The sequence below is a fragment of the Delftia sp. WSY_12 genome (assembly GCF_043104645.1).
Taxonomy (GTDB): domain Bacteria; phylum Pseudomonadota; class Gammaproteobacteria; order Burkholderiales; family Burkholderiaceae_C; genus Comamonas; species Comamonas tsuruhatensis.
Window position 1 is genome coordinate 1 of sequence record NZ_JBICKW010000048.1, and the last position, 47,909, is coordinate 47,909.

General features: G+C 67.1%; 43 protein-coding genes and 1 riboswitch. Of the genes, 24 read left to right on the top strand and 19 right to left on the bottom strand.

Features of this window, described 5'->3' with window-relative positions; all coding sequences use genetic code 11:
- The first annotated feature begins 126 nt into the window (after window positions 1-126).
- The 4 genes from ACF8LI_RS22520 (at window position 127) to ACF8LI_RS22535 (ending at window position 3,413) form a co-directional block, all read left to right on the top strand.
- Entirely contained in the window at window positions 127-1,824 is a 1,698-nt protein-coding gene (locus ACF8LI_RS22520) for a long-chain fatty acid--CoA ligase (RefSeq protein ID WP_392414169.1), read from the top strand.
- Window positions 1,825-1,860: 36 nt separating this feature from the next.
- Complete coding sequence (locus ACF8LI_RS22525; RefSeq protein ID WP_392453857.1) at window positions 1,861-2,274, top strand: GNAT family N-acetyltransferase; 414 nt, start codon at window positions 1,861-1,863, stop codon at window positions 2,272-2,274.
- Window positions 2,275-2,335: 61 nt separating this feature from the next.
- Complete coding sequence (gene blaOXA / locus ACF8LI_RS22530) at window positions 2,336-3,133, top strand: class D beta-lactamase (protein ID WP_392414171.1); 798 nt, start codon at window positions 2,336-2,338, stop codon at window positions 3,131-3,133.
- Window positions 3,134-3,194: 61 nt separating this feature from the next.
- Window positions 3,195-3,413, top strand: coding sequence for a hypothetical protein (locus ACF8LI_RS22535; protein ID WP_016450576.1), 219 nt, complete (start codon window positions 3,195-3,197; stop codon window positions 3,411-3,413).
- A gap of 87 nt (window positions 3,414-3,500) precedes the next feature.
- Here ACF8LI_RS22535 and ACF8LI_RS22540 read toward each other — a convergent pair whose 3' ends face one another.
- The 5 genes from ACF8LI_RS22540 to ACF8LI_RS22560 all read right to left on the bottom strand — a co-directional run bounded on the left by ACF8LI_RS22540 (window position 3,501) and on the right by ACF8LI_RS22560 (window position 9,019).
- Window positions 3,501-4,400, bottom strand: a complete 900-nt coding sequence (locus ACF8LI_RS22540) for an NAD(P)/FAD-dependent oxidoreductase (RefSeq protein WP_392414172.1) — start codon at window positions 4,398-4,400, stop codon at window positions 3,501-3,503.
- Complete coding sequence (locus tag ACF8LI_RS22545) at window positions 4,387-4,872, bottom strand: Rrf2 family transcriptional regulator (protein WP_016453247.1); 486 nt, start codon at window positions 4,870-4,872, stop codon at window positions 4,387-4,389. The genes ACF8LI_RS22540 and ACF8LI_RS22545 overlap by 14 nt, the downstream gene beginning before the upstream one ends.
- A gap of 66 nt (window positions 4,873-4,938) precedes the next feature.
- Window positions 4,939-5,931 carry a tripartite tricarboxylate transporter substrate-binding protein gene (locus tag ACF8LI_RS22550; protein ID WP_016450573.1) on the bottom strand — a complete coding sequence of 331 codons (993 nt, stop codon included), beginning with the start codon at window positions 5,929-5,931 and terminating at the stop codon, window positions 4,939-4,941.
- Between the two features lie 47 nt (window positions 5,932-5,978).
- Window positions 5,979-7,127, bottom strand: coding sequence for a porin (locus tag ACF8LI_RS22555; RefSeq protein ID WP_392414173.1), 1,149 nt, complete (start codon window positions 7,125-7,127; stop codon window positions 5,979-5,981).
- A gap of 182 nt (window positions 7,128-7,309) precedes the next feature.
- Window positions 7,310-9,019, bottom strand: coding sequence for a tannase/feruloyl esterase family alpha/beta hydrolase (locus ACF8LI_RS22560; RefSeq protein ID WP_126312076.1), 1,710 nt, complete (start codon window positions 9,017-9,019; stop codon window positions 7,310-7,312).
- Window positions 9,020-9,214: 195 nt separating this feature from the next.
- On the opposite strand from ACF8LI_RS22560, the gene ACF8LI_RS22565 reads away from it, so the two are divergent.
- Complete coding sequence (locus tag ACF8LI_RS22565; RefSeq protein WP_046241907.1) at window positions 9,215-10,102, top strand: amidohydrolase family protein; 888 nt, start codon at window positions 9,215-9,217, stop codon at window positions 10,100-10,102.
- Between the two features lie 6 nt (window positions 10,103-10,108).
- On the opposite strand, the gene ACF8LI_RS22570 is transcribed toward ACF8LI_RS22565, so the two are convergent.
- The gene (locus ACF8LI_RS22570; RefSeq protein ID WP_017406023.1) at window positions 10,109-10,609 is read right to left on the bottom strand and encodes a MarR family winged helix-turn-helix transcriptional regulator; all 501 of its coding nucleotides are present in this window, start codon (window positions 10,607-10,609) and stop codon (window positions 10,109-10,111) included.
- A gap of 216 nt (window positions 10,610-10,825) precedes the next feature.
- On the opposite strand from ACF8LI_RS22570, the gene ACF8LI_RS22575 reads away from it, so the two are divergent.
- The 9 genes from ACF8LI_RS22575 to ACF8LI_RS22615 all read left to right on the top strand — a co-directional run bounded on the left by ACF8LI_RS22575 (window position 10,826) and on the right by ACF8LI_RS22615 (window position 20,609).
- Window positions 10,826-12,655: a CocE/NonD family hydrolase gene (locus ACF8LI_RS22575; RefSeq protein WP_203400745.1), complete on the top strand. Its 1,830-nt coding sequence runs from the start codon at window positions 10,826-10,828 to the stop codon at window positions 12,653-12,655.
- A gap of 51 nt (window positions 12,656-12,706) precedes the next feature.
- Window positions 12,707-13,333 (top strand): TetR/AcrR family transcriptional regulator, encoded by a 627-nt coding sequence (locus ACF8LI_RS22580; protein WP_392414174.1) that lies wholly within the window; start codon window positions 12,707-12,709, stop codon window positions 13,331-13,333.
- A complete protein-coding gene (locus ACF8LI_RS22585; RefSeq protein ID WP_392414175.1) occupies window positions 13,330-14,379 on the top strand; it encodes a DUF418 domain-containing protein in 1,050 nt (349 codons plus the stop codon). Before ACF8LI_RS22580 ends, ACF8LI_RS22585 begins: the two co-directional genes overlap by 4 nt.
- Window positions 14,380-14,439: 60 nt before the next feature.
- Window positions 14,440-14,531: riboswitch (TPP riboswitch) on the top strand.
- 66 nt (window positions 14,532-14,597) lie between these two features.
- A complete protein-coding gene (locus tag ACF8LI_RS22590; protein ID WP_392414176.1) occupies window positions 14,598-15,716 on the top strand; it encodes a long-chain fatty acid--CoA ligase in 1,119 nt (372 codons plus the stop codon).
- Window positions 15,713-17,200: an acyl-CoA reductase gene (locus ACF8LI_RS22595; RefSeq protein ID WP_392414177.1), complete on the top strand. Its 1,488-nt coding sequence runs from the start codon at window positions 15,713-15,715 to the stop codon at window positions 17,198-17,200. Before ACF8LI_RS22590 ends, ACF8LI_RS22595 begins: the two co-directional genes overlap by 4 nt.
- A 5-nt stretch (window positions 17,201-17,205) precedes the next feature.
- A complete protein-coding gene (locus ACF8LI_RS22600) occupies window positions 17,206-18,003 on the top strand; it encodes an ABC transporter ATP-binding protein (protein ID WP_392414178.1) in 798 nt (265 codons plus the stop codon).
- Complete coding sequence (locus tag ACF8LI_RS22605) at window positions 18,000-18,761, top strand: ABC transporter permease (protein WP_016450562.1); 762 nt, start codon at window positions 18,000-18,002, stop codon at window positions 18,759-18,761. The genes ACF8LI_RS22600 and ACF8LI_RS22605 overlap by 4 nt, the downstream gene beginning before the upstream one ends.
- Before the next feature lie 38 nt (window positions 18,762-18,799).
- Window positions 18,800-19,810, top strand: coding sequence for an ABC transporter substrate-binding protein (locus ACF8LI_RS22610; protein WP_046239925.1), 1,011 nt, complete (start codon window positions 18,800-18,802; stop codon window positions 19,808-19,810).
- Window position 19,811: 1 nt separating this feature from the next.
- Window positions 19,812-20,609 (top strand): SDR family oxidoreductase, encoded by a 798-nt coding sequence (locus tag ACF8LI_RS22615; RefSeq protein WP_392414179.1) that lies wholly within the window; start codon window positions 19,812-19,814, stop codon window positions 20,607-20,609.
- 7 nt (window positions 20,610-20,616) lie between these two features.
- Here the strand turns inward: ACF8LI_RS22615 and ACF8LI_RS22620 are convergent, their stop codons facing one another.
- From ACF8LI_RS22620 to ACF8LI_RS22630, 3 genes are all read right to left on the bottom strand, one after another.
- On the bottom strand, window positions 20,617-22,422 hold the full coding sequence (locus ACF8LI_RS22620; protein WP_392414180.1) for a methyl-accepting chemotaxis protein: 1,806 nt from the start codon (window positions 22,420-22,422) through the stop codon (window positions 20,617-20,619).
- Between the two features lie 93 nt (window positions 22,423-22,515).
- Window positions 22,516-23,709 (bottom strand): helix-turn-helix domain-containing protein, encoded by a 1,194-nt coding sequence (locus ACF8LI_RS22625; protein WP_034367625.1) that lies wholly within the window; start codon window positions 23,707-23,709, stop codon window positions 22,516-22,518.
- Window positions 23,710-23,890: 181 nt separating this feature from the next.
- A complete protein-coding gene (locus ACF8LI_RS22630; protein WP_126312084.1) occupies window positions 23,891-24,241 on the bottom strand; it encodes a hypothetical protein in 351 nt (116 codons plus the stop codon).
- 300 nt (window positions 24,242-24,541) lie between these two features.
- Here ACF8LI_RS22630 and ACF8LI_RS22635 point away from each other — a divergent pair, with 300 nt between their 5' ends.
- Entirely contained in the window at window positions 24,542-27,400 is a 2,859-nt protein-coding gene (locus tag ACF8LI_RS22635) for a midcut-by-XrtH protein (RefSeq protein WP_392414181.1), read from the top strand.
- 54 nt (window positions 27,401-27,454) lie between these two features.
- On the opposite strand, the gene ACF8LI_RS22640 is transcribed toward ACF8LI_RS22635, so the two are convergent.
- The 5 genes from ACF8LI_RS22640 to ACF8LI_RS22660 form a co-directional block, all read right to left on the bottom strand.
- Entirely contained in the window at window positions 27,455-28,708 is a 1,254-nt protein-coding gene (locus tag ACF8LI_RS22640; protein ID WP_034367628.1) for a ferritin-like domain-containing protein, read from the bottom strand.
- A gap of 8 nt (window positions 28,709-28,716) precedes the next feature.
- The gene (locus ACF8LI_RS22645) at window positions 28,717-29,583 is read right to left on the bottom strand and encodes a phosphate/phosphite/phosphonate ABC transporter substrate-binding protein (RefSeq protein WP_016450660.1); all 867 of its coding nucleotides are present in this window, start codon (window positions 29,581-29,583) and stop codon (window positions 28,717-28,719) included.
- Between the two features lie 64 nt (window positions 29,584-29,647).
- Window positions 29,648-30,757 (bottom strand): acyl-CoA dehydrogenase family protein, encoded by a 1,110-nt coding sequence (locus ACF8LI_RS22650; protein WP_026062547.1) that lies wholly within the window; start codon window positions 30,755-30,757, stop codon window positions 29,648-29,650.
- A gap of 323 nt (window positions 30,758-31,080) precedes the next feature.
- Entirely contained in the window at window positions 31,081-32,313 is a 1,233-nt protein-coding gene (locus tag ACF8LI_RS22655) for an EAL domain-containing protein (protein ID WP_034367634.1), read from the bottom strand.
- Between the two features lie 369 nt (window positions 32,314-32,682).
- On the bottom strand, window positions 32,683-33,498 hold the full coding sequence (locus ACF8LI_RS22660) for a helix-turn-helix domain-containing protein (protein WP_016453230.1): 816 nt from the start codon (window positions 33,496-33,498) through the stop codon (window positions 32,683-32,685).
- Window positions 33,499-33,571: 73 nt separating this feature from the next.
- Here ACF8LI_RS22660 and ACF8LI_RS22665 point away from each other — a divergent pair, with 73 nt between their 5' ends.
- The gene (locus ACF8LI_RS22665; protein WP_209802752.1) at window positions 33,572-34,288 is read left to right on the top strand and encodes an aspartate/glutamate racemase family protein; all 717 of its coding nucleotides are present in this window, start codon (window positions 33,572-33,574) and stop codon (window positions 34,286-34,288) included.
- A 96-nt stretch (window positions 34,289-34,384) separates the two neighbouring features.
- Here the strand turns inward: ACF8LI_RS22665 and ACF8LI_RS22670 are convergent, their stop codons facing one another.
- From ACF8LI_RS22670 to ACF8LI_RS22680, 3 genes are all read right to left on the bottom strand, one after another.
- Complete coding sequence (locus ACF8LI_RS22670; protein ID WP_017406008.1) at window positions 34,385-35,551, bottom strand: GGDEF domain-containing protein; 1,167 nt, start codon at window positions 35,549-35,551, stop codon at window positions 34,385-34,387.
- Window positions 35,552-36,075: 524 nt separating this feature from the next.
- Window positions 36,076-36,759, bottom strand: coding sequence for an energy-coupling factor ABC transporter permease (locus ACF8LI_RS22675; RefSeq protein ID WP_016450654.1), 684 nt, complete (start codon window positions 36,757-36,759; stop codon window positions 36,076-36,078).
- Window positions 36,760-36,961: 202 nt separating this feature from the next.
- The gene (locus ACF8LI_RS22680) at window positions 36,962-37,351 is read right to left on the bottom strand and encodes a MerR family transcriptional regulator (RefSeq protein ID WP_016450653.1); all 390 of its coding nucleotides are present in this window, start codon (window positions 37,349-37,351) and stop codon (window positions 36,962-36,964) included.
- 72 nt (window positions 37,352-37,423) lie between these two features.
- On the opposite strand from ACF8LI_RS22680, the gene ACF8LI_RS22685 reads away from it, so the two are divergent.
- The 3 genes from ACF8LI_RS22685 (at window position 37,424) to ACF8LI_RS22695 (ending at window position 41,437) form a co-directional block, all read left to right on the top strand.
- Window positions 37,424-38,503 (top strand): SDR family oxidoreductase, encoded by a 1,080-nt coding sequence (locus ACF8LI_RS22685; RefSeq protein ID WP_392414182.1) that lies wholly within the window; start codon window positions 37,424-37,426, stop codon window positions 38,501-38,503.
- 161 nt (window positions 38,504-38,664) lie between these two features.
- Window positions 38,665-39,561, top strand: coding sequence for an oxidoreductase (locus tag ACF8LI_RS22690; RefSeq protein WP_034367652.1), 897 nt, complete (start codon window positions 38,665-38,667; stop codon window positions 39,559-39,561).
- A gap of 250 nt (window positions 39,562-39,811) precedes the next feature.
- A complete protein-coding gene (locus ACF8LI_RS22695) occupies window positions 39,812-41,437 on the top strand; it encodes a sensor domain-containing diguanylate cyclase (protein WP_026062543.1) in 1,626 nt (541 codons plus the stop codon).
- 22 nt (window positions 41,438-41,459) lie between these two features.
- Here ACF8LI_RS22695 and ACF8LI_RS22700 read toward each other — a convergent pair whose 3' ends face one another.
- Both ACF8LI_RS22700 and ACF8LI_RS22705 read right to left on the bottom strand, forming a co-directional pair.
- Entirely contained in the window at window positions 41,460-41,948 is a 489-nt protein-coding gene (locus tag ACF8LI_RS22700) for a MarR family winged helix-turn-helix transcriptional regulator (RefSeq protein ID WP_012206289.1), read from the bottom strand.
- A complete protein-coding gene (locus tag ACF8LI_RS22705; RefSeq protein WP_392414183.1) occupies window positions 41,945-42,850 on the bottom strand; it encodes an alpha/beta hydrolase in 906 nt (301 codons plus the stop codon). The genes ACF8LI_RS22700 and ACF8LI_RS22705 overlap by 4 nt, the downstream gene beginning before the upstream one ends.
- Window positions 42,851-43,047: 197 nt before the next feature.
- Here ACF8LI_RS22705 and ACF8LI_RS22710 point away from each other — a divergent pair, with 197 nt between their 5' ends.
- From ACF8LI_RS22710 to ACF8LI_RS22730, 5 genes are all read left to right on the top strand, one after another.
- Window positions 43,048-44,223 (top strand): ABC transporter substrate-binding protein, encoded by a 1,176-nt coding sequence (locus ACF8LI_RS22710; protein ID WP_016450648.1) that lies wholly within the window; start codon window positions 43,048-43,050, stop codon window positions 44,221-44,223.
- 110 nt (window positions 44,224-44,333) lie between these two features.
- Window positions 44,334-45,254, top strand: a complete 921-nt coding sequence (locus ACF8LI_RS22715; RefSeq protein ID WP_013801787.1) for a branched-chain amino acid ABC transporter permease — start codon at window positions 44,334-44,336, stop codon at window positions 45,252-45,254.
- A 2-nt stretch (window positions 45,255-45,256) separates the two neighbouring features.
- Entirely contained in the window at window positions 45,257-46,207 is a 951-nt protein-coding gene (locus ACF8LI_RS22720) for a branched-chain amino acid ABC transporter permease (protein ID WP_126312090.1), read from the top strand.
- Window positions 46,204-46,998 (top strand): ABC transporter ATP-binding protein, encoded by a 795-nt coding sequence (locus ACF8LI_RS22725; RefSeq protein ID WP_193615974.1) that lies wholly within the window; start codon window positions 46,204-46,206, stop codon window positions 46,996-46,998. Before ACF8LI_RS22720 ends, ACF8LI_RS22725 begins: the two co-directional genes overlap by 4 nt.
- Window positions 46,998-47,711: an ABC transporter ATP-binding protein gene (locus tag ACF8LI_RS22730; RefSeq protein ID WP_013801790.1), complete on the top strand. Its 714-nt coding sequence runs from the start codon at window positions 46,998-47,000 to the stop codon at window positions 47,709-47,711. Before ACF8LI_RS22725 ends, ACF8LI_RS22730 begins: the two co-directional genes overlap by 1 nt.
- The last annotated feature ends 198 nt before the right edge of the window (window positions 47,712-47,909 follow it).

Sequence of the window (47,909 nt, forward strand, 5' to 3'; positions counted from 1 at the left end):
GTCACTTTGGCGACGATTCCCTGGGGCCTTCCCCAATGCCGGGAACCGGGTGTGCGCCTAGCCTCGCTGGCAAGGCGGATTGCCGCCGTCCGATCCACTCACCGACCATTCAACGCCCATCCGTCCATGTCGACCCTGCCCGCGCACCACGCCTTCTGGCCCAGCCGTCTGCCCCATTCCATCACCGTGCCCGCCACCAGCGTATGGGAGAACCTGGCCGTCAACGCGCGCCGCTATCCCGACAAGCCGGCCATCCGCTACTTCGGCAGCTCCATCAGCTACCGCGAGCTGTGCGAGGGCACGGAACGCATGGCGGCCTACCTGCACAGCCTGGGCGTGCAGCGCGGCGACCGCGTGATCCTGCTGATGCAGAACACGCCTCAGCTCATCCTGGCGCACTACGCCATCTTCCGCGCCAATGCCGTGGTGGTGCCGGTCAATCCCATGAACATGGCCGAGGAGCTCAAGCACTACATCACCGACGCCGACGCCAAGGTCGCCATCACCACGGCCGACCTGGCCCCCGAACTGGCCAAGGCCAGCAACGCGCTGGCGCCGGGCCAGCGGCTCGATCACCTGATCGTCACCCAGTTCACCGATGCCTTCGACGCCGGTGTGCAGGGCGACGATGCGCCGCCTGCGCAGTGGCACGACTGGCTGCTCACCCGGCGCGAGCCGGCTGTGCTGGAGGGCGGCAGCGTCCACACCTGGCAGCAGGCCCTGGCCTGCACCGACGCTGCGCCGCCCCATGTGGTGGGCCGCGACGACATGGCCGTGCTGCCCTACACCAGCGGCACCACGGGCCACCCCAAGGGCTGCATGCACCCGCACCGCTCCATCAACCACAACGCCGTGGCCGGCAGCTACTGGGGCAGCGGCACCAGCGAGGCGGTCGTGCTGGCGGTGGTGCCCATGTTCCACATCACGGGCATGGTGTCGGTGCTGCACACGGCCATCTTCATGGGTGCCACCGTGGTGGTCATGCCGCGCTGGGACCGCGAGCTGGCCGGGCGGCTGATCTCGCGCTACCAGGTCACCAGCTGGACCAACATCCCCACCATGGTCATCGACCTGCTGGGCAGCCCCAACTTCGCGCAGTTCGACCTCACCAGCCTCAAGTACATCGGCGGCGGCGGCGCGGCCATGCCCCAGGCCGTGGCCCAGCGCCTGCTGGAGCAATACGGCCTGCGCTTTTGCGAGGGCTACGGCCTGACCGAGACCGCTGCGCCCACGCACAGCAACCCGTCCGAGCACCCCAAGCAGCAGTGCCTGGGCATTCCCTTCATGAGCACGGAGGCGCGCGTCATCGATCCTGACACCGGTGCCGAAGTGCCCCAGGGCGAGCAGGGCGAGATCGTGGTCCACGGGCCCGAGGTCTTCGACGGCTACTGGAAGCGCCCCGACGCCACGGCCCAGGTCTTCATGGAGATCGACGGCAAGCGGTTCTTTCGCACTGGCGACCTGGGCCACGTGGATGAGGACGGCTACTACTTCATCACCGACCGCCTCAAGCGCATGATCAACGCCAGCGGCTTCAAGGTCTGGCCGGCCGAGGTCGAGTCGCTGATGTTCCGCCACCCCGCCATCCAGGAAGCCTGCGTGATCTCCACGCGCGACGCCTACCGGGGCGAGTCGGTCAAGGCCGTCGTCGTGCTGCGTGCCGGCAAGGAAGACACCACGGCCGAGGACATCATCCAGTGGTGCCGCGAGAACATGGCCGTCTACAAGGCGCCCAAGGTGGTGGAGTTCGTCAAGGCCCTGCCCAAGAGCGGCAGCGGCAAGGTGATGTGGCGGCAGTTGCAGGAGGCGCAGGCCCAGGCCTAGGAGCAGTCGCAGTCCACAGGCACAATGTCCGGGACCATGGTCTGCGACTTGCCCCTGATCCGCCGCTACGCCCCAGCCGACCTGCGGGGTGCCTATGAAGTGCTCATTTCCAATGGCTGGGGCCATCGCATCGCCAGCCAGGACTATCTGGAGCGCCTCATCGGTGCGTCCCAGGCCGTGGAGGTGGCTGTGGCGGGCAACCATGTGGTGGGTTTTGCGCGCGCCATCACGGACGGGCTGTCCAATGGATACCTGTCCATGGTGGTGGTTGCCCCAGGTTACCGGGGGCAGGGCATAGGGCGAAGGCTGGTCGAGGCCGTGACGGGTGCCGATCCCGGGATCACCTGGGTGCTGCGGGCCGGCCGTGAACAGGCCCCGCAGTTCTTTGCCAGGCTGGGCTTTGTCGCATCCGAAGAGGCGATGGAGCGCCGACGGGCTCGCGGCACATGACGGATTTCCAGGGCCTCAGCCCGTCTATCATCGCGCGCCAGTCCTCATGAAACATTGATCAATGCGCCGATTCCTTCCCGTGGCTGCCGCAATGGTGGCCTTTTTCTGCATTCCGGCCACCGCGCACGAACTGTGCACCATCGTCGCCGACGCCGACACGGGCCAGTCCCTGGTGCACAGCGGCCCGGCCTGCGCCGAGCGGGTCACGCCGGCCTCCACCTTCAAGATCGCCATCAGCCTGATGGGCTATGACGCCGGCATCCTGCAGGACGAGTCCCGGCCCGCGTGGCCGTACCAACCGGAGTATCCGGACTGGGGCGGCGATGCCTGGCGGCGCGATATCACGCCCCAGGCGTGGATGAAAGACTCGGTGTTCTGGTACTCGCAGCAGGTGGTGATGCGTCTGGGCCAGCAGCGCTTTGACACCTACGTGAAGGCCTTCCGCTATGGCAACGAGGATGTCTCTGCCGTGCCAGTGGCCGACCCGGGCCACAACGGCGTGTGGGTGGTGTCTTCGCTGCGCATCTCGGCGGCCGAGCAGGTGGCCTTCATGCGCAGGATCGTGCGCCGGGAACTGTCTGTGAGCAGTCAGGCCATCGACATGACTGCGCGCATCACCCGGCACCCCGTGCCTGTGGACGGCTGGACCGTGCATGGCAAGACGGGCACGGGCTCGCCGGGCAGCGACAACCGCTACGACGCCAGCCGGGCCTATGGCTGGTACGTGGGCTGGGCCACCAAGGACCAGCGCAGGCTGGTGTTCGCCACGCTGATCCAGGACGAGCAGGCGCAAAAGCCCAATGCCGGCCTGCGCGCCCGCGATGCCCTGCTGCAGCGACTGCCTGCCGTGGACCGCTGACAATGCACGGGCCGTTCCTTTTCCGTACACCTTCCGCACACGAGCGACAGACCGACACCCGATGAAGACCATTGACGAAATGCTGAACCTGGACCTGCTCACCCCCGAGCAGCACGTTGAGATCAGCGACTGGATCGCCCGCGCGAACTCCCCCGAGGAAATACTGCAGATGCCGGCCCCCCTGTGGCAGGCCGTGGAGCGGGCCAGCGAGGCCATGGGCGTCAATGCCGATCTTCTGCGGCCGCCCGCGCTGGATGCGGGCGGCGCGGTCTTCGGATAGAGCGTGCCACGCCTCGTTCCTGACCCCTTTCCCGGCTTTCACGGGCACATCAAAGTGCATAGCACGCTCTAGGGCGGGCGCCGCAGTTCACCATCCCATCATCGACCGGTGCGCGCCAATGCCGGCCATGGCGCCATCGCTCACGGCCATGGCCACGTTGCCGGCCGCGCGGGCCGCGTCGCCGCAGGCGAACACGTTGGGGACGCTGGTGGCCTGGCCTTCCGCGACCTTGATGAAGGGACCCATGGGGCCTTCTTCCAGGGCGCAGCCCAGCTGTTCGGCCACGGGGCTGGCGATGCGGGTGCGCGGCTGGGTGAACAGGCCATCCATGACCAGGCGGCGGCCGTCCTGCAGCAGCACATCGGCCCGGCCTTCCAGGCGGGCGATGGGGGTGGCCTCCACCTGTGTGCCGCGGCGTGCGAAGGCGGCCAGCTCATCGGCACTTGGCGCGTAGGCGCCGTTGAGCAGCAGGGTGGTCTGGCCCCAGTCGGGAAGCATGACGGCGTGGTGATGGGCCAGGGCCGAGCTGGCAATGATGCCGATGCGCCCCGCATTCATCTCGTAGCCGTGGCAGTACGGGCAATGGAAGACGCTGCGGCCCCAGCGCTCGGCCAGTCCCGGCACGGGCGGCAGGCTGTCATGCACGCCCAGCGCCAGGACGAGGCGGGCGGCGCTGATGGCGGTGCCCGCTGCACGGAACTCCAGCCGGCCATCGGGCGCCACGCGGGCGACTTCGGCCGTGCCGTCCAGCCACTGCACGGTGGGGTAGGCCATCAGCTGCTGCCGGGCCTGGGCGGCGATCTGGGCGGGGGCGACGCCATCCTGGGTGAGAAAGCCGTGCGATGTTTCGCCGGCCTGGTCCACGAAGCGGTTGCGCCGCAGCCCGGCATCGACCACCAGCACCTGGCGGCGCGCACGCGCCAGTTGCAGGGCGGCGGACAGGCCGGCATAGCTGCCGCCGATGATGGCGAAATCAATGTGTTTCATGCTGGTGCTCCTGCAGTTGGTACCAGCCCTGGCCGCCCGCTGCGCGGTGGCGCGCCAGGCGGGCATGGAAGTCCTGGGACAGGGCAGCCAGCGTCACCGAGCCCAGGCGCGCGAGCAGGGCGGCCTCGGCCTGCTGCACCGCGTTGCTCAGCGCTTCGTTCACGGCCTGGGCGACCAGGCATTCGGGCCGGTCTTCCCTGAAGCCCAGCGACACCAGATCAGGGGCGCCCAAGGCTTCATGCACGTCGCGCAGCGTGGTGCGGTCCAGCTCGCAAGACAGCACCCAGCCCCCGCCATGGCCTTTGGCGGAGGTGACAAGGCCTGCATCGCGCAGGCCCGACATCAGCCGGCGCAGCACGACCGGGTTGGTCTGCAGCGCGGCGGCGAGCATGTCGGAGGTGGCAGGTCCATCGCCCTCGGCCATGTGCAGCAGCACATGCAGGACGTCCGAGAATTGGCTGTTCTGTTTCATGCAACATTATTTGTTGCATGAGTGTGGCCTTGTCCCGTGAAGGGGAATGGGCCTGCCGACGACTGATCAGGACTCGCCCGTGAACCCGATCTGCTTGACCAGCGAACTCCAGCGCTCGAACTCGGCCTGCTGGTCGGCGGCCATCTCCTGCTGCGTGCTGCCGCGCGCCAGCAGGCCCAGGGCCGCCAGCCCGTCGATCACGGCCTTGTCCTTGAGCGCGGCGGTGATGGCCGCGTTGGCGTTGGCAATGGTGGCGGCCGGTGTCTTGGCGGGCGCGTAGAACCCGAACCATTCCTCCACCGTGACATCGGGAAAGCCCAGCTCGGTGAAGGTGGGCACCTCGGGCAGGAAGGGCGAGCGCTGCCTGCCCGAGGTGGCCAGCACGCGCAGGCGGCCGGCCTTCAGGTACTGCAGGTAGTCGCCGCTGGGGTTCATGGTGGCCGCGATCTGGCCGCCCACCAGGTCGGTGATGCTGGGCACGGTGCCGCGATAGGGCGCGTGCTTGAGCTCCACGCCCGAGCGCAGGCCCAGCAGCGCGCCCAGCAGGTGCGGCATGGAGCCCGCGCCCGGCGAGCCGAAGCTGGCGCGGTCGGGGTTGGCCTTGGCCCAGGCCAGGAAGTCCTTGAGCGTCTTGACCTCGGCCGGCACGGCGGGGCCCACGGCCAGGCCGTGGTAGATCACGGCGCCAATCGATACGGGCGTTGCGTCTTCGGGCCTGTAGGTCAGCTTGGGGTAGATGTGGGGATAGACCGAGAAGGCCGATACGGGGGCCAGTGCCAGCACGGAACCGTTGGGCGGGGAGTTCTTCAAGGCTTCCACCGCGATGCGGCCTCCGGCGCCGGGCTTGTTCTCCACAAAGCCCGGGCCCTTGCTGTAGGGCGTGCCGCCCAGCCGCTCGGCCACGCGGCGGGCCACGCTGTCGCCCGAGCTGCCGGCCGGAAAGCCGTACATGATCTTGACCTGGTCCAGTGCCTGGGCCAGGGCTTGCAGCGGTGACAGCGAGCCCAGGGCGGCGGCGCTGCCCAGGGCCTGGACGAAATGACGGCGATGCATCTGCATGGGATGTCTCCTGGTGAATATGGGAAAGGCAGGCGGATGGAAGCGGCTCAGAACATGTGGCGGATGCCCACGTTGATGCCGGTCTGCGAGCGTCCCGGCGCGGTGTTGCTGCCCGGCGCGCCGCCGCTGACCGAGACGGTGGCCAGGCGGTCGTTGCGGATGTGGCCGAGCTGCGTGTAGACGGCCGTGCGCTTGGACAGGTTGTAGATGGCGCGTGCCACCAGCAGGTCGGAGTCGTAGCCCGACACGCCGCGGTAGCGCAGCGTGAGCCACTGGGTTTCGAGCACCAGGGCCTCGGTGACCGGGTAGGAGGCGCCCACGTACCACAGGTTGCTGCGTGGCTTGACGGCGTCGCCGTCGTTGTCGCGGCGCAGCAGGCCGCCGCCGATCTTCACGCCGGCCAGCTTGAAGTAGCCGCCCAGGTGCAGGCGCTCGTCATGCTTGGCGCTGGAGTTCATGCCGCCGAACACCGGGTCGGTGGACGAGGCCGGCGTGCGGCCGTTTTGCTGCTCGTAGCCCAGCGCCACGCCCCAGGCCGGTGTGTCGTACTTGGCGTACAGCGACCATTGGCGGCAGGCCTGCGTGTCCGATCCGCTCTCGCCCGGGCAGTTAGTGCCTGCCGGGCTGGGGCCGGCATTGACGGTGTCACGCCCGAAGCTGTAGCCCGCGCCCAGTGCCAGCCCGCCGAAGTTGCCGCGCCAGGCCAGCATGTTGTCGGCGCGCGAGTTGGGAATGTAGGCGTCCAGCGAGCCCATGGCGAAGACGGCCGGGCCGATGATGTCCGAGTCCAGCAGCGACCAGAACAGCATGGAGTTCTGGCGGCCCATGGTTAGGCTGCCCCAGTTGCCGCCCAGGCCCACCCAGCTTTGGCGGCCAAAGCCGCGCCCGCCTTGGTTGAAGGTGCCCTGGTCGGGCGCAAAGCCCGACTCCAGCGTGTAGATGGCCTTGAGGCCGCCGCCCAGGTCCTCGCTGCCGCGCAGGCCCCAGCGCGAGGGCACCATGCTGGTGGTCGATGGCATGCGGCTGAGACCGCCGCCCGCCGCCACATTGTTCAGGTGCTCCACGCCCACATCGACGATGCCGTAGAGCGTGACGCTGGAGGTGCCTTGCGCGAAGGCGCCGAAGCTGGCGCCGGAGCCGGCCAGGGCCAGCACGGCGGTGGCCGCCAGGGTCCGCGGGGATAGGGTGGTTTTCATGGTGATGTCTCCTCTGGTTTGAAAAATCGTTGCCGTCTTGGCGTGGGTGTCCGCGCGCCTTTTCTCAGGCGCAGCGGGGCCCGGCCCCGCCGGGGGCGGGACTGCGGACAAGGGGTGGATGGGGGCGGAGGGGGCGGGCCGTTCAGGTGACCGTTCAGGCGCCGCCCGCCTTCAGTGCATGGTCAGCGGCAACTGAAGCTGGCAGCGCTTTCCATGTCGCCGCTGCCGTTGTAGCGGGCGGCCAGCGGATGGGGGCACAGCGGCCGGGTGCGCGTGGGCGACCAGTTGGCGGGCAGGTCGGCGTTGGCGCCGCCCGCGTTGCCCGCGCCGCGCGCACTGGCGATCACGCGGTCTGGCGCCTGGCCTTTCTCCACCCAGGCCACGAGGGAGCTGAGCATGTCGAACTGATCGGTGGCCGGGCCGCCGCTGCAGTGGTTCATGCCGGGCACCAGGTACAGGCGGGCGAAGTCGGCGGCGTCGCCATGGTTGCGGCGCAGCGTGTCGTACCACTGCACGGTGTCATCGCTGGAGAAGATGGGGTCGGCCGTGCCGTGGTAGACCATGAGCTTGGCGCCCCGGTTGCGCAGCACGGGCAGCTTGCCGTAGTCGGGCGGCATCATCAGCGACAGGCCGCTTTCCGTGAAGGTGCCGTTGGTCGCCTGCACCTTGGCCAGCATGCTGTCCACGCTGCCGTTGAGGGCGAACTGCGCGTCGTTGAAGCTGGCGGCGCTTTCCGGCGGCGTCTGCCAGATGAAGGCCACGGCACCGGAGTCGCGGCTGATGGGGTTGGAGAATTTCCAGCCGGCCCAGCCGGCCGTATCCAGGCCCGCGTCATACGGGAAGCTGTTGTAGATGCGGCTGCCGCCGCTGGTGGTGGCGCCCTTGAACAGGCCGGCAATGGTGCTCTTTTGCTCGGCGCTGAGGCAGCTGCCGTCGCGCGCACCGCCGCAGGTGGGCACATCGCGCGACAGGTCGAAGCTCGCCTGGCAGGCTGCGCCGGCCTGCACCATGCCGTCGGTGGCCCCGTCCAGCGCATCGCACCGGGCCAGCACGGCCTGGCTGACCAGGCGGCGCTCGGCCTGGGTGAAGCCCGTGCCCAGGTCCGAGGGCGTGGTCGCCAGCTTCGCATAGCCCTGGGCGCCGGCAATGTTGGCAATGGCCGCCAGCGGCAGGCGCGTGCCGGGGTTGCCGGCGATGATGCCGTCGTACTGGTCGGCATAGCGCGAGGCCGCCACCATGGCGTGGCGCCCGCCGTTGGAGCAGCCGCCCAGGTAGGAGCGGTCAGGCCCCTTGCCATAGGCCGTCTGCAGCGCGCTGCGCGCCATGGGCGTGAGCTTGCCCACGGCCTGGTAGCCATAGTCCAGCCGCGCCTGCGGGTCCAGGCCGAAGAAGGGACCCAGGCTGCCTGCATGCCCGGCATCGGAGCTGAGCACGGCAAAGCCCATCTGCAGCGCATTGCCCAGCGGCCCGCCGCCCAGCGCGCCCACGGCCGTGCTCACGACGCCGTCCAGCCCGCCGTTGGCCTGGTAGAAGAAGCGCCCGTTCCAGTCGCGCGGCAGGCGCATCTCGAAGCCCACGGCGTAGTTCTGGCCATCCACGGTGCTGACGCGCTCGTGCATGCGGCCGGTCACGCGGCAGTGCTCGGCAATGGGCTTGCCCGCCACCGCCAGCGTGCCGGCGGCCACGGTCTCGGCGGCGGTGATGCGGGTGTTGGGGAAGGATATTTTCGCGGCCAGGTCCGTGCACGACAGCAGCGTGGCGGGGCGGGCCTCGGCCAGCTGCGCGATGCCGTCGCTCGAGCCGCCGCAGGCCGACAGCAGCAGGGCGGGCAGGGCGGCGGCCAGCGCGGCCGGCAAGGCGCGGGAACGGGTCTTGTGGATCTTTCTGTCCATGTCTGTCTCCTCGGAAGGTGGTGTGAAGCCTCAGCGCGAATCCGTTGCGTGGCAGCCGTTGCCTGCATCTGCATCGCTTTCTGATGGCCGCGATTTTGGTTATATTTAATAACCAATTCAAGCGGCCTTTGCGAATTTCTTATTGGGACTTCCCCTTGATTGCGGGGCAGGCAGCAGGCCGCACAGGAGACAGACATGGACCACGAAAAACTCATTGCCATCGACATCCACACGCACGCCGAGGTGAGCTGCTGGAACCCGTTCGACAACTACGGCGAGGAGTACGACCGCGCCGCCGACAAGTACTTCGGCAACGGCCGGCGCCCGACCATCGCCGAGACCGTGGCCTATTACCGCGAGCGCAACCTGGGCCTGGTGATGTTCACGGTGGACAGCGAATCGCAGCTGGGCCGGCGCCGCATTCCCAACGAGGAGATCGCCGAGGCTGCGCGGGCCAACAGCGACATGATGGTGGCCTTCGCCAGCATCGATCCGCACAAGGGCCGCATGGGTGCGCGCGAGGCGCGGCGGCTGATCGAGGAAGAGGGCGTCAGGGGCTTCAAGTTCCACCCCACGGTGCAGGGCTTCCATCCCTACGACCGCATGGCCTGGCCGATCTACGAGGTGGTGGCCGAGTACCAACTGCCGGCCATCTTCCACACGGGCCACAGCGGCATTGGCAGCGGCATGCGCTGCGGCGGCGGCCTGCGCCTGGCCTACAGCAATCCCATGCACCTGGACGACGTGGCCATCGACTTTCCCGACATGCAGATCGTGATGGCCCACCCCAGCTTTCCCTGGCAGGACGAGGCCCTGTCCGTGGCCCTGCACAAGCCCAATGTCTGGATCGATCTGTCGGGCTGGAGCCCCAAGTACTTTCCCCGGCAGCTGGTGCAGTACGCCAACACCCTGCTCAGGGACCGCGTGCTCTTCGGCAGCGACTATCCCCTGATCACGCCCGAGCGCTGGATGAAGGATTTCCAGGAAGCCGGCTTCAAGCCCGAGGTGATGCCCGGCATCCTCAAGGGCAATGCGGTGCGGCTGCTGGGCTTGGACCGGCCCGCCGCGCAGAAGGCGGACTGAGCGCGCTCAGTTGTAGATCTTCTGCAGCAGCTGGATCAGCGTTTTGCGCTCGGCATCGGTCAGGCGGTAGGTGGCGTCCATCTCCAGCTGGGCCGCCGTTCTTTCGGCCTGGGCCGTAAGTTCGGCGCCGGCCGGCGTCAGGTGCACGCCCACGGCGCGGCGGTCTGTGGGATGGGGGCGGCGCTCGATGAGCTTGCGCCGCTCCAGCGCGGCGATCAGGCCCACCAGGTTGGGCGGCATCACGTCCAGCGCCGCGCACAGCTGGCGCGAGGTGATGCCGGGGTTGTGGGACACCAGGGACAGCACGGAGAACTCCACCATCTTGAGATCGTGGGTGGCCATGCGCTCCACGAACACCTCGATGATGGACATCGAGGCACGCCGGGCGTTGTAGCCGACCAGGGTGTGCAGGAAAGAGGCGTCGATGGACGGCCCCGGCGCTGTGGCGCCGGACGGGGCCGTGTTCTCTTCGGACGGAGCGGGCTTGGATGTGCGGGCGCGGGGCATGGGGTCAAGGAACTGAAAATCGAATCATAGTGTGGCGCGCGGCTGCCGTGGTCCGGGGCCTAAGGCCGTGGCGATTGGCCGCGTTCGCCTTCAGCCTGTCTTCAGGCGTGCTTCAGCCCCCCTTCAGCCTGCGCGTGCGCCATGCGCCCGGACGGTCCTACATTGCGGCCTGCCCCCTTGCGGGCATGACTGCATCAGCAACCAGGAGGACCATCCATGATGACTTTTCGCCATTCCCGTGCGTGGCTCGGCGCGGCCGGCATCGCCACCCTTGCCCTGGGCCTTGCGGCCTGCGGCGGGGGCTCGTCGGGCAGCACCAACCCCGGGCCGCGCATCTGGGGCTACATCCAGCTGCCTGACGGCAACAAGATGCGCTATTCGGTGGTCTTTCCCAAGGGGCCGGGGCCGTTTCCCGTGCTGATGGAGTACGACGGCTACGGATCGGGCTCGGTCACGGACCAGACCACCCAGGAATGGACCAAGGAAGGCTATGCCGTGATGGGCCTGAACGTGCCCGGCACGGGCTGCTCCACGGGCGAGAACCAGTGGGCCGACGCCTCCGTGGGCGCGGCCGGGGCGCACGCGGTGGAGTGGGCTGCGCGCCAGGCGTGGTCCACGGGCAAGGTGGGCATGGTGGGCTATTCATACTCGGGCTACGACCAGCTGTGGGTGGCGGCCCAGCGTCCGCCCAGCCTCAAGGCGATTGCACCTGGCAAGAACGTGGCCGATCCCTACCGCGACGTGGCCTATCCGGGCGGCATCCAGAACATCGGCTTTCCCGCCAATTGGTGGGGGCAGTTCCCCGCGATATGGCGCAAGGCCGCCGAGGACGCCAAGGCGCTGGACGGCGATACCGGATGCGCCCAGGTCGTGGAGGACAACATCCGCAAGATCCAGCGCCCCGACCTGGACATGGCGCGCTGGCTGGACGAGGACCGCTTCTTCGGCGCCCGCTACGCGCGCAAGAGCGCCATGTACACCACGCACCGCATCGACATCCCCACGCTGGGCACCCAGTCCTGGCAGGACGAGCAGGTGGGCACCCGCATGGGCTACTACGAGGACAGCATCGCCCCGGACAAGATGTGGCTGATCAGCTCCAACGGCGACCATCACACCGACAGCGCCCCCTTTATTCGCGAGACCATGAAGCGTTTTTACGCGCGCTTTCTCAAGGGCGAGAGCAACGGCTTCGAGCACACGCCGCGCGTGCTGCTGGCGCAGGAAATGCAGTGGATGAACGGTGGGGGCGACTATGGGCAGCTGCGCCCCTCGGCCGTGGCCAGCTTTGACCGGCTGCCCGTGCGCGTCACGCCCATGACGCTGTGGCTGCAGCCGGGCGGCGGGCTGGGCGATGCGCCCCCGCAGGCCGAGCGCCAATCGGCCAGCTACCGCTACCCGCTGCCGGGCGCCGATGCCAACCATCCCGACGCGGACACCGAGTCCGGCGCGGGCCAATGGATGGCCAGCCCCGCCGGGCAGGGCCTGCTGCGCTTTACCACGGCCCCGCTGCCGCGCGCGCTGAGCTTTTATGGCGAGGCCTCGCTGGACCTGTGGCTCAGCGCCACGGCCGGCGATACCGATGTGCAGGTCACCGTCTCGGAGGTGCGTCCCGACGGCCAGGAGATGTTCGTGCAGCGCGGCTGGCTGCGTGCCTCCATGCGCGCGCTGGACGGCCAGCGCTCCACCGCCTTGCGGCCCTGGGGCGATTTCACCGAGGCCGCCGTGCGCCCGCTGCGCCCCGGCGAGCCCACGCTGATGCGCGTGGAAATCCAGAAATTCGCCCATGTGTTCCGCGCGGGCTCCAGCCTGCGCGTGACCCTGGACACGCCTTCGCAGACCGGGTACTGGGCCTTCGACCATCTGTCCACGCCTTCGACCAACACCGTCTGGCTGGACCGCAGCCGGCCCTCGAAGATCGTGCTGGGCCACATCGCCTATGCCCATGAGCGGCAGCTGCCGGACTGCCGGCGCATGCTGCGTCAGCCCTGCAGGCCCAACGAGGAGGCCGTTCCTTCCGGCGTGGGCCCCATGCCGCCGCTGTGACTTCGTGCCCCGGTGTTGACTATGAATGAACGTTCGTTCATCATTCGGGGCATGAAAAAGAAGGAAGACATCAGCGAGCGCAGGGCCCTCATCGTGCAGGCGGCCCTGCAGTGCTTCGTGGAGCGCGGCTTTCACTGCACCAGCATGCGCGACATTGCGCAGGCCGCCTCGGTGAGCCTGGGCAATCTGTACAACCACTTCGACGGCAAGGAGGCCTTGATTGCCGAGGTCGCCACGCAGGAGCAGACCGAGCTGCTGCCCTTGCTGCAGGCGCTGGAGCGGGCCGCAGCCCCTTCGCTGCCGGTGGTGGCGCAATTCCTGGCCGCCTACCAGGCGCTGTGCCGCCAGCGGGAATGGGCCGTGCTCAGCGCCGAATGCCTGTCCGAGATCGCGCGTTCGCCCGGGCTGGCGCCGGCCTTCGAGGCCAACCGCAGGCGCATGCTCGACGGCCTGGCAGGCTTCATGGAGCGCGGGGCGCAGCAGGGCCTCTTGCGGCCCGCCGTGCCCGTGCGCCTGGCCGCGCAACTGCTGCTGGATGCCGTGGAAAGCGATGCGCTGCGCTTTGCGCTGGCGGTGACGCCGCAAGAAGACGCGGGGGCGGATGAAGGGGTCGATGTGCTGCATCCCGCCTTGCTGGCCTGCCTTCTTGGAGGCGAGGCGCGGGGGGACGCGACATGAGGCACGCCACCGGCAGGGGCGCCCGCCTGGCGGGGCTGGACCTGGCGCGCTATCTGGCGCTGGCAGGCATGGTGTTCGTCAACTTCAAGCAGGCCATGCATCCCGCGCTGCAGGAGCCGGGCTGGCTGCTGTCGTTCTTCCATTTTCTGGAGGGCAAGGCCTCGGCCACCTTCGTGGTGCTGGCGGGACTGGGCCTGGTGCTGGCCACGCGCTCGCTGGAGCCGGCCACGGCGCGCCTCTGGACGCTGCGCCGCGCGCTGTTCCTGCTGGTGGCCGGTGGCATGAACCTGCTGATCTTTCCGGCCGACATCATTCACTACTACGCGGTCTACTTCGTGCTGGCCATCGCCTGGCTGCAGGCCGGCGCAAGGGCGCTGCTGGCCGGCATGGCGGCCGTGGCCATGCTGTCCGCCTGGGCCTTGCTGCAGCTGGACTACAGCCAGGGCTGGGACTGGGCGAGCCTGTCCTACCAGGACCTGTGGGAGCCGGCCGGCTTTGCGCGCAACCTGCTGTTCAACGGCTTCCATCCGGTGCTGCCCTGGTTTGCGTTCTTCCTCTGCGGCATGCTGCTGGCACGCCTGCCGCTGGCCGAGCCGCGCGTGCAATGGACCTTGGTGGCTGCGGGTGGCGTGATGGTGGGATTGGCCTGCGCCGTCCCGGCACTTGCGGCACAGAGTGAATGGGCTCCCTGGCTGGCCACCGGCCCCATGCCGCCCGGCCCGGCCTACCTGCTGATGGGCCTGGGCTGCGCCAGCATTGCCATCGGCGCCTGCCTGCGGCTGGCCGACTGCTGGCCCGGTGGACCGTGGCGCGGCCTGCTGCCGGCCGGGCGCATGACGCTGACCCTGTACCTGGCACACATCCTCATCGGCATGGGGCTGCTGGAGGCCATGGGCGCGCTGGACGGATCGCGCAGCCTGCGCGAAGTGGCCGTGGCCGCCGCGCTGTACGTGATCATCGCCAGCCTGGCCGCCTGGGCCTGGAGCAAGAAGGTGGCGCAGGGGCCCGTGGAATGGGTGATGCGGCGGCTGACGGCACTGGGCTGACGCAGTCTTGCAGGGCGATGGCCCCGGGCCTGCGGCGTTGGCGACCCTGCTGTAAGATAGCCCTCCGCTCCGGGGTGCACGCCAGTGCTGAGATCCACACCCGAGAACTTGAACCGGGTCATTCCGGCGGAAGAAGAGCTTGCACCCCTGCGTGGCCGCCCATGCGCCACGGGCGGGGCGCCTTCGGAGCATCACGTCCCAGCTCTCGAAGGAATTCCATGGACAAGGCCCGGCCCCAGGCGGCTTCTCTGGTCGCAGACCTGCTTGCATTCATCGCCATGGACGGCTGCACCGACGAGCAGTTCGATGCACTGGCCCTGCGGCTGTTCGCCTACCAATACGAATCGAATGCGCCGTTTCGCAGCTTCTGCCAGCGGCGCGGCGCCACGCTGCGCAATGTGAAGACCTGGAGCGACATTCCCGCCGTGCCCATCGATGCGTTCAAGGCCATGGAGCTGCGCAGCGAGCCGGCCTCGCCCGGGGAGCGCGTGTTCATGACCAGCGGCACCACGGGCCAGGCCAAGGGACTGTCTTCGCGCGGGCGCCACTTCCATCCAGCGCTCGATGTCTACGATGCGTCGATGACGCGCAACTTCGCGCAGCGCTTCATGGCCGGGCACGAGCGCCTGCCCATGGGCATTCTCTTTCCCGACGAGCAGGCCATGCCCAACTCTTCGCTGGCCCACTACCTGGCGCTGGCCAAGACGGAATTCGGCACTCCCGACAGCCGCTACTTCCTCACCCCCGACGGCCTGGACATGCCCGGCCTGTGCGCCGTGCTGGAGGAGTCCGAGCGCAGCGGCCGCCCCTATGCGCTGCTGGGCGCCAGCTTCAGCCTGGTGCATGTGATGGACGCACTGCGCGAGCAGGGCCGCAGCTTCCGTCTGCCGCCGGGCAGCCGCATCCTGGACACGGGCGGCTACAAGGGCCAGTCGCGCGAGCTGCCGCTGGAGGATTTCTACGCCGACCTGTCCCGGCTGCTGGGCGTGCCGCGCAGCCACTGCATCAACATGTACGGCATGACCGAGTTGAGCACGCAGTTCTATGACGACGGCAATGACACGCTGCCCTCGGTCAAGTCGGGGCCGCACTGGATACGCTCGCGCCTGGTCGAGCCCGTCACCGGCCGCAGCGTGGCGCCCGGCGAGCGCGGCATTCTCGTGCACTGCGACCTGGCCAACTACAACGCGGTCACCACCATCCTCACCGAGGACGTGGGCCTGTGGGCCGGCCATGGCGAGAACAGCGGTTTCCTGTTGCTGGGGCGTGCCGAGGGCGCAGCGGCCAAGGGCTGCTCGCTGGCGGTCGATGAATTCGTGAAGGCCGCTGCTGCATGACCATCGAGCGGATCACGGCCGGCTACCTGCCCGAACTGCCTGGTTTGCGCGAGGACAAGGTGCAGTGGCATGTGCTGCCCTTCGAACGCGGTGGCGTGCGGCTGGAAGTCTCCGTGCCCCTGCTGACCGGCCCGCAGATGCATGCGCTGGCAGCCCATGTGCGCCGTGCCGCCGACCGCCACCTCAGGGCCATGCCCGTGGCCGAGATCATCGACGCCATCGACCGCGCCATCGCCCGCCTGCTGGACCGCAGCGATCCCTATCGGCGCCAGGCCGAGACCTGGCTGCCCGTGGTCAGCGGCTATGACGCCGACATGGTGCGCCTGGGGCTGACGGGCTTCTTCAAGACCTTTCGCGCCGCGCAGCTGCGGCGCTTCGTGGCCGAGGACTTTGCCAACCCGGCAGTGCTCGACGGCTTCCAGCCCGCGCCCAAGGGCGGCGCGGTGCGCGCCTTCGGGCCCGACCTGCTGATGCACAGCTGGGCCGGCAATGTGCCTGCGCTGTCCCTGTGGAGCCTGGTCTGCGGCCTGCTGGTCAAGGCGCCCGCCATTGGCAAGCTGGCCAGCGCCGAGCCGCTGTTCGCGGGCTGGTTCGCACGGCTGCTGGCCGAGGTGCATCCGCCGCTGGCCGATTGCCTGGCCGTGGTGTGGTGGAGCGGTGCGGGGGGCGTGGATGGGGCGGAGGGCGCGAATGGAGATGCCGCCGCCGCGCTCCATGCCGAGGCCGACACCGTGCTCGCCTACGGCGGCAACCAGACGCTGCAGGCGCTGCGCCAGCGCCTGCCCGTGACCACGCGCTTTCTGCCGCACGGCCACAAGCTGGGCTTCGGCATGGTGGGCGCCCATGCGCTGGACACGCTCAAGGCGCCCGCCGTGGCGCGGCTGGCGGCCTGGGACGTGATGCGCTATGACCAGCAGGGCTGCTACTCGCCCCATGTCTTCTACGTGGAGCGCGGCGCCCCAGTCTCTGCGCGTGCCTTTGCCGACTACCTGGCGGCCGAACTGGCCAACCTGCAGCGGCGCTTTGCGCGCCGGCCGTTGGAGCTGGAGGAGGGCGCCGCCGTGGCCCGCTGGCAGCAGGCCGTGGAATGGTCAGGTGACGAACAGCAACTGCTGGGTCCGGTGGACGCGCCCTGGAGCGTGGCGTACAGCGACAGCCTGCAGCCGCTGGCGCCCACGGCCCTGTACCGCACGATTGCCGTGGTGGGCGTGGACCGCCTGGATGACGCCGTGCCCGTGGTGGCCGCGCAGCGCGACTACCTGCAGACGGCCGGCATTGCCGCCTCGCCCGAGCAGCTGTACCGGCTGGCCGGCCTGCTGGGCGCGGCCGGCGTCACGCGCATCAGCGCCATCGGCTCCATGAGCATGCCCGAGGCCGGCTGGCACCATGACGGCCGCTTCAACCTGCTGGACCTGGTGCGCATGACCGAGATAGAGCAATCTGCCGAGGCGGCGGCGCAGCCGTTCGCCCCGTATGCGGATTGACATCCATGCACACCGGCACGACGGGCATGACGGGCATCACAGACGGGGCTGACGGCATGGCGTTTCTCGATATCGAACAGGTGGTGTTCACCTACCCGGGCCGCCCGCCCGTGGTGGACGGCGTGGACTGGCGCGTGCAGGCCGGTGAGGTCCACTGCCTGCTGGGCCGCAGCGGCTGCGGCAAGACCACCTTGCTGAAGCTGGCGGCGGGGCTGCTCAGGCCGCAGTCGGGCCGCATTCTCCTGCGTGGCGCCGAGCTGGCCGAGCCCGGCCCGCAGCTGGGCTTCATGTTCCAGGCGCCCACGCTGCTGGAGTGGCATACGGCGCTGGGCAATGTGCTGCTGCCCGTGTCGCTGCAAAGGCGACCCGCGCCGCAGGACGAACAACGCGCCCTGGCGCTGCTGCAGCAGCTGGGCCTGGCCAGCCATGCGCAGCGCCATCCGCGCCATCTCTCGGGCGGGCAGCAAAGCCGCGTGGCGCTGGCACGGGCGCTGGTCCTCGATCCGCCGCTGCTGCTGCTGGACGAGCCCTTTGCCGCGCTGGACGCCATCACGCGCGCCGAGCTGCAGGACGACCTGCTGCGCACCTGCCGCGAGCGCGGCACCACGGTGCTCTTCGTCACCCATGACATCAACGAGGCCGTCTACCTGGGCGACCGCATCGCCCTCATGCACGGCGGGCGCATCGTGGCCGATATGGCGGTCGATCTGCCCGCGCCGCGCACCCAGGCCATGCGCCACGGGCCGGCGTTCAACGAACACTGCGCCCGCGTGCGCGCAGCCCTGGACAGGACGGCGGCATGACGGTGTCCTTGTTCCATGCCCGCCTGCTGGCCGCCGCGCTGGCGCTGGTCCTGCTGGGCCTGTGGGAGCTGCTGGTGCGGCAATGGGGTCTGTCCGCCCTGGTGCTGCCGGCGCCCTCGGCCATTGCGGCATCGCTGTGGACGGGGCTGGCCACGGGCTATTTCTGGCCGCACATCTGGGCGACGCTCCAGGCCCTGCTGCTGGGGCTGGCGGCCGGCAGCGCGATCGGCCTGCTGGCGGGCATGGCCCTGGCTGAATCCGAGCTGCTCGAGCGTGTGCTCAAGCCCTACGTGGTGGTCAGCCAGGTCGTGCCCAAGCTGGCGCTGGCGCCGCTGTTCGTGCTGTGGTTCGGCTTCGGCATGCTGCCCACGGTGCTGATCACGGCGCTGATCTGCTTTTTCCCGCTGATGGAAAACACCTTGACCGGCCTGCGCCAGGTCGATGCCCAGCGGCTGCAGCTGTTTCGCATGCTGGGCGCCACGCGGCTGCAGACGCTGCTGCGCCTGAAGCTGCCCACGGGCCTGCCCGCCATTCTTGCGGGCCTGCGCGTGGCCGTGGTGCTGGCACTGGTCGGCGCCGTGGTGGCCGAATTCATGGGCGCCAGCCGCGGCCTGGGCGCCGTGGTCATTGCCGCCCAGGGAATGATGGACACCACCCTCATGTTTGCGGCCCTGGTGCTGATCGCCGCCATGGGCCTGCTGCTGTACCAGGCCTGCCTGGTGCTGGAACGCCGGCTGCTGCGCTCGCGCGCCGCCTGACCACCCTGAACACTTCCGCAACCTTTTCCCCAAGCGCCATGCACACACCGCAATCCCCCTTCCTCACCCGCCGCAGCCTGCTGGGCGCCTCTGCCGGTTTTGCCGGCCTGGCGCTGGCCGGCAATTGCCTGGCCGCTCCTGTGCAAGGCAAGATCCGCCTGGCGGGCTGGAGCAAGCCCATCAGTGAGATCACCAACATCCTGGCCGAGCCCGACAAGGGCTTCTTCAAGGCCCAGGGCGTGGAGCTGGCCTACCTGCCCGGCGCGGGCGGCGGCGACGCCATACGCAACATGCTCAGCGGCCAGGCCGATGTGGCCTTCACCGACCCCGGCTCCTTCTTTATGGCGCTGGACAAGGGCGAGAAGCTGGTCGCCATCTACGACATCTACCCGCAGAACGTGTTCAACGTGGTCTCGCTCAAGTCGGCGGGCATCCGCAAGCCGGCGGACCTCAAGGGCAAGAAGATCGGCGTCTACAGCCTGTCCAGCGGCACGCGCCAGAACCTGCTGGTGATGCTGCACCAGGCCGGCCTCAAGGAGTCGGACGTGACCATCGTCGTCACCGGCCTGCTCAACTTCGCGCCGCTGATGCAGGGCCAGGTCGATGCCACGGCCGCCACCGACACCGGCCTGGCCGTGGGCCTGCGCAAAGGCATTGGCGAGGTCGATGTGATGCAGGTGCGCGACCACCTCAACATCTCCAGCGACATGTTCGTGGTGCGCGAGGACACGCTGCGCGACAAGAAGGACCTGCTGCGCGCCTTCCTCAAGGGCTACCGCGACAGCGCCGCCTGGATGATGGCCAACCCCGAGGAAGCCGCCACGCTGGCCGGCAAGCACGCCATCGACGGCACCCAGCGCGATATCAACCTGGACGTGATCCGCCTGCGCAACGCGTCTTCGCAGCCGCTGCAGGCCGGCAAGCCGCTGGGCAGCTTCGACCTGGCCGCCCTGCAAAAGGGCGCCGACGCCTACCGCGCGCTGGGCATGGTGCAAAGGCAGATCAAGGTGTCCGACGTGGTGGACACCAGCCTGCTGCCCGGGGCCTGAGATGGCACAGCCGTCTTCCCTGGGCCTGCAAGGCAAGGTGGTGCTGGTCACCGGCGCCGGCCGCGGCATAGGCGCGGCCATTGCCATCGCCTTCGCCCGCGAGGGCGCCCTCGTGGCGGTCAACCACCTGTCCAACGATGCTGCCGCCGCGCAGACCGTGGCGGCCTGCCAGGCTGCGGGCAAGCAGGCCGGAGGCGATGCCTGGGCCATCAAGGCCGATGTGGGCTCGCAGCCCGCCGTCCAGGCCATGACCGAGGCCATTGCGCGCGAGGCGGGCGCCATCGACATCGTGGTCAACAACGCCTTCAAACCCTACGCCTTCGACCCCGAGCGCCGCCGCCTCTTCGACGACCTGCAATGGAGCGACTACCAGGCCCAGTACGACGGTGCCGTGGGCGCGGCCTTCAACGTCTGCCGCGCGGTGCTGCCGCAGATGCGCCAGCGTGCGCGGGGCAGCATCGTCAACATTGCCAGCAACCTGGTGGAGCACCCCGTCGTGCCCTACCACGACTACACCACGGCCAAGGCCTCGCTGGTGGCCTTCAGCCGCAACCTGGCCAGCGAGCTGGGGCCCGTGGGCATACGTGTCAACTGCGTGGCGCCGGGGCTGGTCTATCCCACGCAGGGCACGCAGGACACGCGCGAGTCCTTCCGCGAATCGCTGATGGCCGCCACGCCGCTGCGCCGCCTGGCAAGCCCCGAAGACGTGGCAGGGCCCGTGCTGTTCCTGGCCTCGGAACTGAGCGGCTTCATGACGGGACAGGTACTGTTCGTCGATGGCGGCCTGGTGATGCGCTGAGCCTGTTCTAGAACTGCTCCCACTCATCGGCCTCGGCCACTTCGGCCATTCCGGCCGCCGTGGCGCGGCGGGGTGTTGCCGCCTTGGCAGGCAGCGCCACAGGCGCGCTGGAGGCCGCCGCCGCTGCCGCACGCAGGGGCTTGGTACGGGGCGCGGCGGGGGCCAGCGCTGGAGACGGCCTGGCGGTCTGTGCGCGCGCCAGCCCGACCGCTGCCACCGGCGCGGACACGGCCTGTGCCCGGGCCTCCCTTTCATCCAGGCGGAACACGCTGACCAGCTGCACCAACTGCGCCGCCTGCTTGTTCAGGCTGTCGGCGGCAGCGGCAGACTCTTCCACCAGGGAGGCGTTTTGCTGCGTCACCTGGTCGAGCTGCTGCACGGCGTCGCTGACCTGGGTCACGCCCTGGGACTGCTCCTGCGTGGCGGCACCGATGTCGGAGATCAGTTCGGCCACGCGGTGCGTCTGGGTGACGATGTCGTTCATGGTGTTGCCGGCCTCGGCCACCTGGCGGGAGCCGGCGGCGACCTTGCCCACGCTCTCGCTGATCAGGCCCTTGATCTCCTTGGCCGCGTTGGCGCAGCGCTGGGCCAGGGAGCGCACCTCCGAGGCAACCACCGCAAAGCCCTTGCCCTGTTCCCCGGCACGCGCGGCCTCCACGGCGGCGTTGAGCGCGAGGATGTTGGTCTGGAACGCAATGGCGTCGATCACGCCGATGATTTCCTCGATCTTGCGCGAGCTGTGCGTGATGTCCTCCATGGTGCTGACCACGCCATGCACCACCTCGCCGCCGTGCACGGCCGTGGCGCTGGCCGACTGGGCCAGGCCCGAGGCACTGCGCACCGTGTCCACGTTCTGCTGAATGGTGGCGGTCATCTGCTCCATGGAGGCAGCCGTTTCCTCCAGGTTGGCGGCCTGCTCTTCCGTGCGCGCGCTCAGGTCGGCGTTGCCCGAGGCGATCTGGCTGGCGCCCGTGGCAATCGATTCGCTGCTGTGGCGCACCTGGCTGACGATGTCTGCCAGGCTGGCGCGCATGGCCTCCAGGCTGGCCAGCAGGCTGGTGGTATCGCCCCGGCGCAGCTGCACGTTCACCGCCAGATTGCCCTTGGCCACTTCCTGCGTGACCTGGGCCGCGTAGGCCGGCTCGCCACCGAGCAGGCCCTTGATGCGGCGGGTGATGGCCCAGGCCACCAGCGCACCCAGCAACAGCGAGGCCAGGGCCAGCGACAGCATCTGCCGGCCGGCGGCCAGCGATTTGCCTTCGGTGGCCTGGGCCGTTTCCGTGGCACGCACCTGCTGGTGGGCCAGCATGTCGTTGATGGCGGCAAAGAACGCGTCCTGCTGCCTGCGGAACTCTCCGCTGCTGCCCAGCATGGCCGAGACAGTGGGCAGGTCATGCCGCATGGCCGCGGCCATGAACTGGTCCAGCAGCGGCAGGTAGGCGGTGCGCGCATTCCTCATGCGGTCGTACAGGGCGATGCCCTGCGGCGTGGTCAGTCCCTCGCGGAACTGCTCCATGAGCTGGCCTATCTTCTGGCGCTGCGTGTCCAGCGTGGCCTTGGCCAGGGCCTTTTCCGCAGGGTCTTCGATCAGCGCCAGACTGCGCACGCCGCGGAAGATGAACTCCACCGAGCTCTTGACCTCCACCAGCCTGAGCAGGCTGGTGATGCGCGTGTCGGCCAGGTAGGAGACATCGTCCGAGGCCTGGATCAGCCGCGCTCGGCCCAGCAGCGCAATCGACAGCGCGATGAGGATGAGAACCGAGAAACCCAGACCCAGCATGGAGCCCGTTTTCATATTCTTCAGATATTTCATGCGTCTTCCTTTGCGTCCTACTTTGCGTGTTGCTTCGGGTGATCGGTAGGGCCTGAATACACGCCCGTCATATGCATTCCAGGATTTTTCAAATCACGTCAGCCGGTGGTGCCGAACCCAGGCCGATGGCGGTATCCCATAATGGCCGGAAAAATCCCTGGAAAATGTGGAGAGGGAGGAATATCCAAGCCGGGAGGAAATCTGTCCTATGCTTTGATCCGTGGTCAGCAAGGATTCCGCAGCCAGGTGGATACGGCTTTGTCTTATATATTCACCAATGCTGCATGATCGGCTATGGCGAAATGAAACTTCCAGCGTGCGGCGGCTGACGCGGCAATGGTCGGCAATGGACTGCACCAGCAGTTTCTTGTCCAGGTTGTCTTCTATGTATTGAAGGGCGCGTTTCACATAGGCAGGTTCCAGGTCATGCAACCGCGCCTCGTCCATGGCCGTGAATCGTGATTTCTCCAGATAAGGACTGATGGCCATGCTCTTGAGTCGCATGATGTTCAGCGCCTTCAGCGTGGACAGTGCGCCCGCGAAATCGCCCTGCGTTTCCTGTATGTGGTACTCATAGACCAGCGCATTGCGGTGCAGGCCCTCCAACTGGTAGGTCTGCGCCGTGGACTTGGCCAGTACGGCGGCCTGCAGCGCCTGTCCGTACTGGCGCTTGCTGCAATGCACCAGCGCACTGCTGAGCCAGGCCCAGCCTGCAATGGGCGGGTTCTTGGCCTGGTAGTGGATGCCGATGCGCTCAATGGCGCGGACCACGGCGGCAGCCTCGCGCCGGCCCGACTCCAGCCCCTTGAGCGACAGCCGCAGCAGCTCGCTGTACGGCCAGGCCAGGCCCGCTGGCAGCTGCCGGCCCACATTCCCCAGCAGGTCCTGCAAGGCAACGCTGTCGGGCGCAGCGGCACCCAGCTGGACCAGGCCTGAATCGGGCGGCGGCCCGCACCACAGGTCCTGGTGGTTTTTATAAAGAAAGACCTTCCAGAGGATTTGCGCCCGGGCCCAGGTGATCAGGGCGGGGAGCCAGGGGCTGTCTCCGGGCGCCATTTGCGCAAAATCATGGTCCTTGCCTTCGATCAATTGCAGGGCGGTATCGAGCTCGCCCAGCCGGCCATGCGCCAGCGCCAGCACATAGGTGGCGCGCACCAGGGCCTCGGGCGGCAGCAGCGCGGGATTGGCCATGGCCGCCGTGGCCAGTGAAATGGCATTGCGCTCCTCACCCAGCTGGCAATGGATGAAGGCCGCTGCGATGCGCGACGACACCGCGCGGTCAGGCATGCGGTGCAATTCGAAAATCGCCTGCGCTTCCTGAATATGCCTGAGTACCAATGATGGATATATCGGCGGCTCCGGCCATTTGCAGGCCTGCAGCAATTGCTCGGCCCGGCTGATTTTATTGTTTCCCTGATCAGTACGCTGGTGATGGTCGGATATTATTCTCCACAATCTGGATGCGCTCTCATCTGGGTGGCCGTGGATGTTGTGCGTCAAAAGATGGATTGAGTAAGAATTCTTGCATGAAAAAATCAATGATCCTGCTCGATTGATGCATTTTCATGATGAATGCATCTGTGGGGTGGCGCAGGCCTGTCCCATGGGAAACACTGATTGACTGGAGGAATCTTACAGGCTGAATAAACAATTGTTTACATTTGGAAAAGCTTTCTCTTGTCAGATTGCGCAGGCGTTTGTCTTTTTGCGAAACTTTCTCCGGCTCCATTGACTTAATTCGCTGATGCGGCTCGGTTTTTCTGATGGGAAAAATCACAAAGGCCCGCGAGAAAATCCCTGGGTTTTCTAGGGTTGTCACAAGTCGAGTGATATGCGGCCCGCATGTGGGCGGGGTGGATCTGGGCCGGTACCTGCCAGGCAAGGGCGGGCGGTCGGACGAGCTGGGCGCATTGGAGGGGTCGTGCGGCCTTCGAGCGGCCCTTGCCAGAGCCGGTGCCCGCTGGCCAATTACCTGCTTTCAGGGATATGCGCTGCGCAGGTCGTCGTCTAAAGTAAGAAATTGTCAGCAGCGCAGTCATTTGTGGCCTGCCTGAAGGCAGTGGCGGGGACCGCTCCCCGTCTGTTCGGATCTTCGGATCTTTTCTTCCAGGCCAGACCCATGCTGCAACTTTTCCAATTCCTTGCCCGTGGCACGGGGCTCGCACAGGCGTTGGGCGCCTTGGCCGTGGCCTGTGCCGTGCCGGCAGCCCAGGCCCAGAGCATCACTGCGGCACCGCTGGCAGCCGTGGCGCCGGCGGCGATTCCTGTGGACCACCCTGGCGCTCTTGCGCTGCTGGCGTTGGCCTTGGGGGCCTGCCTTGTGCGGGGTGTGCAAAAAGGGCGGATCTCCCTGGTCGGCCTGCGTGCCTGGGCCATGGGCGGTGCTGTTGTCATGACCGCAGCCACGGCGGTCTGGGGCGAGCGGGTGCAGGCCCAGATTCAGGAATTGCAGGAAGCCTTCAACCAGGCCGCGGGCGAGACGCTCACCGTTCCCGTGCAGACGACAGCGCTGGGTGCCGATGGCGCACCGCAGGGATTCCTGCCTGTGGTTTATCGCAACCAGACCTCGGTGCGGCTGAAAATCACCGGCATCACGGACCCTGTTTGGAACACCTGCTTTCCGCTGGGCGTGCCGGGCACGATTCCCACGACGGCCGCGCGTCCCGGCAGCGCCTGCGCGGTCGGCGCCACGCTGGAGGCGGGCGGCTCCTGCTGGGTGGACGTGGCGCAGCTGTGCGCCAACGCGGCGGCCGCCGCGCACGGCAGCCACGCCAGCGTGCTTGCGCCCGACAGCGTGCAGGTGGACACGGCCGGGCAGCGCACGGGCAATGTGCTGTCCAACGATTCCGATGCCGATGGGGCGCTCGTGGTCGCCAGCTTCACCTATGAAGGCCAGACCGTGGCGGCCGGCAGCTCCCGGAACGTGGCGGGGCGCGGGACCTTCGCGCTGCAGGCAGACGGCAGCTTCACTTTCCAGGCGGATGCGAACTACAGCGGCGGCCATCCGCTGGGCATCGGCTACACCGTGCAGACCGGCGCGTCCAGCACGCTGAGTGTTTTCGTGAACCGGGTGCCCGTGGCCGGCAACGATACGGCCACCACCGATGCCGATACATCCGTCACCATCGCCGTGCGCGGGAACGACAGCGATGCGGATGGGGACAGCCTGACCGTTTCCGGCATCACCCAGGGCACCCACGGTTCCGTGGTCGTGGATGCCGTCACGGGCAATCCGGTCTACACGCCGAACGCCAACTTCACCGGCAGCGACAGCTTCACCTACACCATTGGCGACGGCAGGGGCGGCTTTGCCACGGCCAGCGTGTCGGTGACGGTTGCTGCTGCGCCCTCCGGCAATCAACCGCCAGTGTCTGTCTCCGATGCGATAGTGGTGGCCGAGGGCGCTGTGGCCACGGTCCTTGCCAGCGGTGCAACCAGCGTGCTGGCCAACGACACGGACCCTGACGGCAATCCGCTCGTCGCGGTGCTGGTGACGGGTCCGGCGAACGGGTCCCTGACGCTGAGCGGCAATGGCACCTTCACCTATATCCACAACGGCAGCGAGACGGTTTCCGACAGCTTTGCCTACCGTGCCAGCGATGGGCTGGCCATGGGAAACATCGTCACCGTTTCCATCACGGTCACTCCCGTGAACGATGCACCGGTTGCCGTGGCAGATCAATGGATGGTTGCCACGGACATCCCGCGGAGCATCAGCTTTGCCACGTTGCTGGCCAATGACACGGATGCCGACGGCGACAGCCTGACCATCACCTTGGCTCATTCGCCGATCAATGGCAGCCTTGCATCGCAGGCGGGCGGGGTGCTGTTCACGCCCGCGGCAGGCTACGAAGGACCGGCCAGCTTTCTCTACGACGTCACCGATGGGCGCGGCGGTACCAGTATCGGCACGGTCAATCTGTCGGTTGGAGCGGCCAGCGCTTCTTCGGTCGTTGTCCTGAAGTCCCTGCTGGCCATCGCACAAGGCACAGGCGGGACCAGCGTCAGGTTTCCGATAACCACGAAGCTGGTGGATACGGATGGCTCGGAAACCCTGTCGATCAGGATCAGTGGACTGCCCACCAATCTGTCCTTCAATGCGGGCACGAACCTGGGTGGTGGTGTCTGGCAGTTCACCGAAGCCGACCTGCCCAATCTCATCCTGAATCTGCCTGGCAGCTACACCACGAACGCCACCAATCTCACGGTCCAGGTCACGGCGACGGAGGTGAGCGGCGGCTTCACGGCATCGACATCCACCGTGGTCACGCTCAAGGCCTCATATACGACCGTGGATATCACCACGACCGAGAGCGGCAACCATACGGGCAACTCGGCCAGCGAATACATCACCGGTGGCAACGGCGCCAACACCATCAACGCCGGCAGCGGAAACAACATCGTTTTCGGGGGCGCTGGCGACGACAACCTGTCGGCGGACTCGGGCTCCGATGTGCTGATCGGCGGCAGCGGCAACGACACCCTCAACGCGGGATCGGGCACGGACCTGCTGGCCGGTGGCCCCGGCAACGATCTGATGAGCGGCGGTGATGCGGGCGAGAACTTCGTGGATGTCTTTGCCTGGTCGCTGGGAGACCAGGGGGCGGCGGGAACACCGGCCTTGGACCGAATCCAGAACTTCGCCACGGCGGCCGCGGGAGCCAACGGCGCAGGCGGTGATGTACTGGACCTGCGCGACCTGCTGCAGGGTGAATCCGCAGGCCCCGGCAATGCCGCAGGCAACCTGGCCGACTACCTGCACTTCGAGATCACGGGAGGTGATACCTGGGTCCATGTCAGCCACACGGGCGGCTTCGGTGCGGACTCCCATGCGGCGGGTGCAAGCTATTCGGCATCGGCCGAGACCCAGCAGATCATCCTGGAAGGCGTGAATCTGCAGACGCTGTATTCGGGTGCCGCCACGGATCAGCAGATCATCACGCAGCTGCTGAACAACAGCAAATTGATCGTGGATTGACCGGCGCCGGTCCTATGGCCACCGGGCACCGCGCACCGGGTCCGTTTCTCGTGCCTACATGAAATTGCGCGTATGCAGCGAAGCCAGCCGCTCCGCATGCCCGCGCTCGAACCCCAGCCGCAGCAGCTTGGAAAACCGGCCGTCTGCCATGTCGCGCATGAGCTGCTGCACGCGGGCGGCGCCACGGGCCAGGGCCTCGGGAGTGAGGGTGCCGGCCGCGATGAGGATCAGGGCGTCGAAGACTTCCTCGTTCAGCCCCGAGGTGCCGGCCAGGTTGTCGAAGCGCTGCTCCACGGCCTGGGCCAGCTGGTGCTGGAAGCCGGGCTCGTGCTGCAGGCGGTACAGCAGGTGGGACATGCCCAGGGCCACATGGCGCGCCTCGTCGCGCGCGGCCAGGCGGCAGATCTGGCGTGTGAGGGGGTCGGGCGCCTCGGTCTGCAGGAACTGCAGCAGGTGCACGAAAGTGCCTTCGCCCAGCACCGACAGCAGGAAACCCGCCACGGAAAAATCCGTCTCGTCCAGCAGGCTCTTGAGCGAGGCCTGGCCACCCGCCGTGGACAGCGCGGGCTCGCGGCCGTGGCGGCGGATGCGGCGCGTGAAGACATCGATGTGCCGCGCCTCGTCGGCCACCTGGATGGCCAGCGCAGCCTGCAGTTCGCGGTAGTGCGGGTGCAGCTGGCCGAGGAAGCGCGCAGGCACCAGCAGGGCCGCATTCTCGTTCTCGACCATGTAGGTCATGAGCTGGACGATGGCGTCCTCCACCGGCGCGGGCAGCTCGGGTGCGTCGTTCCAGTCGATGTCGGTGTCGGCATTCCACTGCGCGGCCACGGCCTGGGCGTAGAGGTCGGAGGCGCTGTCGGTCCAGACCTGCAGCTTGTCGCTGAGCCGGAAATGGAAGGCCGGCGCCCCGGCTTCCACCTGCGCGCCACGCGCGGCCAGGCCCCAGAAAGGCTGGGCCTGCGCGGCCACGGCACCGTCGCCCGAGCGCGCATCGCTGCGGCCCGTCTGCGCCGCGCCGCGCCAGCGCCCGGCCTGGGCGCCGCCGCGCGCCACGATGGCCATGGCCTGTGCTGCATCCACGCCATCCTCCCAGCGCAGGCCATGGCCCTGGTCGCTGCACCAGCCCGACAGCTGGGCCTGCCAGCCCGGCGCGCTGCCGGTCACGCGCAGCTGCCCGCCCACGGGCAGGGCGGCCAGCGCGTGCTTGACCAGCAGATGGGCGCCGGCATCGAAGCCCAGGCCCTGCAGGTCGATGACAGGCAGGGTGGAGGCGGGCAGGGCGCCGCTGTCGGAATCAGGCATGGCCATGGCGCGTATCAGTAACGGTAGTCCTGCACGGTGATGCGGCCTTCGGCGTCGTAGAAGGCCTCGTCCGTCACCGCGCGCTCCAGCAGGCCGTAGCCCGTGCCGCGGCCCGGGTGCCAGACCTTCAGGCCTTCCAGCTCCAGCAGCGGGCGCACTGCCGCGTCGTCCCAGGACATGGCCAGCAGGATGTCGCGGAAGGCGGCGGCACGCCCGGCATCGATGTGCGGGCCGGCCGTCATGTTGCAGTGGTCGAAGGCGCCCGAGGTGGCCAGCACGCGCGTGCCGCCGGCCGGCAGCGTGCCTTCGCGCGCAAAGGCCAGGTAGTTCTTGCCCACCATCCATGAAGCCTGTATCTCGCCGGCCACCATGGCGGCGGCGGCCAGGCGCTCGCCGCCGATGTGGTCGCCATGCTTGCCGCCCAGCACGTCAAAGCGGCGTGCCGTGTAGTCGCGCCCGGCCACCAGCCCTTGCTGGCGCAGATGGTCCAGCGGGATCAGCGTGGCCTGGGGCGAATCCACGGCACCGAAGCCCACGGTCTTGCCGCGCAGGTCCTGCACGCTCTGGATGGGGCTGTCTGCGGGAACGACCAGCAGCGAATGCAGGTCCAGGTCGGTATCGCGCATGGCGATGGACTCCACGCGCAGGCCGCGCGCGCGGGCCATGCGGTCGGCGCGCACAAAGGCCAGCGGCGAGTTCCAGGCCAGGTGCACATCGCCTGCCATCAACGCCTCGGTCAGCGACTCGTAGTTGGAATAGAGCACGTAGTCGAAGTAGTAGCCGCGCTCGATGAAATACGCCTTGAAGCCTTCCCAGATGGTGATCACCTTGGGGGCGTAGGCCACGGCGCCGAGCTTGATCACGGGGGCGGTTGTCGTCATGCGGAAGTCCTTTGCTGGATGGGGGAGGAGGGGTGAAGCGATCGACGGGTTCTGCCGTTCAGGCTCAGGCGGCGGCGTCGCACATGCCTTTGCCCAGCATGTCGTAGATCACATCGGTGGTGGGCGCCATGACCGAGGCGGCGCGCGCATCGCGGAACAGGCGCTCTATGCCCAGCTCCTTGCGGAAGGCGGCGCCGCCGCACACGCGCATGGCAATGTCGGTCACTTCCAGTGCGGCCTCGGCGGCTGCGGCCTTGCTCTGCAGCAGGCGGGTGCGCGCATCGGCCCGGGCCGCCTGCACGGCGGCCACGGTATCGTCGCGCAGCAGGCGGGCCTGCTCCAGGCGCAGCTGGGCACGGGCCAGGTAGGCGCGGATGGTGGGCAGGTCGGCCAGCGAGCTGCCGCTTTCCGCAAAGCGCGTGCCCGCCACATGGGCCACGGCGCGGCGCAGCGCGCCCTGCATCAGGCCGATGGACGTGGTGGCGATCAGCGTGGGAAAGAAGGGCATCAGATAGCGGCCCTTCACGGCCTCGCCCTCGCCGTCGGCGCCCAGCATGCGGGCGCGTGGAACGCCCACGTTGCGTGCCTCGATGGGCGAGGATGCATTGCCGCGCAGCCCCATGCCGTTGAAGCGTCCGGGAATGGACAGGCCCGGCAGCCGGCTGTCCACCAGCCACAGCGTATTGCCCTCGCCCTGCGTGGCGCGCGAGATCCAGACATAGGAATCGGCCTCGCCGGCCGACGTGATCATGCTCTTGAGCGCGTTCAGGTGGATGACATCTTCAGCGGCGGTCGCCGTTCCCGTCGGCGCCCAGATATGGCTGCGCGAGCCGGCTTCGGACACGGCCAGCGTGGTGAGGTGGCGGCCGGCCGCGATCTCGCGGCGCACAGGGTCGTCGGCAAAGGGTTCGATCAGCGCCACGCCGCAGTAGTGCATGGTCAGCACCATGGCCGTGCAGGGGCAGTCCTGGGCAATGCGCTCGACGACCTGCACCGCTTCGGCCAGGCCCTTGCCCAGGCCGCCCACCTCGCTGGCGCTGATCAGGCCCAGCAGGCCGGCTGCCGCCAGTGCATCCAGCGCGGCGCGCGGGTAGCGTGCCTGCTCGTCGATCTGCGCGGCCTGGGGCGCGATGATGTCGCGCATGAGGGGTTCGAGTTGCTTCAAAACTTCCATCTGGGTTCACCGTGGGCATGCCCATGACCGCCTGCCGGGAGGCTGTTGCTGGAAGTCTGGGGAAATGCTGGGGCGCCGCGATGGCCGCTGGACGCGCCTGCCGCATGCAGACCTGCAATGGCGGATGGGCTGGGGAAAGAATGCAGGCGATTATGCGCCGGGTGCACTACGGCTTCGCGCAACGGGCGCCTTGCTCGGGCACCATGGCTGGTGTGTGCTTGATCCCGGTCAAGGTGGCGGGAGAACGCTGCGTCGCCACAGCACATTCACGCATGCAGGCAGGCACGCATTCACGCAGGCTCGAAAGCTTGAACGCCTGGGCCCTAGGCCCTGGCAAGTCCCATGGCCAGCGCCTGTGCTGACCCCATCGGCTTGGCAAAGAAGTAGCCCTGGGCCAGATCCACGCCAAGGCTTGCCAGCGCATTGAATTCCTCGGCAGTCTCCACACCTTCGGCGACCACTACGCTTCCTATTTCGTGCGCGAAACTCGTGAGCCCCTTGGCGAGCGCACGGCGGCTGCGGTCGGTATCGACGTCGTGCGTGATGCTCATGTCCAGCTTGATCATGTCCGGTTGAAGATGCAGGATGTGCCGCATGCTGGAGTAGCCGGCACCGGCATCGTCGACTGCCAAGGTCGCGCCCCGGCGCCGCAGCGGAGCCAGTGCATCGGCCAAAGCCCTGTAGTCATCCACGGCGGCATGCTCCGTGATTTCCAGCGTCACGCGCGACAGATCCTGGTCCGAACCCAGAAGCCGGGGCAGCTGCCCCGACTGGATCAGCTGCGGCGAGCAGTTGACTGCGAGCAGCCAATCGGTTGGCAGGCGACCGAGCGCGCCAAGCGCCGTGTCGATTGCATGGCGCTCCAGCTCCAGCCCCAGGCCTACTTCGTGCGCTGCCTTGAACCATTGGTCTGGCGGGCGAAATGGCTCCAGGTCAAAGCGCGACAAGCACTCAAAACCGTGCAGCTTGCCTGTCGCGATGGTGTATACGGGTTGAAATACAGGGCGCAGCGCATTTCCCTGCATGGCAAGGCGGATTTCGTTGGCCGCTTTGTCCCTTGCATGCTGGACCGCAGAAGTTGCACTGAAATGCAGTCCCAATAAATCGGAGAATGCCCGCAATAGCGACATATCGTGCTCACCCAGCGCGGGATTGGGCTGGTGGCTGAAGCAGCACAAGGTGCCGTACAGACGGTTGTCATCCAGGCGGATCGGTACGCTCAGGTGCGAGCCGATGGGAATGGTGTGCGTCTCCGGTATTCCCTGTGCAGCGGGTAAACGGGACGTGTCTGGAATCAACTGCGGCAATTCGCCATTGACCACCTTCTGGCAATAGCCCTCGTTCAATGGAATCTTCTGCTGCCGGAAAATCACACCGCCAGTGCTCTCGTCCACATGCTCCAGCACCCGATCCGCTTCGCGGAATCGGGCCACAAAGGCCACATCCATGCCCAGATGCCGCCGGACCACGGACAGCACACGGTCCACTCCATCCAGTTCAATGGCGAAAGCAAAAATTCTGCTCAAAGGTGCGAATGTGGATTTTCGAGGGGTCATTTCATTGATCTGCTCTATCAGATGTGTACGCACATTGAATGGGCACGCTGCTGGCGGATTGGCGGTCCTCAGTTCTGCCCGACATGGCCGAGCGGCACGATATGCCGTTGATAACGGGAATGAATTATCGGTAGTCCGCTCCATTGGCAGGAACACGGCAAGGTTGGGGTTGCCGCGCCATCGCAAATCAGAACAGGGGGAGAGCAATGGCCCTAAGTATGCGCGGTTGAAGTGCGCAGGTCGAGTCCGTCTGTTCGGATTGACAATGGGAATGAAAAGCCAACGCGGGAACTTGCAAGTTCATTGCACCGCCTGGAACACCGGTCATGCCGCATGCCCCGGGCGTGACGGGTCCAGGTGCTCCATCGGTCACTGCCTGGCCGTATGGCGAATGCGGGCCAGGTACTGGCTGGGCGTCAGCCCCAGATGTTTGCGAAACGCGGCTCCCATGTGCGATTGATGGCTGAAGCCGCAATCGTGGGCGATACAGGCCAGCGAATCGGCATCCGCCCGCATCATGGAGCGGGCCGCCTGTATGCGGGTCTCCACAAGATAGGCATGCGGAGTCATGCCAAGCAGCTGGGAAAACTCACGCAGAAAACGCAGCGGGGTGCGACGGGTCATCCGGGCCAGCTGGGCAATGCTCAACGGCTGTGCAAACTCGGCCGCCATGCGCTCCAGAACCGGCCGATACACCGGGCGCAATGCATCGATGCGAGGGATGGGCACATGGGGCACATCCCTCGCATCGACGCATTGCCGGGCCATGAAGTGCAGGGCTGCCTGCTCTATTGCCAGGGTGTCCGTCTCGGGGCAAAGCAGCAGTTGCCGCAGCTGGTGCGCAATCTGCAAGGCGGCGCGCTGGCCAGGGTGCACAACGCGCCGGGCTTCGGTGTCAGGCACTGCGTCGTCCAGCCATTGCTCCCATTGCGCAGGGGTACAGCGAACCACCAGGTACTCGCCGCCCGTGGCCGATTCGGAAAACACATCCACCCCCGGTGGCGTGCGTGCCACCGTGCCGGGCCATGTGTCGAAGTCCACGCGGCGGTCGCTGCCAATGGCATGCACGCCTTGCTGGCGCTCCAGCGCAATGCCCAGCGAATGAAGGCGGGTCGGGTCATGGCTGCTGTAGGCCGCGCGGCCCAGCAGCTGCACCTCGAATCCCGGTAGTTCCTGAACTTTCATCACCCTGGCGCCTTGTGTCTTGAACTGAAATTTCTTGATAGACGGGAAACCGGGCGCTGCCCACACTGAAGGCATGAACGCAAACCACACGGAAATTCACCGCATCATCGGTCTCATCGGGGGCATGAGCTGGGAGTCCAGCGCCGAGTACTACCGGCTCATCAACCAGGGCGTGCGCGACCGGCTGGGTCCGCTGCGCTCTGCAAAACTGCTCATGTACAGCGTGGATTTTGGCCCCATCGAGCTGGCCCAGCATGAAGGCCGCTGGGATGACGCAGCTGCCTTGCTGGAAGATGCCGCGCGGCGGCTGCAGGATGGCGGGGCGGATGGGGTGCTGCTGTGCACCAACACCATGCACAAGCTGGCAGACCGCATTGCGGCAGCGGTGCGCATCCCTTTTCTGCACATTGCCGACCCGGTGGCCGATGTGGCCCGGGCGGCAGGCCACCGCAGGCTGGGGCTGCTGGGCACCCGCTTCACCATGGAGCAGCCCTTCATGCGCGAGCGCCTGCAGCAGCAGGGGCTGGAGGTGATGGTGCCGCAGGAGGCGGACCGCGCCGAAGTGCACCGCATCATCTACGAGGAACTGTGCGCAGGCCGGATACGGGAAGAGTCGCGGCGCACCTATCAGCGCATCATGGCGCAGCTGGCCGGGCAGGGCGCCCAGGCCATGGTGCTGGGCTGTACGGAAATCAGCCTGCTGGTGCAGCAGGCGCATTGCCCCGTGCCCGTGCTGGACACCACGGCCTTGCATGCCGAGGCTGCGGTGGACTTTGCATTGACGCCTTGAGGCGCCAAAACGACCCGGACTGAACCGGCCCGGACCCCTATCAGCGGCAGATGTGACCTGCAAGCGCACGCAAGCGGCCCACCTGCGGCAAGCAGATCATCCGTGGGGCCGCCCTGGCGCAAGCGGGGCGAGTTCCATCCGGTCCCGTCCCTTGCGCTTCGATGCATAGAGGGCCTCGTCGGCCTGCTTGAGCCAGTGGGACAGCTCTGTTCCGGGCTGGTCGAACAAGGCCGCACCGATGCTCAGGGACACGGGCTGCGGCGTCGCGAACATCGCGCGCGCCTGCTGCACGAACGCCTCGCGCAAGTCCTGGCCCAGCGCCTGTGCGGCCGTGCCGCAGACGTTGTGCAGCAGGATCACGAACTCATCCCCGCCCAGCCGCGCGGCCAGTGCGCCGCGAGGCAGCACGCTGCGGATGAGGTCGCTCAGCGTCACCAGCAGGCGGTCGCCGGCATCGTGGCCGTGCAGGTCATTGACCTGCTTGAAGTGGTCGATGTCGATCAGCAGCAGGGCGCCGGGGCGGGCCGGCGAGGCTTGTGCCAGCAGCGCCGGTGCGCGCAGATAGAGCGCGCGGCGGTTGTCCAGTGAGGTCAGCGGATCGCGGGCGGCAATCTGCGCGATGCGCTCCTCGCGGCGATGGCGCTCCGTCCCGGTCATGGACATGGCCAGCAGCATGATCGCCATCACGCCCTCCACCAGCGAGATCAGGATCACCGTGCCGCGGAAACTGCCCAGGTTGACGAAGGCGTCCAGCGCCACGGTCGATCCTGCCTTGGCGAGGTAGAACAGGCCGTGGGCCAGCAGCACGAAACTCAACTGCGCCGCGCCCATGCCCAGCGCGCCGCCATGCGGGCGCAGCAGCAGGCCGGCGCGCAAGGTGGTGATGGCGATCAGCAGCGACTGGATGCCCAGCATCGCCTTGGACCACCAGGGCCCGTCTGGCAGAAACAGCATGGCCAGCCAGACGACGGCCAGCAGCCACCAGAAGTGCGACAGCCGCACGCGCATGAATCCGGCGACCCCGGCCAGGAACAGCCAGTGGGCGGCGATCAGCAGGCCGTTGGGAAACCAGATGCCCAGCAGCACATGGCCGCTGGAACGCAGCAGGGCCAGCACGCAGCCCACGACGATGATGGCGAACCCCGCGCTCCACAGCAGCAGCGAGCGTTCGCGCACGCTGCTCCATTCCGCAGCCAGATACAGCGCCGAAGCGGCCGCCATGGCCGTGGTGAGAACGAGCAGGGTGAAGGGGTCGAGAGCCATGGGCGATGGAGGTATCGGCGCAGGCGCGCTCCTTGTGAGAGCCGCCAGACAAGGAGCAATGCGGCGACGGTCCGTGCCGTCGCGATGCAGTGGAGCAAAGCGAGCGGGGCGGATTGTCGCAGGAAGCGGGTTTTCAGGCTTGCCCGATCACCCGGCTGCAGCGATTCCGGCGTCGGCCGCGTTGCCAAGGCCACGTCGCGGAGGCGAACGCCGGGTCCTTGCACTGCGCAGGCATCCCGCCGCTCCAGACCATGGCGAAGCCGTCCTCACTGCTGGGCTGCGGGCTCTGTTGGAAGCCCGGGGCCTTGTGGAAGGCGGTGGATTTGCCGAGCTCGCTTGCCGGCAGGCTGATGAAGAGGGACCTGGTCATGCTGGACCAAGAGGAAGCGGCCACGGCTGCGCGCGGGGCCGTCCATGCACCTGCCGCTCCCCGCTTTGCCATGGTGGCCCGGGGGCGGCAAGGCGGGAGCACCGGGGCAAGATGCCCTATGGGGCGTCAACCGTGACCGGGAGAGCCGGCCCTGTCAGACGGCAACGGCGTGCAGGCGGGTATTGAAAAGCGGCCCTTGGGTGAAGGTCGCCAGGCGCTTGGCCAGCCACAGCACCGCCAGGTCCACCAGGGGTTCCACCAGCACGACGCACATGTAGGCAGCACCGAAGCTTGCCACCTCGGTCAAGGTTGTCAGGCTGGCACCGTGGCCGTAGATGGCCCAGAACGCGACCCACAGGACAATGCCGCCCTGGTAGGTGGTGGACAGGGCCAGGGCCTGCCTGTAGCTGATGTCCACATAGGCCGTGCCGGCGGGAATCAGCCGGCGCGCCAGTTGGTTCACCGCATACAGCGGCACCAGCAAGGTGGTGACGTTCATGCCGTACTGCGGCAGGTCGAAGGGGGCAAAGAACAGGCCCTGCACCAGCAGGCCGAACGCCAGGCCGATGGCCGCAGCTCCCGCGCCGAACATCAGCAGCAAGGTCGAGCCCAGGATCAGATGGACCTCGGACACGCCGACCGGCTCGTGCGGAAACACCTCGAAGAAGCTGAACACCAGCGCGGTGGTGATGACACTGCGGGCCAGCAGCGCGAGCCAGCCGCCGTTGTCGCGCAGGCTTTGCCTTGCCAGGGCGGCGGTCAGGCCGAAGGCCGCTGCGGCGGTGACATAACTGAGGGCGATTTTTTCGGGGCTGACGACGCCGGGTTCGATGTGCATGGGAGGTCCTGAACAGTCAAGGTCCGTTGCAGGGCGGGCGCCGGCTGCGCAACGGCAAAGGTATTGAGCATAGCCGTGGATGAATGGCTGCGCCATGCCTTGGCGCGGCAGATGCGTTTTCTGTCCAGGCTGCGCGGATGTACTCGGGTGATGCCGGGAGCAGCCATGCAGCGATTGCCGCTGTTGTCTGGATGCCGACAGCTCACTTCAAGGCGTTGTTGAGTCGCTGAAGCTCAAGTTGCTTGGCAGCACTGGCCTCGAGATTTGCACGCTCCTCGTCCAAATACCGATAAATGCTTTTGAGCTCAGTGATTTTCTTTCTGATTTCCAGCATTTTCTTTTCAATCAACTTGGCACCCTCGGCACAATCGATTGACTTGTTTCTCTGCGCGTCCAGAATTTCGCCTATTTCCGCAAGAGAAAATCCCATGCTTTGTGCGCGCTGGATAAATCCAAGATCCTGCAGGGTTTGTGGTGTGTAAACACGGTAATTGTTGTTTCGCCGCAATGGTGCGATAAGGCCGATCTTCTCGTAGTAGCGCAGGGTATGGCGGCTGGCGCCGCTGCGGACCTCGAGTTCGCCGATATTCATGAAAAAACGCTTGACTATAGAGTTGGATCGACAGTCTACACTCGATTTTTCATCGTGCCAAGGAGCAGAAAAATGAGCGTGGAGTGCTTTGTTACGGGAGGGACCGGCTTCATCGGCCAGCATCTGGTGTCATGCCTGAGCGCAAAAGGTCACACGATTCGGGTGCTGATGCGTCGCCCGGAGCGCCTGGCGCAACTGCGGGAGCAGGTCGACAATCTGGGAGGTGTCGCAAACCGGGTCTTTGCCGTGGCTGGCGATCTGGAGCAGGAGAGCCTCGGCTTGAGTCTTTCCGATCGAGAGGCTTTGCGGCAGGCCGAAGTTGTGTTCCACCTGGGCGCCCACTTCGCGTGGGGCCTTTCAATGGAGCATTCGCGTGCAGTGAATGTGGAAGGTGCAAAGCGCGTGGCGTTGTTGGCAGCGCAGCAAGATAGCCGGCTGGTGATGATCGGCGGCTATATGCTGAAGAACAATGAACATCTGCAGCGCATCGGAATTGATCCCGGCCATCCGGAAAGGACTCATTGGCCTGCCGTCTATCGGCGTGTCGGCGCTTACGAGGGGAGCAAACTGGAGGCGCATTTCGCGACCCTGGAGTTCATGGCTGCCAAGGGAGGGAAAATGACCGTCGTGCACCCCGCAACGGTCTGTGGTCATAGCCGCACGGGACATATACCTTGCAGCCAGCCACTGGTGGATCTGATACGCAATCTGGCGCAGGGAAAACTGGCTGCAGTGCCGGGTAGCGCAGAGCACTGGTTGCCATTGGTCACTGTGGATTATCTGGTCGAGCTGGTTTCGGCTTGCGCTTTTGATCCTTCCATGGCCGGTCAGGAGCTCCTGGCGCTTGACGACCAAAGTCCCAACTTGCGAGAACTCCTGGCAGAGGTGGCACAACCCCTTGGAATAAAGTCCCCAAGGCATCATATTTCGCTCCGATTGCTGAAATGGCTTTTGAGCATTCCTCCGGTTGCGCGGTTTTTGAATACGGATGCCGAAGCCCTGGACTTCATCCAGACTACGCGTTTTGACACAGCGGCGGTCGAGCAATTCGCCAAAAGGCACGGAATATCAAAGCCGGATATGCGTCAATCGTTACGGAATACTGCAATGTTCGTCAACTCATATTGCATGCCCAATGAAAGAGTCCACTGACGTGTATTTTGCCGGGATGAATACTGAGAAACTATCAAGATGCATTGCACCTATGCAGGCACAGCCAAGAGCAGCCCTCCACTGCGCCCGTGGCACTCCATAATTGTCCTTTTCAGGTGTCGAGGCCGGCGCCGAGCACCCGTTTCGAGGAATCCGCTTCAGTGAATCAACAAGTCCATACAAGAATCGCTGTCCTGGGGCCCGGTGCGATCGGGACCACCGTCGCTGCTGCGTTGCACGAAGTCGGCCGCACGCCCATGCTTTGCGGCCGTACGCCGCGCGACAGCCTGGTGCTGCAAGGTAGCGGTGTTCGCATCGTTGTTCCCGGGCCGGTGAGAACGGATCCAGCACAGATTGCACGCCCGGTGGACCTCGTTTTTCTCGCGGTCAAAGCGACTCAGACCGCTGCCACTGCGCAATGGCTTGCGGCGTTGAGCGGCCCGCAAACCGTCGTGTGTGTCCTGCAAAACGGGGTCGAGCAGTTGGAGAGTGTCACTGCGCTGTGCCCTCAGGGGCGAGTCGTTCCTGCAGTCGTGTGGTTCCCTGCGCAGGCGCAATCCGATGGGTCGGTGCTCCTGCGCAGCGATGCTCGGATCAGCCTGCCTGACGAAGCGGCCTCCCTCGTGGTTGCGCAGGCACTGCAAGGCTCCCGGTGCCTGGTAGACCTGGTTTCGAATTTCAGATCTCTGGCCTGGCAAAAGCTGCTGCAGAACGCGGCGGCCGGGCTCATGGCGCTCACGCATCGCCGCTCGGGCATGTACGGCCGGCACGACATCTCCAAGCTCACACTGGACTACCTGCAGGAGTGCCTGGCCGTGGCACGCGCCGAAGGTGCTGAACTGGGCGATGAGGTCCCGCAGGCGATCCTCGACAAGTTCCAGGCATCCCCTGCCGACCTGGGCACGTCCATACTGGCGGATCGCGAAGCAGGCCGTCCGCTCGAATGGGATATCCGCAACGGCGTTATCGCGCGCCGCGGCCGGGCGCGCGGGATTCCGACCCCGATCGGTGATGTCTTGGTGCCGCTTCTTGCTGCCGCGAGCGACGGCCCCGGCTGATCACCCATGCCTTGACGATAAGGCCTGTGATCACAGGCCTGCCATCCGCATTCAGCCTGAAACTGCCGGCAGCACCCCCCAATCCCAACCCTGCCGGCCGATTTTTCCGAAGCCGGGGACAATACCGGGTTCGCGGGTTTTTCCGGCTCGACCTGGGTCGAGGACGGGAATCGCTTGCGGAAGGAAGCTGCACTGGCGTTGAACCCGGACGCAGAAAACCCCAAGATCGGACGGCGGCGAGACCGCCGAGATGGCGCAGGTGCATGTGACGAAGAGGGATTGGTGGACAAGGGCCTGCCGCAGCCGCAGCGGTCGGCCCGTCAAACGCGATACCCGCCTGGTGGGCTGGCTGCTGGCCGTGGTGTTCGTGTCGGTATCGGCGGCCACGGTGTGGCAGTTGGTGGCTGCACGCCAGCGCACGCTGGCCGAGGTGGATACCGTCAACCGCAATCTGGCGCAGACGCTGAATACCTATTCCGAAGGCGTGATCACCCAAAGCTCCATGCTGCTGCTGGGCATTGCCGAAAGGCTGGAGCTGGATGGCGCCGGTGCCGCGCACCTGGAGCGCGTGCTGCATCTGGTCAACCGCCAGGAGCAGCTGCTGAACCAGCTCAACGAGCTGCTGGTCGTGGACGCGCAGGGGCGCTGGCTGATGTCGTCCAAGGGGACGTTTCCCCCAGGAACGCAAAGCGCGGACCGCGACTTCTTCACGCACCACCGCGACGACCCGTCGTCAGGCATCTACATCGGGCCGCCGATCCGCAGCCGCTCCACAAGCGAATGGGTGATCACCATCAGCCGGCGCTATACCGACAGCGAGGGCCAGTTTGCCGGCGTGGTCGTGGTGACGCTGGGTGTGGAAAATTTCCTGCGGCTGTTCGGCAAGATCGACATCGGCGAGCAGGGCGCCATTTCACTGAGCACGCCGGGCGGGCAACTGCTGGTGCGCCACCCCTTCCGTGAGCAGGACCTGGGCCGGGACTTCTCGCAGTCGCCCAATTTCCTGCGCCACTATGCGGGGGCGATGTCGGGCACGGCGTCGTTCCGCTCGGGCCTGGATGGCACGGAAAGAATCTATGCCTTCCTGCGCAGCGAGCGCTACCCGCTGGTGACCACGGTGGCCCTGGGCCGCGACGAGGCGCTCAGTTCCTGGCAGCGCCAGGCGCAGCTGACGCTGGCCGTGGTGCTGGGGCTGTTTCTGGCGATTGCGCTGATCGGCTGGCGGCTGACGGCGGCGATGCGGCTGCGCTCGCGTGCCGAATGCTCCCTGGTCAGCGCGCGCGAGGAATTGCTGCAGGCCAACCGCCGGCTGGAGGTGCTGGCCGCCCAGGACCAGCTCACGGGCCTGGCCAACCGGCGCCGCTTCGACGAGGTGCTGGAGCGCGAGGCACGGCGCGCCGTGCGCGAGGGCACGCCGCTGTCGCTGCTGCTGATCGATCTGGACCATTTCAAGGGCTACAACGACGCCTACGGCCATGTGGCAGGCGATGCCTGCCTGCAGACAGTGTGTCGCGCCCTGGCCCAGGCCGTGCAGCGGCCCGGCGACATGGCGGCGCGCTACGGCGGGGAGGAGCTGGCCGTGGTGCTTCCCAATACGGACCAGGCCGGCGGGCTGCAGGTGGCCGAGCGGCTGCGTGCGCGCATCGAGGGCCTGGGCCTGGAGCACCGCAGCAGCCGCTTCGGCCATGTGACGGCCAGCATCGGCGTGGCGACAGCGCAGTGCGGTGAGGCTGGCGCGACTCAAGGCGCTACACAAAGCGCTACACAAGGCACTACCCACGGCTCCACCCAAGGTGCCGCCGTGGCGCTGGTGGAAGCGGCCGACCGTGCGCTTTACCGCGCCAAGGCCGCAGGGCGCAACTGCGTGCAGGGCTGAGTGGGGGTGGGTCTGCGCGCGCTCAGTCCGTGGGCGAGCGGTGGGCCACCACCTGCTGCTTGAGGTCGCCCAGCGCCTGGTACAGGTCGTTGCGGCTGGCCTGCGGCATGTCGCCGAACATGCCCATGACCCAGGATTCATGCGCCTTGGCCATGCGCGCAAAGGTCTTGCGACCCAGCGGGGTGAGGTGCAGCACGGAGCTGCGCCGGTCGGACTCCACCTTGGTGCGCACCACCAGGCCCTCTTTCTCCAACTGGTCGGTGATGCCGGTGATGTTGCCGTTGGTCACCATCATGTGGCGCGACAGCTCGCCCATCTTCATACCCTCGGGCGCGCGCTGCAGCTGGGCCATGAGGTCGAAGCGGGGCAGGGTGGTGTCGAATTCGCTGCGCAGGCGGTTGCGGATCTCGCCTTCGATGAGGTTGCAGCAGGTGAGCATGCGCAGCCACAGGCGCAGCGCATGGTGGTCGTCGGGCGCGGCGCGCGACTCCAGGTCGGGAGCGTGGGTCATGGCTGGTTCTGCGGTGTGGGGGCGCTCAAGCCCATCTGCGCGAGGATGGCGCGCGTCAGCGGGCTGGCCGGGTCGTTCAGGGTGAGCACGATGTCGAAATGGTTGGTGCCGGGCATGGCCACGTACTGGCCTGACGATGGACCGGGGCCACAGCGCTGGTTCCAGGCGGCCAGGTAGTCGTCGCTCTGGCGCTTGAATTCATCGGTCTCGCTCTCGCCGTAGCTGACGATGAGCGGGCAGGCCGCGCCGTGCGGCAGGAGGGCGGGGCTGTTGCGAATGGCGTCCTGCTCGCTCAGGCGCATCCATTCGTTGATGTGGGTGTGCACCAGCGGGCGCAGGTCGAACAGGCCCGACAGCGGTGCGGCGCCGCGCACCACGTCCTCGGGCACGCCGTAGTCCGCATGCCAGCCGCCGGCCAGCAGCATGCCCGCCAGGTGGCCGCCGGCCGAGCTGCCGCAGACATGGATGCGGCCCGGGTCGCCGCCGTAGCGGGCGATGTGGGCATGCACCCAGGCCAGGGCGCGGCGTGTCTGGTCCACGATGCGGTCCAGCGTGACGGCGGGCGCCAGTGAATAGTTCAGGGCCACCACCACGGCGCCGGCGCGCGTGAAGGTGGGCGCCATGCTGCTGGAGTCGTCCTTGGACAGCAGCCGCCAGTAGCCGCCGTGGATGAAGAAGAGAACAGGGGCGCCTGCCGCCCCGGTTGCTGCCGGGAAAATGTCCAGCAGCTCGTCGGCATGCTTGCCATAGGCCACGTTCAGCGCGCAGGGCAGGCTCTGGCGCGCGGCCCGGCTGTCGTCGGCATAGGCCTTGATGATGGGGGTGATGTCGGGTACCGTCGCGCGGGCGTTGTACTGGACATCGAGTCCGGCGCGGTCGTAGTGACGGTAGAGTGCGGGCATTGGAACGGAGATGGCGCGAAATGGTTTGTATGGCAGGTATTGGTACAAGTCCCAGACTTGTTCTGCAAAATACTTTAAACCTAAACTAAGACCCGCGCCAACCGTTCCAGCCCTTACAGAGTTTCCCGTCCAGCGTGACGGAAGACTGCCTCACCACCGATTGTCATCCGCGCGGCCCGCGCAAGGAGCACAGCAGCATGCGTTTCCTCACCCCCTTCCTGGCCGCAGCGGCCCTGGCCCCTGCCTTTGTTCCCGCGCTCGCGCAGGCGGACACCATCAAGGTCGGTATCGCCAACGATATTTCCGGGCCGTTTGCCGCGCTGGGCGCCGAGGCGCGTGACGGCTTCAACCTCGCCATCAAGCAGCTGGGCGGCAAGCTGGGCGGCCAGCCGGCCGAGTTCCTGCAGACCGACATGGGCGGCAACCCCGACCAGGCGCGCCAGCTGGTCACGCGCTACATACAGCGCGACAAGGTGGATTTCTTCACCGGCCCCATCGGCTCCAACGTGGCCCTGGCCGTGGGCCCGGCGCTGTTCGGCGCCAAGGTGCCCTACCTGTCCAACAATCCCGGCCCCAGCCAGTTCGCGGGCGCGCAGTGCAATGCGTTCTGGTTCGGCACGTCCTACCAGAACGATGCCTTCCACGAGGCAGCCGGCAAGCTGGCGGCCGACCGTGGCTTCAAGAAGATGTTCATCATGGCGCCCGACTATCCGGCCGGCAAGGATGCGCTGGTCGGCTTCAAGCGCGGCTACAAGACCGCGCCCGGCGAAGAGGTCTACACCAAGCTGGGCCAGATCGACTACGCGGCCGAACTGGCCCAGATCCGCGCGGCCAAGCCCGATGCGGTCTACATCTTCCTGCCGGGCGGCATGGGCATCAACTTCGTCAAGCAGTTCGTGTCCACGGGGCTGTCGCAAAGCGTCAAGCTGATCGGCCCGGGCTTCTCGGCCGACGAGGACGTGATCCAGGCCGTGGGCGAGCCCATGCTGGGCATGGTCAACACCGCGCAGTGGGCGCATGACCTGGACGTGCCGCAGAACAAGGCCTTCGTCGAGGCCTTCCGCAAGGAGTACAAGGGCCGCAACCCCTCGGTCTACGCGGCCCAGGCGTATGACGTGATCATGGCCATGGATGCGGCCGTCAAGCAGGCCGGCGGCAAGGCCTCGGACCGCCAGGCCATCGTCAAGGCGCTGGAGAAGGCCGACTACGCCTCGGTGCGCGGCCCCTTCACGTACGGCAAGAACCACTACCCCATCCAGGCCTACTACCAGCGCGTGATCGAGAAGGATGGCAGCGGCCGCATCACCAACAAGCTGGTGGGCAAGGTGTTCGACAAGTACCAGGACGTCTACGTCAACGACTGCAAGATGTGACCCCGCCGCCGCGCCCCCGTCGGGCGCGGCGTGCCTTGATCTTGATTTTCAAAGCCGGATGATTTGTTGACCGCGCGCGGGCCGATGCGCCCGCGGCAGGGGGCGTGTGGATGACGTGGACGCTGCTCTTGGAGCAATTGCTGAATGGCCTGCAGTTCGGGCTGATGCTGTTTCTGATCGCGGCCGGGCTGACCCTGGTGTTCGGCATCATGGACATCATGAACCTGGCCCATGGCTCGCTGTACATGGCGGGCGCCTATGTGGCGGCCGAGACCATGCAGCGCACGGGCTCGTTCACCGCGGCCGTGCTGGTGGCAGCCGTCGCCACGGGCGTGGCGGGTGTGGTGCTGGAGCTGGTGCTGATACGCCGCCTTGCCGTGCGTGACCATCTGGCCCAGGTGCTGGGCAGCTATGCGGTCATCCTCATTGCCAATGACCTGGTCAAGATGGTCTGGGGCCCGGCGCCGGTGATGCTCAACATGCCGGCCGCGCTGTCGGGGCCCGTGCAGTTGCTGCCCGATCTCATGTACCCGGCCTACCGGTTGATGATCATCGTCTTCGGCCTGGCCGCCGCGTTGGGCCTGTACTGGTTCGTGACGCGCACGCGCGCCGGCGTGCTGGTGCGGGCAGGGGCCTCCAACCGCCAGATGGCCACGCTGATGGGCGTGCGCGTACCGCTGCTGTTCCTGGGCGTGTTCACGCTGGGCGCCATGCTGGCGGCGGTGGCGGGCGCGCTGCTGGGGCCCATCACCTCGGTGCAGGTCGGCATGGGGGAAGAGATCCTCATCCTGGTGCTGGTGTGCATCGTCATCGGCGGCATAGGCTCCATACGCGGCGCCCTGGTTGGCGCCTTGCTGGTGGGCATGGTGGACACGGCCGGGCGGGCCTTTTTGCCCATGCTGCTGCGCCAGGTGTTCTCCCCGGCCGTGGCATCCAGCGTGGGGCCCACGCTGGCGGCGATTTCCATCTACGTGCTGATGGCGGTGGTGCTGGTGTACCGTCCTTCCGGCCTTTTCCCTGCGCGAGGCTGAGCATGGAACACAGCAGATTCCGCGGCACATTCGTCTGGACCGCGCTGGCCCTGCTGGCGCTGGCGGTTTTTCCGCTGGTGGCGCCTGCACTGGGGCTGGATTTCTACATCTCCTTCGTGCGCCGGGTGCTGATCTACGCGCTGGCCGCCACCAGCCTGAACCTCATCCTGGGCTATGGCGGCATGGTGGCGCTGGGGCATGCGGCCTTCTTCGGTGCGGGGGCCTATGCGGTGGGCATCCTGGCGATGAATGGCGTCACCTCGGCCCTGGTCGCCTGGCCGGCCGCCGCGCTGCTGGCGGGGCTGCTGGCCGCCGCCACGGGCGCCGTGTCGCTGCGCACGCGCGGCGTGTACTTCATCATGATCACGCTGGCCTTTGCGCAGATGCTGTTCTACATCTTCATCTCCCTGCGCCAGTACGGCGGCGAGGACGGGCTGAACCTGCCCGGCCATTCCGTGCTGCCCGGGCTGGACCTGGGCCACGACGTTTCTTTCTACTACGTGGTGCTGGCGCTGTTCGCGGTGCTGATGGCCTTGTTCGGCCGGCTGGTGGATTCGCGCTTCGGCAAGGCGCTGCAGGGCGTGCGCGAGAACGAGTCGCGCATGGAGTCGCTGGGCTACCCGGTCTACCGCCTGAAGCTCGTGGCCTTCGTTCTCAGCGGCGCGGTGGCGGGGCTGGCGGGCGCGCTGCTGGCCAACCACAACCTGTTCATCTCGCCCAGCCTCATGCACTGGACCCAGTCGGCCAACCTGCTGATCATGGTGCTGGTGGGGGGCGTGGGCCTGCGCTGGGGCGGCGTGGCCGGCGCCGTCGTCATGCTGACGCTGGAGGAAGTGCTTCGCATGTGGACCGAGTACTGGCACCTGCCGCTGGGCCTGCTGCTGCTGTGCGTGGTGTTCGGCGCGCCACGCGGCCTGACGGGCCTGTGGTCCGCACGCGGGAGGCAGGCATGAGCGGCGCGGCCACCCCTATCTCCATTCCCACTCCGGCCCTGGAAGCCAAGGGCCTGGTGCGCCGCTTTGGCGCGCTGCTGGCCACCGACCATGTCTCGCTGTCGCTGGCGCCTGGCGAGATCCATGCGCTGATCGGCCCCAATGGCGCGGGCAAGTCCACGCTCATCCATCTGCTGTCGGGCACGCTGGCGGCCGACGCCGGCACCCTGGCACTGGCCGGGCGCGACGTGAGCGCGCTCAACGCCCACCAGCGCGTGGCGGCGGGGCTGTCGCGGTCGTTCCAGATCACCAACATCTTCAAGCAGTCCAGCGTGCTGGACAACCTGGCGCTGGCCGTGCAGGCGCATGCCGGCAGCAGTTTCCGCTTCTGGCGCCCGCGCGCGGCCGAGACCGCGCTCTACGAGCAGGCCCGCGAGCTGGCGCGTGAATGCGCCATCGACGCCAGCCTGCTGCAGCGCCCCGCAGGCACGCTGCCGCATGGCGAGCAGCGCAAGCTGGAATTCGCGCTGGCCCTGGCCGCACGGCCCGGCGTGCTGCTGCTGGACGAACCCATGGCCGGCATGGGGCCTGATGAAACACTGCGCCTGACCGAGCTGATCGAATCCCTGCGCGGCCGCGCCGCCATGCTGCTGGTGGAGCACGACATGCAGGCCGTGTTCCGCCTGGCTGACCGCATCTCCGTGCTGGTCTACGGCCGCATCATCGCCACCGGCACGCCCGACGAGATACGTGGCAACGCCGATGTGCGCCAGGCCTACCTGGGGGACGAAGAAGTGAAGGAGGGCGCGTGATGCTCGAAATGCAGGCCGTGCAAAGCGGCTACGGACCCAGCCAGGTGCTGTTCGGCGTGGACCTGCGCATCGAGGCAGGCCAGGTCGTCACCCTGCTGGGCCGCAACGGCATGGGCAAGACCACGCTGCTTCGCACGCTGCTGGGCCAGCTGCCCCTGCGCGCTGGCCGCATGGTGTTTGCCGGGCAGGACATCGCCGGCTGGGCCACCGACCGCATCGCCCGCGCCGGCGTGGCCATCGTGCCCGAAGGTCGCCAGTGCTTTCCCAACCTCACGGTGCGCGAGCACCTGACGGCCTTTGTGGCACATCGCAATTCGGGCAGTCCCGGCGCGGCCGAGCCCTGGACGCCCGAGCGCGTGTTCGCGCTGTTCCCCCGCCTGGGCGAGCGCGCCTCCAACATGGGCAACCAACTGTCGGGCGGTGAACAGCAAATGCTGGCCATAGGCCGCGCCCTGGTCACCAACCCGCGCCTGCTCATCCTGGACGAAGCCACCGAGGGCCTGGCCCCCCGCATCCGCGAAGAGATCTGGTCCTGCCTGGCCCAGCTGCGCGCCGCTGGCCAGACCATCCTGGTCATCGACAAATACGTGGAGCGCCTGCTGGGCCTGGCCGACCGCCACCTCATCCTGGAGCGCGGCAAGGTCGTATGGAGCGGAGACTCGGCCGCGCTGGATGGGGACAGAGCGCTGTGGGAACGGTATTTGGGAGTGTGAGCACGCGCAATGCATTCGCAGTTCAAGGCGAAATTCAAGACGCGATGGAGGGTTGAATGGCATTGAAGATCAATGGGTGGCATGCCATTCAAATACATGCCTGTATCCAAGATGGGAAATTGCTTACATTTACAGGATGTATCTGACCCTGCATTTGATTGCCCTATAGCCATCGGCTTGTCTATGATCCCCGCTCAC

Bases quoted from the DNA above. Each gene is read 5' to 3' on its own strand.
- ACF8LI_RS22535 (WP_016450576.1), top strand. From the start codon at position 3,195: ATGAAGACCATTGACGAAATGCTGAACCTGGACCTGCTCACCCCCGAG.
- ACF8LI_RS22635 (WP_392414181.1), top strand. From the start codon at position 24,542: ATGCTGCAACTTTTCCAATTCCTTGCCCGTGGCACGGGGCTCGCACAG.
- ACF8LI_RS22625 (WP_034367625.1), bottom strand. From the start codon at position 23,709: ATGCCTGACCGCGCGGTGTCGTCGCGCATCGCAGCGGCCTTCATCCAT.
- ACF8LI_RS22555 (WP_392414173.1), bottom strand. From the start codon at position 7,127: ATGAAAACCACCCTATCCCCGCGGACCCTGGCGGCCACCGCCGTGCTG.
- ACF8LI_RS22675 (WP_016450654.1), bottom strand. From the start codon at position 36,759: ATGCACATCGAACCCGGCGTCGTCAGCCCCGAAAAAATCGCCCTCAGT.
- ACF8LI_RS22660 (WP_016453230.1), bottom strand. From the start codon at position 33,498: ATGAAAGTTCAGGAACTACCGGGATTCGAGGTGCAGCTGCTGGGCCGC.
- ACF8LI_RS22560 (WP_126312076.1), bottom strand. From the start codon at position 9,019: ATGGACAGAAAGATCCACAAGACCCGTTCCCGCGCCTTGCCGGCCGCG.
- ACF8LI_RS22650 (WP_026062547.1), bottom strand. From the start codon at position 30,757: ATGGAAGTTTTGAAGCAACTCGAACCCCTCATGCGCGACATCATCGCG.
- ACF8LI_RS22665 (WP_209802752.1), top strand. From the start codon at position 33,572: ATGAACGCAAACCACACGGAAATTCACCGCATCATCGGTCTCATCGGG.
- ACF8LI_RS22640 (WP_034367628.1), bottom strand. From the start codon at position 28,708: ATGGCCATGCCTGATTCCGACAGCGGCGCCCTGCCCGCCTCCACCCTG.
- ACF8LI_RS22570 (WP_017406023.1), bottom strand. From the start codon at position 10,609: ATGCCCCGCGCCCGCACATCCAAGCCCGCTCCGTCCGAAGAGAACACG.
- ACF8LI_RS22680 (WP_016450653.1), bottom strand. From the start codon at position 37,351: ATGAATATCGGCGAACTCGAGGTCCGCAGCGGCGCCAGCCGCCATACC.
- ACF8LI_RS22525 (WP_392453857.1), top strand. From the start codon at position 1,861: ATGGTCTGCGACTTGCCCCTGATCCGCCGCTACGCCCCAGCCGACCTG.
- ACF8LI_RS22730 (WP_013801790.1), top strand. From the start codon at position 46,998: ATGCTCGAAATGCAGGCCGTGCAAAGCGGCTACGGACCCAGCCAGGTG.
- ACF8LI_RS22590 (WP_392414176.1), top strand. From the start codon at position 14,598: ATGGACAAGGCCCGGCCCCAGGCGGCTTCTCTGGTCGCAGACCTGCTT.
- ACF8LI_RS22725 (WP_193615974.1), top strand. From the start codon at position 46,204: ATGAGCGGCGCGGCCACCCCTATCTCCATTCCCACTCCGGCCCTGGAA.
- ACF8LI_RS22545 (WP_016453247.1), bottom strand. From the start codon at position 4,872: ATGAAACAGAACAGCCAATTCTCGGACGTCCTGCATGTGCTGCTGCAC.
- ACF8LI_RS22700 (WP_012206289.1), bottom strand. From the start codon at position 41,948: ATGACCCACGCTCCCGACCTGGAGTCGCGCGCCGCGCCCGACGACCAC.
- ACF8LI_RS22615 (WP_392414179.1), top strand. From the start codon at position 19,812: ATGGCACAGCCGTCTTCCCTGGGCCTGCAAGGCAAGGTGGTGCTGGTC.
- ACF8LI_RS22520 (WP_392414169.1), top strand. From the start codon at position 127: ATGTCGACCCTGCCCGCGCACCACGCCTTCTGGCCCAGCCGTCTGCCC.
- ACF8LI_RS22585 (WP_392414175.1), top strand. From the start codon at position 13,330: ATGAGGCACGCCACCGGCAGGGGCGCCCGCCTGGCGGGGCTGGACCTG.
- ACF8LI_RS22710 (WP_016450648.1), top strand. From the start codon at position 43,048: ATGCGTTTCCTCACCCCCTTCCTGGCCGCAGCGGCCCTGGCCCCTGCC.
- ACF8LI_RS22685 (WP_392414182.1), top strand. From the start codon at position 37,424: ATGAGCGTGGAGTGCTTTGTTACGGGAGGGACCGGCTTCATCGGCCAG.
- ACF8LI_RS22620 (WP_392414180.1), bottom strand. From the start codon at position 22,422: ATGAAATATCTGAAGAATATGAAAACGGGCTCCATGCTGGGTCTGGGT.
- ACF8LI_RS22720 (WP_126312090.1), top strand. From the start codon at position 45,257: ATGGAACACAGCAGATTCCGCGGCACATTCGTCTGGACCGCGCTGGCC.
- ACF8LI_RS22565 (WP_046241907.1), top strand. From the start codon at position 9,215: ATGGACCACGAAAAACTCATTGCCATCGACATCCACACGCACGCCGAG.
- ACF8LI_RS22580 (WP_392414174.1), top strand. From the start codon at position 12,707: ATGAAAAAGAAGGAAGACATCAGCGAGCGCAGGGCCCTCATCGTGCAG.
- ACF8LI_RS22600 (WP_392414178.1), top strand. From the start codon at position 17,206: ATGCACACCGGCACGACGGGCATGACGGGCATCACAGACGGGGCTGAC.
- ACF8LI_RS22595 (WP_392414177.1), top strand. From the start codon at position 15,713: ATGACCATCGAGCGGATCACGGCCGGCTACCTGCCCGAACTGCCTGGT.
- ACF8LI_RS22670 (WP_017406008.1), bottom strand. From the start codon at position 35,551: ATGGCTCTCGACCCCTTCACCCTGCTCGTTCTCACCACGGCCATGGCG.
- ACF8LI_RS22550 (WP_016450573.1), bottom strand. From the start codon at position 5,931: ATGCAGATGCATCGCCGTCATTTCGTCCAGGCCCTGGGCAGCGCCGCC.
- ACF8LI_RS22655 (WP_034367634.1), bottom strand. From the start codon at position 32,313: ATGACCCCTCGAAAATCCACATTCGCACCTTTGAGCAGAATTTTTGCT.
- ACF8LI_RS22575 (WP_203400745.1), top strand. From the start codon at position 10,826: ATGATGACTTTTCGCCATTCCCGTGCGTGGCTCGGCGCGGCCGGCATC.
- ACF8LI_RS22695 (WP_026062543.1), top strand. From the start codon at position 39,812: ATGGCGCAGGTGCATGTGACGAAGAGGGATTGGTGGACAAGGGCCTGC.
- ACF8LI_RS22605 (WP_016450562.1), top strand. From the start codon at position 18,000: ATGACGGTGTCCTTGTTCCATGCCCGCCTGCTGGCCGCCGCGCTGGCG.
- ACF8LI_RS22540 (WP_392414172.1), bottom strand. From the start codon at position 4,400: ATGAAACACATTGATTTCGCCATCATCGGCGGCAGCTATGCCGGCCTG.
- ACF8LI_RS22705 (WP_392414183.1), bottom strand. From the start codon at position 42,850: ATGCCCGCACTCTACCGTCACTACGACCGCGCCGGACTCGATGTCCAG.
- blaOXA (WP_392414171.1), top strand. From the start codon at position 2,336: ATGCGCCGATTCCTTCCCGTGGCTGCCGCAATGGTGGCCTTTTTCTGC.
- ACF8LI_RS22645 (WP_016450660.1), bottom strand. From the start codon at position 29,583: ATGACGACAACCGCCCCCGTGATCAAGCTCGGCGCCGTGGCCTACGCC.
- ACF8LI_RS22715 (WP_013801787.1), top strand. From the start codon at position 44,334: ATGACGTGGACGCTGCTCTTGGAGCAATTGCTGAATGGCCTGCAGTTC.
- ACF8LI_RS22610 (WP_046239925.1), top strand. From the start codon at position 18,800: ATGCACACACCGCAATCCCCCTTCCTCACCCGCCGCAGCCTGCTGGGC.